The sequence below is a fragment of the Citrobacter sp. L55 genome, assembly GCF_002850715.1.
Taxonomy (GTDB): Bacteria; Pseudomonadota; Gammaproteobacteria; order Enterobacterales; family Enterobacteriaceae; genus Citrobacter; species Citrobacter braakii.
The window spans coordinates 285508-343178 of sequence record NZ_KZ559402.1; the positions used below are offsets into that span (position 1 = coordinate 285508).

The 57671-nt window shown below is 50.5% G+C and carries 47 protein-coding genes and 3 pseudogenes (1 of these 50 running past the window's edge); 34 read left to right on the top strand and 16 right to left on the bottom strand.

Translation table 11 applies throughout. From position 1 onward, the window contains the following. The first annotated feature begins 483 nt into the window (after window positions 1–483). From dnaK to B9P82_RS11455, 5 genes are all read left to right on the top strand, one after another. Complete coding sequence (gene dnaK / locus B9P82_RS11430) at window positions 484–2406, top strand: molecular chaperone DnaK (protein WP_016151634.1); 1923 nt, start codon at window positions 484–486, stop codon at window positions 2404–2406. A gap of 85 nt (window positions 2407–2491) precedes the next feature. Beyond that, a complete protein-coding gene (dnaJ, locus tag B9P82_RS11435; RefSeq protein ID WP_008786151.1) occupies window positions 2492–3625 on the top strand; it encodes a molecular chaperone DnaJ in 1134 nt (377 codons plus the stop codon). A gap of 190 nt (window positions 3626–3815) precedes the next feature. After that, complete coding sequence (locus B9P82_RS11440; protein ID WP_101700359.1) at window positions 3816–4769, top strand: LysR family transcriptional regulator; 954 nt, start codon at window positions 3816–3818, stop codon at window positions 4767–4769. Beyond that, the gene (locus B9P82_RS11445; protein WP_046275510.1) at window positions 4760–5083 is read left to right on the top strand and encodes a phage holin family protein; all 324 of its coding nucleotides are present in this window, start codon (window positions 4760–4762) and stop codon (window positions 5081–5083) included. The genes B9P82_RS11440 and B9P82_RS11445 overlap by 10 nt, the downstream gene beginning before the upstream one ends. A 902-nt stretch (window positions 5084–5985) precedes the next feature. Next, complete coding sequence (locus B9P82_RS11455) at window positions 5986–7698, top strand: aryl-sulfate sulfotransferase (protein ID WP_047358359.1); 1713 nt, start codon at window positions 5986–5988, stop codon at window positions 7696–7698. Between the two features lie 64 nt (window positions 7699–7762). Here B9P82_RS11455 and B9P82_RS11460 read toward each other — a convergent pair whose 3' ends face one another. After that, window positions 7763–9346 carry a bifunctional metallophosphatase/5'-nucleotidase gene (locus B9P82_RS11460; RefSeq protein WP_101700360.1) on the bottom strand — a complete coding sequence of 528 codons (1584 nt, stop codon included), beginning with the start codon at window positions 9344–9346 and terminating at the stop codon, window positions 7763–7765. A gap of 97 nt (window positions 9347–9443) precedes the next feature. Next, complete coding sequence (locus B9P82_RS11465; RefSeq protein WP_047414475.1) at window positions 9444–10202, bottom strand: outer membrane protein OmpK; 759 nt, start codon at window positions 10200–10202, stop codon at window positions 9444–9446. Between the two features lie 573 nt (window positions 10203–10775). On the opposite strand from B9P82_RS11465, the gene B9P82_RS11470 reads away from it, so the two are divergent. From B9P82_RS11470 to nhaR, 6 genes are all read left to right on the top strand, one after another. Beyond that, window positions 10776–12269 (top strand): sulfatase family protein, encoded by a 1494-nt coding sequence (locus B9P82_RS11470; RefSeq protein ID WP_046275515.1) that lies wholly within the window; start codon window positions 10776–10778, stop codon window positions 12267–12269. Between the two features lie 98 nt (window positions 12270–12367). Then, window positions 12368–13567: an anaerobic sulfatase maturase gene (locus tag B9P82_RS11475; RefSeq protein WP_094168663.1), complete on the top strand. Its 1200-nt coding sequence runs from the start codon at window positions 12368–12370 to the stop codon at window positions 13565–13567. A 24-nt stretch (window positions 13568–13591) separates the two neighbouring features. Further along, entirely contained in the window at window positions 13592–14842 is a 1251-nt protein-coding gene (locus tag B9P82_RS11480) for an IS1/IS1595 family N-terminal zinc-binding domain-containing protein (RefSeq protein ID WP_101700361.1), read from the top strand. Window positions 14843–14960: 118 nt separating this feature from the next. Then, window positions 14961–16676, top strand: coding sequence for an aryl-sulfate sulfotransferase (locus B9P82_RS11485; RefSeq protein ID WP_046274470.1), 1716 nt, complete (start codon window positions 14961–14963; stop codon window positions 16674–16676). A gap of 157 nt (window positions 16677–16833) precedes the next feature. Then, window positions 16834–18000: a Na+/H+ antiporter NhaA gene (nhaA, locus tag B9P82_RS11490; protein ID WP_016151635.1), complete on the top strand. Its 1167-nt coding sequence runs from the start codon at window positions 16834–16836 to the stop codon at window positions 17998–18000. A gap of 38 nt (window positions 18001–18038) precedes the next feature. Next, window positions 18039–18938: a transcriptional activator NhaR gene (gene nhaR / locus B9P82_RS11495; protein WP_016151636.1), complete on the top strand. Its 900-nt coding sequence runs from the start codon at window positions 18039–18041 to the stop codon at window positions 18936–18938. 114 nt (window positions 18939–19052) lie between these two features. Here the strand turns inward: nhaR and B9P82_RS29410 are convergent. Together B9P82_RS29410 and rpsT are read right to left on the bottom strand one after the other, a co-directional pair. Then, window positions 19053–19139, bottom strand: a pseudogene (locus tag B9P82_RS29410) (hypothetical protein); the annotation flags it as partial. Window positions 19140–19230: 91 nt separating this feature from the next. After that, complete coding sequence (gene rpsT / locus B9P82_RS11505) at window positions 19231–19494, bottom strand: 30S ribosomal protein S20 (protein WP_003018940.1); 264 nt, start codon at window positions 19492–19494, stop codon at window positions 19231–19233. A 105-nt stretch (window positions 19495–19599) separates the two neighbouring features. Between rpsT and B9P82_RS28920 the strand changes: the two are divergent. From B9P82_RS28920 to B9P82_RS11545, 9 genes and pseudogenes are all read left to right on the top strand, one after another. Beyond that, window positions 19600–19815 (top strand): annotated as a pseudogene (locus B9P82_RS28920) (DUF2575 domain-containing protein). Window positions 19816–19822: 7 nt separating this feature from the next. Beyond that, the gene (ribF, locus tag B9P82_RS11510; RefSeq protein ID WP_016155656.1) at window positions 19823–20761 is read left to right on the top strand and encodes a bifunctional riboflavin kinase/FAD synthetase; all 939 of its coding nucleotides are present in this window, start codon (window positions 19823–19825) and stop codon (window positions 20759–20761) included. 37 nt (window positions 20762–20798) lie between these two features. Then, window positions 20799–23615 (top strand): isoleucine--tRNA ligase, encoded by a 2817-nt coding sequence (gene ileS, locus B9P82_RS11515; protein ID WP_101700363.1) that lies wholly within the window; start codon window positions 20799–20801, stop codon window positions 23613–23615. Continuing rightward, on the top strand, window positions 23615–24112 hold the full coding sequence (lspA, locus tag B9P82_RS11520; protein WP_003018932.1) for a signal peptidase II: 498 nt from the start codon (window positions 23615–23617) through the stop codon (window positions 24110–24112). The genes ileS and lspA overlap by 1 nt, the downstream gene beginning before the upstream one ends. A 116-nt stretch (window positions 24113–24228) precedes the next feature. Further along, the gene (fkpB, locus tag B9P82_RS11525) at window positions 24229–24678 is read left to right on the top strand and encodes an FKBP-type peptidyl-prolyl cis-trans isomerase (RefSeq protein ID WP_003018929.1); all 450 of its coding nucleotides are present in this window, start codon (window positions 24229–24231) and stop codon (window positions 24676–24678) included. Window position 24679: 1 nt separating this feature from the next. Continuing rightward, window positions 24680–25630 carry a 4-hydroxy-3-methylbut-2-enyl diphosphate reductase gene (ispH, locus tag B9P82_RS11530; RefSeq protein ID WP_047500149.1) on the top strand — a complete coding sequence of 317 codons (951 nt, stop codon included), beginning with the start codon at window positions 24680–24682 and terminating at the stop codon, window positions 25628–25630. Window positions 25631–25696: 66 nt separating this feature from the next. Beyond that, window positions 25697–26611, top strand: coding sequence for a ribonucleoside hydrolase RihC (gene rihC / locus B9P82_RS11535; RefSeq protein WP_016155659.1), 915 nt, complete (start codon window positions 25697–25699; stop codon window positions 26609–26611). 97 nt (window positions 26612–26708) lie between these two features. Continuing rightward, complete coding sequence (locus tag B9P82_RS11540) at window positions 26709–27272, top strand: glucose-6-phosphate isomerase family protein (RefSeq protein WP_016151641.1); 564 nt, start codon at window positions 26709–26711, stop codon at window positions 27270–27272. Continuing rightward, window positions 27265–28047 (top strand): glucose-6-phosphate isomerase family protein, encoded by a 783-nt coding sequence (locus B9P82_RS11545; RefSeq protein WP_047414458.1) that lies wholly within the window; start codon window positions 27265–27267, stop codon window positions 28045–28047. The genes B9P82_RS11540 and B9P82_RS11545 overlap by 8 nt, the downstream gene beginning before the upstream one ends. A gap of 756 nt (window positions 28048–28803) precedes the next feature. Here the strand turns inward: B9P82_RS11545 and B9P82_RS11560 are convergent. From B9P82_RS11560 to B9P82_RS11580, 5 genes are read right to left on the bottom strand one after another with little or no spacing between them, the layout of a single operon-like run. Continuing rightward, window positions 28804–29622, bottom strand: coding sequence for a PTS system mannose/fructose/sorbose family transporter subunit IID (locus B9P82_RS11560; protein ID WP_016151643.1), 819 nt, complete (start codon window positions 29620–29622; stop codon window positions 28804–28806). Next, entirely contained in the window at window positions 29622–30422 is an 801-nt protein-coding gene (locus tag B9P82_RS11565; protein ID WP_016151644.1) for a PTS mannose/fructose/sorbose/N-acetylgalactosamine transporter subunit IIC, read from the bottom strand. Before B9P82_RS11565 ends, B9P82_RS11560 begins: the two co-directional genes overlap by 1 nt. 10 nt (window positions 30423–30432) lie before the next feature. Further along, on the bottom strand, window positions 30433–30927 hold the full coding sequence (locus B9P82_RS11570) for a PTS sugar transporter subunit IIB (RefSeq protein ID WP_003837349.1): 495 nt from the start codon (window positions 30925–30927) through the stop codon (window positions 30433–30435). A gap of 11 nt (window positions 30928–30938) precedes the next feature. Beyond that, window positions 30939–31367 (bottom strand): PTS sugar transporter subunit IIA, encoded by a 429-nt coding sequence (locus tag B9P82_RS11575; RefSeq protein ID WP_047358350.1) that lies wholly within the window; start codon window positions 31365–31367, stop codon window positions 30939–30941. Between the two features lie 4 nt (window positions 31368–31371). Next, window positions 31372–33117: a class I mannose-6-phosphate isomerase gene (locus B9P82_RS11580; RefSeq protein ID WP_101700364.1), complete on the bottom strand. Its 1746-nt coding sequence runs from the start codon at window positions 33115–33117 to the stop codon at window positions 31372–31374. A 187-nt stretch (window positions 33118–33304) separates the two neighbouring features. Between B9P82_RS11580 and B9P82_RS11585 the strand changes: the two genes are divergently transcribed. The 5 genes from B9P82_RS11585 to caiF all read left to right on the top strand — a co-directional run bounded on the left by B9P82_RS11585 (window position 33305) and on the right by caiF (window position 40785). Next, window positions 33305–34312, top strand: a complete 1008-nt coding sequence (locus tag B9P82_RS11585) for a LacI family DNA-binding transcriptional regulator (RefSeq protein ID WP_016151647.1) — start codon at window positions 33305–33307, stop codon at window positions 34310–34312. Window positions 34313–34445: 133 nt separating this feature from the next. After that, window positions 34446–35267: a 4-hydroxy-tetrahydrodipicolinate reductase gene (gene dapB / locus B9P82_RS11590; protein ID WP_101700365.1), complete on the top strand. Its 822-nt coding sequence runs from the start codon at window positions 34446–34448 to the stop codon at window positions 35265–35267. Between the two features lie 455 nt (window positions 35268–35722). Next, window positions 35723–36871, top strand: coding sequence for a glutamine-hydrolyzing carbamoyl-phosphate synthase small subunit (gene carA / locus B9P82_RS11595; RefSeq protein WP_003018918.1), 1149 nt, complete (start codon window positions 35723–35725; stop codon window positions 36869–36871). A 17-nt stretch (window positions 36872–36888) separates the two neighbouring features. After that, window positions 36889–40116, top strand: a complete 3228-nt coding sequence (gene carB, locus B9P82_RS11600; RefSeq protein ID WP_016151650.1) for a carbamoyl-phosphate synthase large subunit — start codon at window positions 36889–36891, stop codon at window positions 40114–40116. 273 nt (window positions 40117–40389) lie between these two features. Next, window positions 40390–40785 carry a carnitine metabolism transcriptional regulator CaiF gene (gene caiF / locus B9P82_RS11605; protein WP_101700366.1) on the top strand — a complete coding sequence of 132 codons (396 nt, stop codon included), beginning with the start codon at window positions 40390–40392 and terminating at the stop codon, window positions 40783–40785. Window positions 40786–40827: 42 nt separating this feature from the next. Here the strand turns inward: caiF and caiE are convergent, their stop codons facing one another. The 6 genes and pseudogenes from caiE to caiT form a co-directional block, all read right to left on the bottom strand. After that, the gene (gene caiE / locus B9P82_RS11610) at window positions 40828–41424 is read right to left on the bottom strand and encodes a carnitine operon protein CaiE (RefSeq protein WP_047358347.1); all 597 of its coding nucleotides are present in this window, start codon (window positions 41422–41424) and stop codon (window positions 40828–40830) included. A gap of 60 nt (window positions 41425–41484) precedes the next feature. After that, window positions 41485–42269: pseudogene (gene caiD, locus B9P82_RS11615) on the bottom strand (crotonobetainyl-CoA hydratase). A gap of 54 nt (window positions 42270–42323) precedes the next feature. Then, on the bottom strand, window positions 42324–43877 hold the full coding sequence (gene caiC, locus B9P82_RS11620; RefSeq protein WP_094760785.1) for a crotonobetaine/carnitine-CoA ligase: 1554 nt from the start codon (window positions 43875–43877) through the stop codon (window positions 42324–42326). Window positions 43878–43939: 62 nt separating this feature from the next. Next, a complete protein-coding gene (gene caiB, locus B9P82_RS11625) occupies window positions 43940–45157 on the bottom strand; it encodes an L-carnitine CoA-transferase (RefSeq protein WP_016155668.1) in 1218 nt (405 codons plus the stop codon). Between the two features lie 105 nt (window positions 45158–45262). Then, window positions 45263–46405, bottom strand: a complete 1143-nt coding sequence (gene caiA / locus B9P82_RS11630; RefSeq protein ID WP_003018898.1) for a crotonobetainyl-CoA dehydrogenase — start codon at window positions 46403–46405, stop codon at window positions 45263–45265. Window positions 46406–46439: 34 nt separating this feature from the next. Continuing rightward, window positions 46440–47957 (bottom strand): L-carnitine/gamma-butyrobetaine antiporter, encoded by a 1518-nt coding sequence (caiT, locus tag B9P82_RS11635; protein WP_016155669.1) that lies wholly within the window; start codon window positions 47955–47957, stop codon window positions 46440–46442. 481 nt (window positions 47958–48438) lie between these two features. On the opposite strand from caiT, the gene B9P82_RS11640 reads away from it, so the two are divergent. From B9P82_RS11640 to folA, 9 genes are all read left to right on the top strand, one after another. Next, complete coding sequence (locus B9P82_RS11640) at window positions 48439–49209, top strand: electron transfer flavoprotein FixA (protein ID WP_101700367.1); 771 nt, start codon at window positions 48439–48441, stop codon at window positions 49207–49209. Between the two features lie 15 nt (window positions 49210–49224). Continuing rightward, window positions 49225–50166 carry an electron transfer flavoprotein subunit alpha/FixB family protein gene (locus B9P82_RS11645; protein WP_101700368.1) on the top strand — a complete coding sequence of 314 codons (942 nt, stop codon included), beginning with the start codon at window positions 49225–49227 and terminating at the stop codon, window positions 50164–50166. Between the two features lie 49 nt (window positions 50167–50215). After that, window positions 50216–51502, top strand: a complete 1287-nt coding sequence (locus B9P82_RS11650) for an FAD-dependent oxidoreductase (protein ID WP_016151658.1) — start codon at window positions 50216–50218, stop codon at window positions 51500–51502. Then, window positions 51499–51786, top strand: coding sequence for a ferredoxin-like protein FixX (gene fixX / locus B9P82_RS11655; protein ID WP_000203738.1), 288 nt, complete (start codon window positions 51499–51501; stop codon window positions 51784–51786). Before B9P82_RS11650 ends, fixX begins: the two co-directional genes overlap by 4 nt. Before the next feature lie 109 nt (window positions 51787–51895). Then, complete coding sequence (locus B9P82_RS11660; RefSeq protein WP_019078353.1) at window positions 51896–53239, top strand: MFS transporter; 1344 nt, start codon at window positions 51896–51898, stop codon at window positions 53237–53239. A 90-nt stretch (window positions 53240–53329) separates the two neighbouring features. After that, window positions 53330–53563 carry a YgdI/YgdR family lipoprotein gene (locus B9P82_RS11665; RefSeq protein WP_003018880.1) on the top strand — a complete coding sequence of 78 codons (234 nt, stop codon included), beginning with the start codon at window positions 53330–53332 and terminating at the stop codon, window positions 53561–53563. Window positions 53564–53666: 103 nt separating this feature from the next. Then, window positions 53667–54197 carry a glutathione-regulated potassium-efflux system oxidoreductase KefF gene (kefF, locus tag B9P82_RS11670; RefSeq protein ID WP_006686662.1) on the top strand — a complete coding sequence of 177 codons (531 nt, stop codon included), beginning with the start codon at window positions 53667–53669 and terminating at the stop codon, window positions 54195–54197. Beyond that, window positions 54190–56052 carry a glutathione-regulated potassium-efflux system protein KefC gene (gene kefC / locus B9P82_RS11675; protein WP_101700369.1) on the top strand — a complete coding sequence of 621 codons (1863 nt, stop codon included), beginning with the start codon at window positions 54190–54192 and terminating at the stop codon, window positions 56050–56052. Before kefF ends, kefC begins: the two co-directional genes overlap by 8 nt. Before the next feature lie 198 nt (window positions 56053–56250). Beyond that, window positions 56251–56730, top strand: coding sequence for a type 3 dihydrofolate reductase (gene folA / locus B9P82_RS11685; protein WP_016151662.1), 480 nt, complete (start codon window positions 56251–56253; stop codon window positions 56728–56730). Between the two features lie 94 nt (window positions 56731–56824). Here folA and apaH read toward each other — a convergent pair whose 3' ends face one another. Continuing rightward, window positions 56825–57671: the 3' portion of a bis(5'-nucleosyl)-tetraphosphatase (symmetrical) ApaH gene (apaH, locus tag B9P82_RS11690; RefSeq protein WP_016151663.1), read on the bottom strand. It continues 2 nt past the right edge of the window; only the last 847 of its 849 coding nucleotides appear in the window; its start codon straddles the right edge of the window (only 1 of its three bases is visible, at window position 57671); the stop codon is at window positions 56825–56827.

Here is a 57671-nt window from a genome sequence, read left to right on the forward strand (position 1 = left end):
TATTTTCCCTGTGATGGGCATCACGCTAGCCAGTTACGGCGGTGCTGCTCAGCAGAAGGCCCATAAGCAGGCTGGCGGAAAGGGTTAACACGGATTTCATGGAGTTTCTCTTTGACGGCTGCAAAAGTGTGTGACTTCAGACCATATTACCGTCGTCATAAAAACGATTCATGCTCGTAATCTTTTCTTTTTATTGCAATTTTCATGTGAATGGCTTTCCTGGTTTAATTGGTTGTATGAATTAATTCTGGTTGGCGACTATTCATTTTTCTCTCTTTTTGCCTTTTTTCTGCGAATTTATTGCCACAAGGCTAAAAAAATTTTTCATGCCCCCCTTGATGACGTGGGTTACGACCCCATCTTGTAGACAACCGCAGTGGTGAGTCTGAAAAAAAACGATTCAGGGTAGTTGAAACCGCACGTTTCGCCCTTATTACAGATTCACAACCACATGATGACCGAATTTTTAGTGGAGACGTTTAGATGGGTAAAATTATTGGTATCGACCTGGGTACTACCAACTCTTGTGTAGCGATTATGGATGGCACTACTGCACGTGTGCTGGAGAACGCCGAGGGCGATCGCACCACGCCTTCTATCATTGCTTATACCCAGGATGGTGAAACTCTGGTTGGTCAGCCGGCTAAACGTCAGGCAGTGACAAACCCGCAAAACACCCTGTTTGCGATTAAACGCCTGATTGGCCGCCGCTTCCAGGACGAAGAAGTGCAGCGTGATGAAGCCATCATGCCGTACAAAATCATCGGTGCTGACAACGGTGATGCATGGATTGATGTAAAAGGTCAGAAAATGGCACCGCCGCAGATTTCTGCTGAAGTGCTGAAAAAAATGAAGAAAACGGCTGAAGATTACCTGGGTGAACCGGTAACTGAAGCAGTTATCACCGTACCTGCATATTTTAACGATGCTCAGCGTCAGGCAACCAAAGACGCCGGCCGTATCGCAGGCCTGGAAGTAAAACGTATCATCAACGAACCAACCGCAGCTGCACTTGCTTACGGTCTGGATAAAGAAGTCGGCAACCGTACTATCGCGGTTTATGACTTGGGTGGTGGTACTTTCGATATCTCTATTATCGAAATCGATGAAGTTGACGGTGAAAAAACCTTCGAAGTTCTGGCAACCAACGGTGATACCCACCTGGGTGGTGAAGACTTCGATAGCCGTATGATCAACTACCTGGTTGACGAATTTAAGAAAGATCAGGGTATCGACCTGCGTAACGACCCGCTGGCGATGCAGCGTCTGAAAGAAGCCGCTGAGAAAGCGAAGATCGAACTGTCTTCCGCTCAGCAGACCGACGTGAACCTGCCGTACATCACTGCAGACGCGACTGGTCCGAAACACATGAACATCAAGGTGACCCGTGCGAAACTGGAAAGCCTGGTTGAAGACCTGGTTAACCGTTCTATCGAGCCGCTGAAAGTTGCTCTGCAGGATGCTGGTCTGTCTGTTTCCGACGTTCAGGACGTTATCCTGGTCGGTGGCCAGACTCGTATGCCGATGGTACAGAAGAAAGTTGCTGAGTTCTTCGGTAAAGAGCCGCGTAAAGACGTTAACCCGGACGAAGCTGTGGCAATCGGTGCTGCCGTTCAGGGTGGTGTATTGACCGGTGATGTGAAAGACGTGCTGCTGCTGGACGTTACCCCGCTGTCTCTGGGTATCGAGACCATGGGTGGCGTGATGACTGCACTGATCGCGAAAAACACCACTATCCCGACCAAGCACAGCCAGGTGTTCTCTACCGCTGAAGACAACCAGTCTGCGGTAACCATCCATGTGCTGCAGGGTGAACGTAAACGTGCCGCTGATAACAAAGATCTGGGTCAATTTAACCTGGATGGCATCAGCCCGGCTCCGCGCGGTATGCCGCAGATCGAAGTTACTTTTGACATCGATGCCGACGGTATCCTGCACGTTTCCGCGAAAGACAAAAATAGCGGTAAAGAGCAGAAGATCACCATCAAGGCTTCTTCTGGTCTGAACGAAGAAGAAATTCAGAAAATGGTTCGTGAAGCAGAAGCGAACGCAGAATCTGACCGTAAGTTTGAAGAGCTGGTTCAGACCCGTAACCAGGGTGACCATCTGCTGCACAGCACTCGCAAGCAGGTTGAAGAAGCTGGCGACAAACTGCCGGCTGATGACAAAACTGCCATCGAGTCTGCACTGACCGCGCTGGAAACTTCTCTGAAAGGTGAAGACAAAGCGGATATCGAAGCGAAAATGCAGGCGCTGGCACAGGTTTCCCAGAAACTGATGGAAATCGCTCAGCAGCAGCACGCACAGCAGCAGGCTGGCGCAGCAGGTGCTGATGCTTCTGCAAACAACGCGAAAGATGACGACGTTGTCGACGCTGAGTTTGAAGAAGTGAAAGACAAAAAATAATCGCCCTTTGAACGGGTAATTACTGGCACGGGCGAAGAGGTTTCCTCTCCGCCCGTGCACGCATGTTAGGGGCAGATAAAAAGAGATGGCTAAGCAAGACTATTACGAGATTTTAGGCGTTTCCAAATCAGCGGAAGAGCGTGAAATCAAAAAGGCCTACAAGCGCCTGGCCATGAAATATCACCCGGACCGCAACCAGGGTGATAAAGAGGCCGAAGCCAAGTTTAAAGAGATCAAAGAAGCGTACGAGATCCTCACCGATGCGCAAAAACGTGCGGCTTATGATCAGTACGGCCATGCAGCGTTTGAGCAAGGCGGTATGGGCGGCGGCGGCGGTTTTGGCGGCGGGGCCGACTTCAGCGATATCTTTGGTGACGTGTTTGGCGATATCTTTGGCGGCGGTCGCGGTCGTCAGCGCGCCTCACGTGGTGCTGATTTACGTTACAACATGGATCTCACTCTGGAAGAAGCCGTGCGTGGCGTCACCAAAGAGATCCGTATTCCGACTCTGGAAGAGTGTGATGTTTGCCACGGCAGCGGTGCGAAGGCGGGCACGCAACCCCAGACCTGTCCAACCTGTCACGGTTCTGGTCAGGTGCAGATGCGTCAGGGCTTTTTTGCCGTACAGCAGACCTGTCCACACTGTCAGGGCCGCGGTACGTTGATTAAAGACCCGTGCAACAAATGCCATGGTCATGGTCGCGTTGAGAAGAGCAAAACGCTGTCTGTTAAGATCCCGGCAGGGGTTGATACTGGCGACCGTATTCGTTTAGCGGGTGAAGGTGAAGCCGGTGAACATGGCGCGCCAGCAGGCGATTTGTACGTTCAGGTGCAGGTAAAACAGCACCCAATTTTCGAACGTGAAGGCAATAACCTGTACTGCGAAGTGCCGATTAACTTTGCGATGGCAGCGCTGGGCGGCGAGATTGAAGTGCCGACGCTGGATGGTCGCGTGAAGTTAAAAATCCCGGGCGAAACGCAAACCGGCAAGCTGTTCCGCATGCGTGGTAAAGGCGTTAAGTCAGTACGCGGCGGCGCACAGGGCGATCTGCTGTGCCGTGTGGTGGTTGAAACCCCGGTAGGCCTCAACGACAAGCAGAAGCAGTTGCTGAAAGATCTGCAGGACAGCTTTGGCGGCCCGACCGGCGAGCAAAACAGTCCGCGCTCTAAAAGCTTCTTCGACGGTGTGAAGAAATTTTTTGACGATTTGACGCGCTAATTTACAGCTGTCTTATTAATTAAAAGGCCTTGGATTGAAGAATCCTGGGCTTTTTATTTTTGTATCGAATACAAAAATAATGAGTTAGATATCAAGAATAAATCTTCAGGAAAAATGATGAGAAATGATTTTTTAAAATAAAGATTTTCTTCTATTTTTTGCTCAGTTAATAGAAGAAAAGGTGAGTGAAATGCTTGTGCGCGAAAATGATTTTGACTTCAATTTAATTAAGATATTTAATGCCGTTGTGGAATCCGGAAACGCTTCTCGAGCTTCCGAGAGATTATCCATAACACCAGCTGCTGTTTCTCAGGCGTTAAGTCGATTACAGAATATTTATTCATTTAAGCTCTTTGAACGAACCCGAAAAGGGTTGACGCCTACGAAAAAAGGATTGGAACTCCATAAGGCCTATAGCCATGTTGTGAATGTAATCAACGCTACATATTCACTTTCAAAGATTAACTACGATCCTCCAGCAATAACTTTATTAGGGAGTGATATTGTAGAGAATTATTATCTCCATCATTTTATTAGGAATGATGAATTAATTGAAAAGTATGAAATAAATCATTATGCAGTAAATAAAAATAGCGAAGATACTTTGGCTGAAATGTTACTTTCTGGAGTGGGTGATATTTTAATTAATCTTTCACCACCAAAAAACTTTGATATTGAAGTCCATCTTATTGACGTTTTTAGGCAATATGTTTGTATTTGTGGCAACGACAATCCACTATCAATCTTAGAGCAAATCTCACTACACCATTTTTATACTTTTTCACATGCGGTATATCAATCTGATATGTTCTCTCCGGAAGTAATGGTTTATACCAATAGCGTTGATCATAGAACAGAACGTAAAATAGGTTATCGCAGCGATTCTATGTTAGGGGTAGTCAATATAGTAGAAACAACAAATATGATCTGCATTGTACCTCTTGAGTTGGCTTCATTTTTTAAATATACCAGAGGGTATAATATTAAAATATTATCACTGCCTGATGAAATATTTTTTAAAACAATCCCTGTTTATGCATCTTTATATAAAAAAAGCAAATATTATGTTGTGCTTAGAGAGTGGGTAGTGATACTGCAATCTAAATATTCATCTATAAATGATCGGGATAATTTATGTCAGTGATAATAAGTTCAGAACCTGCCTTAAAATATATTATAGAGCTAGAGACTATTCTTGCGATTATTATCGTGAGTGCTTGGGGGGGAGTCGTTAGCTATCTCATGAGAGAAGCCCGGGGACGAAAGAAAAAAAATATAGCAGGATGTTTAAAACAAGTCATTATTTCATGTTTTACAGGTTTTTTACTCTCTGGCATTGCTCTTGATAAAGGTGCTGGTATAAATATGATACTCATATTGTCAGGGCTGGGAGGGGTTTTTGCTGGGCCCGTACTGAAAATGTTGAAAGATAAACTGGCACAGGTTTTTGCTAAGTGAGCTGTATTGCCCGTCCATGGGCATTACCATACTTAAAGCAAGTAAAATCTTAGTGTGATATATAGAATTATTGTAATAAATAAAATCATTGCATAATAATACAGAAACGGTTTCTGCAGGAAATGATGTTTGCTATTTAAGCATTTTATTTCTATGTTTTCATTAATCTGTACTCCTTGACGTGGAATTGTAATGAACAAATTGTCAATGCCAAAAATTCTCAGGTCTTTTCTGACCAGATAGAGTAGTTGAGTCAGATTAGCATCACTTATAAATGTACTCCTGTCCTCCCATAATGCTTCCGCAATATGATTTTTCCTTATCACCAGTTCTTGCGCATGAGTTAGGATGAAATTTAAACATTTAGAACGCATATGAGTAAGTTTTATAGTTCGCTTCCCATCTTTACTTTTTAATTCATGGCTGGCGTTATCATACATACAACTATTTTTAATAATGTAAATGGTCATTTATATACCATGGTTAGTTTAATGTGTTCAGAAATATTAAATACAAATTTTCTGTTATTCAATACATATGCATACCTGTTGCATGTAAAAACGATACGTGTCACATAAGTTATGATATTTTTAGTTTGTATTAATTTTAAATTAAATAGGAGTTATTTATTTAATTGGCCATTAGGGGGGTAGGGAGGCATTATTGAGTTTTTTGACATAGGCTGAATGGCAATTTATAGACTTTTATTTGGGGATATATGGCATAGCATATTAATAGATGGTTTTATAGTCACATAAATTTTTTGTTTCTTCATAAAGATGTTTTTTTAGATTATTTTATTACTAGTTATTTGTACGAATACTACGGTTCTGTTTATCTTACCAGCTATCGGGATTATATAGCCGATTGGAAATGAAAACTTTTTGTGAAAGGATAGAGATATGCAAATTAATAAATTACAAATTAGTCAACCAGAACCTCGTATGCCAGTTAACCAGAAAATTGATGTTGATAACGCAACGGTGCTTTCGCATAATGCAATCTATCAAACACTCCTCTCTGCAGTGATGGAAACTAATGATTATGATAATGCCATAGTTACGTTAGATCCTTATAGTACGGCACCTTTAAGCCTATATCTGGGTATTTGGGGGAAATTGAATGAAGATATCAAAATTAATGTGCAGGATAGCAAGGGGATAACGGTAGCTGTATCCTGGACCTACAGCATGCAGACCGGTGCAAACCTGATTCCAGTTTCGGGTCTGGTTGCCGGGGAGGATAATGTCGTTACCTTAATCTCAGGTGCGCAGATTGTTGGGCAATACACGGTAACCCCATCAGCATTGCCGCCATCGGATTCTGCTGATATCAGTCTTGGCTTCCCTGTCATCACTGTGACAAAGTCAGTTGACGATTCCTCATTAGTTGCAGATGGCCTTTATTTTTCAACATATTTTGATCGCTATAATCTTGCCTTTGATCAAAATGGCATCGTTCGTTGGTATGTCTCTCAGGCAATTCCTTCTTATAACTTTGTCCGAACAGACAGCGGGCATTTCCTGGCTACGTCACAAGGAATTAATCACTGCCTGGATATGTACGAATTTGACGTAATGGGCAGAGTATATGCAGTCTATCTCCTTGATAATGAGTTTCATCACTCCATTCTGCCATTAGAGAACAATCTGGCTATTGCCCCCTCGGAATATACTAATGGACGTCCAGATGATTACTCAACAGGTAAAGATGGTGTTTCCATTATCGATCTCACTTCAGGGCTTGAGGTTGCTTATTATGACATGTTAAAAGTGATGGACTATTCTCGTTCGCCACGTCCATCAGGAAGTGCACCGGGTCAATCGGCTACGATGGATGACTGGCTGCATATCAACCAGAGCTATATTAATACAACCAATAATGTGCTGGTTTCATCAGGGCGTCACCAAAGTGCCATCTTCGGTGTTGATGTCGACTCGGGCCAACTGCGTTTTATTATGGCTGATCATGAAGACTGGGCCTCCGACTTTGAGGAATACTTGCTGACACCTGTCGATGAGTCAGGTAATCCGCTGTTTGATTTTTCTACTCAAGATGGAATTGATTTAGCGAACAGTAATTTCTGGACATGGGGGCAGCATAATATCGTAGAGATTCCAAATGCTGAGATCGGTATTCTGGAGTTTTTAGTTTTTGACAATGGAAATTATCGTTCTCGAGACGATGCAAGGAGCTTGTTGCCAAAGGATAACTTTAGCCGGGTAGTTCAGTTTAGAATAGATCTAAACACGATGACGGTAACACGCTCGTATGAATATGGGAAAGATGAGGTTGGTAGCAGGGGATACAGCAGCTTCGTAAGTGCCAAGCATTTATTGAGCAATGGTAATCTGGTCATCCATTTTGGTGCAAGCACCATGGATGAAAATGGTCGTCCTCTATCTGCCCAACCGGGATACAGTGATATTGTGGATCCGCAAGATGGAAGTCAGGCGCTGGGGATGTTGGTATTACAAGAGATCAATAAGCAGACGAAACAGCTTCTTTTTGAGGCGACGGTAACGTCAGGTTATTATAAAAATGCTGAAGTAAATGGTGATGATTATCGTTATGATATTTCTGCTTTCAGAGTTTATAAACTGCCATTATTTTGATAAGTAAAAATGAATGCGGCCATGATTGTGGCCGCATTATGTATTAAATGATCTTACTAAAAAATCATTTGCTAATATCGTCAACACGCATTGTGTGATCAGGAACAATGTTCTTCACATGCTCCATGTAATCGATTATTGCCTGAGCGGTTTGTAATCCCTTAATGTATTTAACATTTTTACTATTGGTGAAACTAAATCCACCACCGCCTTTCCCGATAAAAGAATCCAGAGCAATAGTATAAAATTGACTGTCTTCTACCGGTTTTCCTTTAATACTAAACGAAACAATACGCTGCCCCAACGGTTTTGTGCTGTCGTATTTAAACTGTACTGTTTTTGACGCGTGTAGCGTCCCATTTTTCAAATCTGCGGCATGAGACATAATTGACCTGAGATCTTTACCGCTGATCTCCACACTCATTACATCATTGGTGAATGGATACATGCTCAATACATCACCATATGTAATGTTGCCTTTGGGTAATTCGGAACGAATACCGCCAGCATTATAGAATGAGGCATCGGCGTAAGGTACCTTATACATCAAAGCATCAGTAATTAAATTACCTGTAGTAGCAGATTCACCATAAGAACGGGTCAAAATTTCAGGTGAGTAGGCGACGACTCTGTCGGTAATTTTCTTAACTTTATTGTTCCACTCATCGATTTTTGCCTGTGTTTGCGGATCAGGCTTATAGGTATCTGCGTACATCGTGATTAGCTTACCATTGTAGCTATCCACTTTTTTGGTTTCAGGGTTCCAGTCGAGGACTAACTTGCCTAACTCAATCGTGTAGGCATTAGTTGAAACCACCAACGTATCGCCGACTTTAATGGGTTCTGGAGTACCTTTATGGGCATGGCCGGTGATCAGTACGTTCAACCCGTAGCCTTCAAGCGTTTTAGCCATTTCAACGTCAGCTTTCAGCGCACGGGCAACGTCTTCATCACCACCGCTGGATTGACGACCCGGTACACCTTCATGCGCGAGCAGTACTGTCAGGTCAACTTTCCCTTTCAATTCTTCCAGTTGTTTCTTCACATACGGTACGGGATCCTGGCAGTCAACACCTTCACGGACGCCTGCGGCAATTGCTTCATAAAATGCCGAAACGCCGTGCATCCCAATAACACCAATTTTCAAACCATTTTTTTCGACGATGGTATAAGGTGTTTTAATTAATGGTTTATCACTATTGCTGTAAAACACGTTGTTGAGCAGTACCGGAAATTTAAGTTTACTCAGTTGTGTGACTAGATTTTCATGTCCATGGTCAAACTCATGATTTCCTACCGAAACGGCATCATAGGGCATGGTATTCAAAATATCGATAATGGCTTCACCTTTGGTTAAGGTGCTGATATAAGGGCCAGTAAAATAGTCACCTGCATCAAAGAAAAAAACATCTTTATCTTTTTCTTTGGCATCCTTAACTATTTTAGAGATAGGAGCAAATCCTCCTACCTCACGTGTCTTCGACACAGAAGGAATAATCCCTGGTGTAACGTGAGCATGCAAATCATTTGTGTAGTAAATGGTAATGTCTCTGGCATCTGCAGTAAAGGTTATAGCAGATGATAAACCAATACATAAAGACAAGAGGGACAGCGAGAATTTATTCTCACATTCATATTCATATTCCATTTATTCGATATGTTGACAATTACACCTCACCGCATCTGATATATCGGATGCAGAGTTTCAAACTGGGTTATTACTTTTTTATTTATTTTGATAGTAATCAGAACTCGAAGCCAATCATATAATTCATACGGTCACCATAATCTTTATAACCTAATTTATTATTAAAGTAACGATAGGATACCGATGCAGTCCAGCTAGGTATAAATTTCCATGTGAAAGTCACTGCGCCATTCAGACCAGTATGTCCACCTTGTTGCTCTGCATAGGCATCATTACGATCCATTTCAATTTCATTCCAGTTGGAAACAGCAAATTTTTCGTTAAACATTTCAAAATTATATGCCGCAACCCAACCAAGTACATATCCGTTAAGGCCAGTAGCCTGACCGTATTTTTTTGACGTATAGTCGTTGGATAAATTGTGTATAGCCACATAGGGTTTAATGAACCATGATTTTTCTACCAGACCAAGGTAGCCGACCCCATACATCATATTCAATTCATCACCAAACGTGTTCTCCATCGACATATAGAGTTTGGTCATCAACGTAAAATCAGAACCTTCTATCGGACGATAATGTCCGAGAAACTGAGTAACGTGGTTCCGTCCTTCGACTGGATGGTTGAGAACGTTCATTTCGTAAAATGAAGCAAATTCACCTCTGTCGAAAACGGCGCCAAAATCAGCCACCGCTTTCCACACTTCACCACGATCGACGTTTACGAAACCTTTATTCCAGTCACCATACCCGAGACTAATTTTCCCATATACGCGTTTTAGTTCAGCTGAATGACCATTAAAACAGGCTAAGATAAGGCATGCACCAAGTAGACTATTAATGTATTTTTTGTTCATGCTCAGCTCCGTGAGGTAAAGAAAATAATAAAGTGTAATGCTTTTGAAAAAAAGGAAGTCTATTGGTTGATGTTTTGTTTGTGAGTGATAGGTGTCGCAAAAATACCAGTGTTCGAATATTAATTTGAGAAAGTGTCGGGAGGTGTTGTTTTTTTTATGCTAACTTTATGTTTTTTTGAATATAAGGCGTGTTACCGGAGTAACGCGAATATTTTTTATCGATGCTTTTGATATTCTTTTTGTATGACTTATTCGCTATTAGCAACTTAGTGTCGAGAAAACAACATATGCTGACATTAACGAGATATAGAGAGGGTGAGGGAGGTGTTTGGGATCTTCGTCACTTGTTATTGTGCAGTTTTTTAATAGAATTTTCTGGTAAGTTTATATAAATAAAAATGATACTTTAATTATTAATATAGCGTCTGCGAATGTATTTGTTTCTTTATTTTTTTTCAATCACTCTTTATTGCATGCTGATGTAATAGTGAGTGCCAGAAATCAACCGAAAATATTAAGCCTTTTGGCAAGTTTATTGCGTAATTGGTGATGTGATAATTCAAAGGAGTTGAAATGAAAAGAACTGTTGTTGCCAGTATGATCGGACTGGCCTTATGTGCCGGAAGCGTATCGTCAACCGCGCAGGCTGCTACGGATAAACGTCCTAACTTAGTCATCATTCTTGCTGACGATTTAGGCTATGGCGATCTCGCGACTTATGGCCATCAAATCGTCCAAACACCTAATATCGACAAGCTGGCGCAGGAAGGGGTGAAATTTACCGACTACTATGCACCTGCGCCGCTGTGTTCTCCTTCTCGTGCTGGTTTATTAACGGGGCGTATGCCGTTTCGTACCGGGATACGCTCATGGATCCCTGAAGGGAAAGACGTCGCATTAGGGCGCAATGAATTGACGATTGCTAATCTGCTGAAAGAGCAGGGCTACGACACGGCGATAATGGGCAAATTACACCTGAATGCCGGAGGAGATCGCACCGATCAGCCGCAAGCGAACGATATGGGATTCGATTACACTCTGGTGAATGCTGCCGGGTTCGTAACGGACTCAACTTTAGATACCGCAACAGAGCGCCCGCGTCATGGCATGGTACATCCAACCGGTTTTGTGCGTAATGGCAAGCCGATTGGCAGAGCGGAGACCTTCAGTGGAGAATTAGTAAGCTCTGAAGTCGTGAAGTGGTTGGACAATAAGAAAGATGATAAGCCGTTTTTCTTATACGTCGCCTTCACAGAAGTTCATAGCCCACTGGCATCGCCGAAAAAGTATCTCGATATGTATTCACAAAACATGAGCGACTACCAGAAACAGCATCCGGATCTGTTCTACGGAGATTGGGCTGATAAACCGTGGCGCGGCACGGGAGAATATTACGCCAATATCAGCTATATGGATGCGCAGGTCGGTAAAGTAATGGATAAGATTAAGGCAATGGGTGAAGAAGATAACACCATTGTCATTTTTACCAGCGATAACGGACCGGTCACACGCGAGGCTCGTAAAGTGTATGAACTGAACCTGGCGGGCGAAACGGATGGGCTTCGCGGTCGTAAAGACAATTTGTGGGAAGGCGGCATCCGTGTTCCGGCAATCATCAAGTATGGTAAACATATTCCGCAGGGGATGGTAACGGATACGCCGGTTTATGGTCTCGACTGGATGCCGACGCTGGCAAATATGATGGATTTTAAACTGCCAACAGATCGTACCTACGATGGGCAGTCTCTGGTGCCATTACTGGAACAGAAAACATTAGCGCGTCAGAAGCCACTCATTTTTGGTATTGATATGCCATTCCAGGATGATCCAACGGATGAGTGGGCTATTCGCGATGGTGACTGGAAAATGATCATCAATCGCGAAAATAAACCTAAATACCTCTACAACCTGAAAAAAGATCGTTTTGAAACCCTTAATCAGATTGGCAAGCAGCCTGATATCGAAAAACAGCTGTACGGTAAGTTCCTGAAGTACAAAAAGGATATTGATAACGATTCCTTAATGAAAGCCCGAGGTGAAAAACCGACGCCAGTAACCTGGGGTTAATCGGATAACAACAAAAAAATAGAGTATGCCACTTAGGGCTATGCCCGCCTGGCTCAGTATTTTTATGCTGAGCCGGGTTCTTTTATTTATGGACCTCCGTGATGCAAAGGAAAAGTTGTCAGGTAATGGTTAAGCCGACAGGATCAGTATGCAATCTGGACTGCAAATACTGTTTTTACCTGGAAAAAGAGAAGCTCTATCCAGACAGAAAAGCAAATTTCAAAATGTCAGATGAAATGCTTGAATTATTCATCAAGCAACACATTGCCGCACAGGATGTGGATGACGTCATTTTTGCATGGCAAGGTGGAGAACCGACTCTGATGGGGCGCGCGTTTTACCAGCGGGCGATTGAACTTCAGCAGCGTTACGCTGAGGGGAGAACCATAGTAAATACCTTTCAGACTAATGGCGTTTTGATCGACGAAGAATGGGCTGAGTTTTTCAAGAAGAATGATTTTCTGGTGGGGATTTCTGTTGACGGTGACGCCGCGCTACATGATGAATGGCGTGTTACTCGTTCGGGTAAACCGACACATGAGAAAGTGGAGCAGGCCATTAAACGCCTGGTACGTCACGGCGTTGAGTTTAATACGCTGACGGTGGTTAACCACACTAATATGTCTCATCCACTGCAGGTTTACCAATATCTGAAAAGCATTGGTAGCCAGTATATGCAGTTTATTCCATTAGTGGAGAGGCGTAGTGACAACAGCGATGCCGAGTTGGCTGCACCCTGTGATAAACAAACGAAAATGATGCCGTGGTCCGTTGACTCACTTGAATTCGGCCATTTTCTCAATGCTATTTTTGATATCTGGATCCGTGAGGATATTGGTAATATTGGCATACAGATATTTGAGCAGACGCTGGCTGCCTGGTGCGGATTACCTCCGCATGTGTGCGTGTTTTCTCCAACGTGCGGCAGTGCATTCGCAATGGAAATGAATGGTGATGTTTATAACTGCGATCACTTTGTCTATCCGCAGTACAAACTAGGGAATATTCAGCATACAACGGTGCGTGCGATGAACAATAGTGAGCAAAATCGGCAATTCGGCAATGATAAAAGCCGTACCATGGCGCAAGAATGTTACTCCTGTCAGTGGCAGTTTGCTTGCAATGGTGGATGTCCTAAACACCGATTTCTCCCCTCAGTCTCAGGAATATCGAATCAGAACTTTTTATGTGCTGGTTATCAGTTGTTTTTTTCCCATACTGCACTAGCGATGGGGGCGATGAAAACGCTCTATGAAAATAATATTTCGCCAGCAGAGATAAAAACAATATTTGTGTAATAGTAATATTCGCAGGGAGTGAATATGTTTTCTCGAATCAATGTTGATGCCTGTAAAACACCTACTTGTAAAAATATGGGTATATTATATAGTCCGGATTATTTAACCCAAGGGAAGGAGATTCTGTGTAGAGAATGTGGATTTTTGTTCCCCATCATTTCTGAGTACTCGCTCAATCTCTTCCGTCAGTCGGCAAACCAGGCCTGGAAGGGATTGATTAAAGCTTGTCCTGGCTGCGGTAGTTCATCACTGAAAAAATATGGATTTTCCGCTCAAAGAGAGGCGCGACTATACTGCCTTGAGTGCCACAAAACGTTCGTTTCCCCAGGAGAACATAAGGCAGATATCCGTCAGGAAAACCTTGCCAGACTTATCCAGGAAGGCGCTTCGTTGTCTGATATTAGAGCGACACTTTCATTAGACAGCACGGGTCTAAACCGTGCGCTACAAAAATTATCCCGCAAGGCAAATGAGGCTGAACGAGAGTTCGTTTTTCCTGCATTTGATCTGGCGATGAGTACGTGCGCTTTTCGGGTTAAATTTAATGGCGGCGACAACAGTTTGTATGCTCTGGTTACGGCAGAAGAGAGCAGTGGCAGGGTTATCGCTGTGACAACTAATTATTCCACGCAGCCTGTCGAAAACGAATATCAGTACATTTCTGAATACGAGGAACGTCTGCCGCCTGGGACGTTAGCGCACCTTGTCCAACGCAAAGAACTCATGACGATGCGGCGAAATACCCTATTTGATATCGACTATGGTCCCGCCACGCTTTACAAAAACGATCCCGGGATGTTGGTAAAACCGGTTCTTCCCGCGTACCGGCATTTTGAGCTGGTCAAAGAGCTTACGGATGAGCACTCCCTCAATGTTCAGCACGACATCGATCATGAGTGTTTTATATTAGGAGGATGTATGATGGCTAATCTGCAATCTGTGCGGCAAGGTCGTTGTCATATATCATTTGTAAGAGAAATGGGGGTTTCACCTCCGGATAAAGACTTTCCTTATCGAGTGTTCTTTAGTGGCGGAATACGCAATAATGTCTGGCGAGCCTTCTCAACACGCGGTTACTCTAAAGCCGTATGTAACCTCACAGGAAATAAAAAAACGAGTATGCTACGCTACGCTACCTTAACGGGCAGCACTAAATTTATTCAGTTTTTGCATACGCATCCGTTTTTCTTTCAGCTTAGTCGCCTGTCTCCTGCCAATGTTACGGTCGTACTGAATTATTTAAAATTTGAATATAATAAAAATATAATGCGATAACGGAATGTTTTTATTGATATTAATTGATACTTTTTGATTGCCTGATTGATACATCCCCAGTGTATTTATTTTGTTGTTCCGCTGTGGAACGATGAAATGAATACATTGGACACGCATAATGAAAAAGATTATTTCCCCCGATATTAAGTTGCCTACACCTCGTCCCGCTGTTAATCAGGAGATTGACAGCAATAATGAGATGGTTCTCAGTCATACAGCTGTTTATCAAGATTGTCTGGCTCGGATCACTGATGAGAATACGTTGGAAAATGCGGTCATTGTTCTAAACCCTTATGGTACAGCCCCTTTAAGTGCATATGCCGGTGTTTGGAGTGCTGAAGAACGTACTGTAACGCTGAAAATTCAGGATCTGGCGCAAAGCGCGATACAAGTCGTGCAAGATTTTACGTTGAATGTGGGGGCGAATCTGCTGCCTGTACTTGGCCTAGTGGCAGATGTCGATAACCAACTGGCTATTTTGGTTGATGAAGTCGTTATCGCCACTTATACGATAGCAACCCAACCTTTACCTGCAACGGATTCTGCAGATGTGCAGTTAGGGTTTCCTGTTATCAATGTGACTCAACCGGTGACTGACGCTGACCTGATTGCGCCGGGCTGCTATTTCATTACGCATTTCGACCGCTATAACTACGCTCTGGATCAGGATGGCGTGGTGCGTTGGTACGTGACACAGGACTTCCCGTCATTCAATTTGGTGCGCATTGATAACGGTCATTTCTTGGCTACATCAGAAGCTAAAAACACCTACCTTGAGATGTATGAGTTCGACATGATGGGACGGCTGTATACTTTTTATATTCTGGATAACCAATTCCACCACTCAATTTGGCAATGGGACAGTAATACCATCGTCGCGCCTTCCGAATATACCTCGGGCAGACCAGATTCACTGAAGACTAATGAAGATGGCGTCTCAGTTGTGGATTTATCTACCGGGCTGGAAATTGCCTATTACGACATGGCCGCTATTCTTGATACCTCACGTACAGCGAGACCAACGGGGACGGCACCTGGTGAAGATCCGACCGCTCAGGACTGGCTGCATATCAACCAAAGCTATGTTAATGAAACGAATAGTTTGCTGATCGCTTCAGGGCGTCATCAGAGCGCTGTTTTTGGCATCAGCCTCGAGACTGAATCGCTGCAGTTTATTATGTCCACGCATGAAGATTGGAGCGAGGAGTATAAGCCTTACCTTCTGACTCCGGTCGACAGTGATGGTGTCCCTCTTTATGACTTCAGCAATCAGGATGATGTGGATGCGGCAAACCGTGATTTTTGGTCGTGGGGACAACACAATGTGACTGAAGTGGCTAATGACGAACCAGGAATGGTCGAATTTATGGTATTCGACAATGGTAACTATCGCTCTCGTGTTGATAGTAAAAGCCTGCTTCCACCAGATAATTACAGCCGGGTTGTACACTTTATCGTTGATTTGAACGCAATGACGGTAATGCGCCCTTTTGAATACGGTAAGGAGTTGGGAGCTCGCGGTTATAGTAGTTGTGTAAGCGCCAAAGAGGTGTTGCAGAATGGCAACATCGTTGTGCATTTCGGCGATTGCACATTTGACGAAAATGGCCGAGCTATCTCTTGCCAGCCGGGGGATAGCGACATTATTGACCCGCAGGAAGGAAATGAAGCATTGGGGAATTTGCTTCTGCAAGAAATTGAACCGGTAACCAAGTCGGTACTTTTTGAGGCGACAATGACCTCTGGTTACTATAAAAACGAGGAAGTGAATGGCGTAGGCTATCGCTATGACATCACCAGTTTCCGCGTTTATAAAATGGGACTGTATGCCTGATTAGGTCTCAGTGTTTTGCGCTCTATGCCCGACATCTGTTCGGGCTTTTTTTATTCGTAAAAACCGATCTATTCATCATGAATAATCTAATTTTAACGAGCTTTCTGAAGGTGTAAGATAGTATTTACGAAGTATTCACCCAATAGAGAGAATAAAAGTGAAACATCTGCATCGTTTTTTTAGTAGTGACGCCTCGGGGGGCATCATTCTGATCATCGCTGCCGTGGTTGCTATGCTGATGGCAAATATCGGGGTTACCAGTGGATGGTACCACGCCTTTCTGGAAACGCCCGTTCAACTGCGGGTTGGCGCGCTTGAGATCAACAAAAATATGCTGCTGTGGATCAATGACGCGTTGATGGCGGTGTTCTTCCTGTTGATCGGTTTGGAAGTGAAGCGTGAGTTAATGCAAGGTTCGCTGGCCAGTCTGCGCCAGGCGGCGTTTCCGATCATTGCCGCTATCGGGGGCATGATTGTCCCGGCGCTGCTGTATCTGGCATTCAACTATGCTGACCCTATCACCCGTGAGGGGTGGGCGATCCCGGCGGCAACGGATATCGCTTTTGCATTAGGCGTGCTGGCGCTGTTGGGCAGCCGTGTCCCACTGGCGTTGAAAATCTTCCTGATGGCGCTGGCGATAATCGATGACCTCGGCGCTATTGTGATCATCGCGTTGTTCTACACCAGCGATCTCTCGCTGTTGTCGCTGGGCGTTGCCGCGTGCGCGATCCTTGTCCTGGCAGCATTGAATCTGTGCGGTGTAAGACGTACCGGTATTTATATTCTGGTTGGCGTAGTGCTGTGGACGGCCGTACTGAAGTCTGGCGTGCATGCAACTCTGGCGGGTGTGATCGTCGGTTTCTTCATTCCGTTGAAGGAAAAACACGGGCGTTCACCGGCGAAGCGTCTGGAGCATGTTCTGCACCCGTGGGTGGCATACCTGATCCTACCGTTGTTTGCCTTCGCTAACGCGGGTGTCTCACTGCAGGGCGTCACCATTGATGGACTGACCTCGGTGTTACCGCTGGGGATCATTGCTGGCCTGTTAATCGGGAAACCACTGGGTATCAGCCTCTTTTGCTGGCTGGCGTTACGCTTCAGGATGGCGCAATTGCCGGAGGGAACGAATTTCCAGCAAATTATGGCGGTCGGCATTCTGTGCGGCATTGGCTTTACGATGTCGATTTTCATCGCCAGCCTGGCGTTTGGGACCGTCGATCCTGAGCTGATTAACTGGGCGAAACTGGGGATCCTGATCGGTTCTTTGCTGTCGGCGGTAATAGGTTACTGCTGGTTACGCACCCGGTTGAACGCAGCAGCATGACGGGATAACCCTTTCGTGACAATTTTCAGGGAGAGTGTATGTCTCATATAAACTACAACCACCTGTACTACTTTTGGCATGTATATAAAGAAGGATCGGTGGTTGGTGCAGCAGAGGCGCTTTATCTGACACCGCAGACCATTACCGGGCAGATTAAAGCGCTTGAGGAACGCTTACAGGGAAAGTTGTTCAAGCGGAAGGGGCGTGGACTGGAGCCCAGCGAATTAGGCGAATTGGTTTTTCGTTATGCGGATAAGATGTTCACGTTAAGCCAGGAAATGCTGGATATCGTGAACTATCGCAAAGAGTCGAATTTACTGTTCGATGTCGGCGTGGCGGATGCGTTGTCCAAACAGCTGGTTAGCAGCGTGCTGAATGCTGCAGTCGTTGAAGATGAACAAATCCATCTGCGTTGTTTTGAATCAACGCACGAGATGCTGCTGGATCAGCTCAGCCAGCATAAACTGGATATGATTATCTCCGACTGCCCGATCGATTCTACGCAGCAGGAAGGGTTGTTCTCAGTGCGGATTGGCGAATGCAGCGTGAGCTTTTGGTGCACCCAGCCATTGCCTGAGAAACCATTTCCGGCCTGCCTCGAAGAGCGTCGCTTGCTGATCCCTGGGCGCCGTTCGATGCTCGGGCGTAAGCTGCTGAACTGGATTAACTCCCAAGGGCTGAACGTTGAAATCCTTGGCGAGTTTGATGATGCCGCGCTGATGAAAGCGTTTGGCGCAACGCATAACGCTATTTTTGTTGCGCCTACGCTTTATTCCCACAATTTCTATGCCGATGATTCAATTGTTGAAATTGGACGCGTAGAGAATGTGATGGAGGAGTATCACGCCATATTTGCGGAAAGAATGATCCAGCATCCGGCGGTGCAGCGTATTTGCAATGCGGACTACTCGGCATTATTTAAGCTGCAATCAGCCTGATCGTCGTAATGCTTCCGGCTGCGGTGGTTGCCTACAGCCGGAAGGATTCTACTGCTTTAATAAATTCCGGTACTGACCACCTTCGCGGATAAATACCGGAATTCTGTTCCGTGGCCAGCCGTTTTCACGCATCTCCCGATATCTCTTGGGGCGGTTCTCCACCTTCGGCCAGACAGAGATTATCAGCTCAATGCCCAGAGAATGGCGGTTGCTGTCGAATCCGGCTGCAAACGACGGGCATAAAAAAACCCGCTTGCGCGGGTTTTTTCACAAAGCGACAACAAGCAGGCGATTAAGCCAGTTTGTTGATCTGTGCAGTCAGGTTTGCTTTATGACGTGCAGCTTTGTTTTTGTGGATCAGACCTTTAGCAGCCTGACGGTCCACGATCGGTTGCATTTCGTTAAATGCTTTCAGTGCAGTAGCTTTGTCGCCAGCTTCGATAGCTGCGTATACTTTCTTGATGAAAGTACGCATCATAGAGCGACGGCTAGCGTTGTGCTTGCGGGCCTTTTCAGACTGAACGGCGCGCTTCTTAGCTGATTTGATATTAGCCAAGGTCCAACTCCCAAATGTGTTCTATATGGACAATTCAAAGGCCGAGGAATATGCCCTTTTAGCCTTCTTTTGTCAATGGATTTGTGCAAATAAGCGCCGTTTAAATTGCAGCACTCGTTGCGTAGTGATGGCGCAGGATTCTACCAGCTTGCGGGGCGTGAATACAGCCTTTCCACGAGAAAAATTGCATTGGTGTGCCCGTGAAGGGCGTCAATTTGTTTCATAACGATGAAAACCATCCTCTTTCTGTTTCGTAGAAACAATCGCCGGTTAACGTTGAACGCGGTACAGGGTATACTTTCACGATTTTCACTGTTTTGAGCCAGACATGAAGCTGATACGAGGCATACATAATCTCAGTCAGGCCCCGCATGGGTGTGTGCTGACTATTGGTAATTTCGACGGCGTGCACCGTGGCCATCGTGCGTTGCTGCAGGGCTTACGGGAAGAAGGGCGCAAACGCAATTTACCGGTGATGGTGATGATTTTCGAGCCGCAGCCGCTGGAGCTGTTTGCGACGGACAAGTCACCTGCGCGCCTCACCCGTCTGCGGGAAAAACTGCGTTATCTGGCGGAGTGCGGTGTTGATTACGTGCTGTGTGTGCGTTTTGACAGGCGCTTCGCGGCATTAACGGCGCAGACCTTCATCAGCGATCTGCTGGTGAAGCGCCTTGGTGTACAATTTCTTGCCGTTGGTGATGATTTCCGCTTTGGTGCTAGCCGTGCGGGCGATTTCTTGTTATTACAGGAAGCGGGCGCTGAGTATGGTTTTGATATCACCAGCACCCAAACCTTCTGTGAAGGCGGTGTGCGCATCAGCAGCACCGCGGTACGTCAGGCGCTGGCGGAAGATAACCTGCAACTGGCCGAAAGCCTGCTTGGGCATCCTTTTACTATCTCAGGACGCGTAGTTCACGGTGACGAGTTAGGGCGCACTATCGGTTTTCCGACGGCAAACTTACCGCTTCGTCGCCAGGTTTCTCCGGTGAAAGGGGTTTATGCGGTTGAAGTAATGGGGCTGGGTGACAAACCTTTCCCCGGCGTCGCCAACATCGGCACACGCCCGACGGTAGCAGGCGTACGCCAACAGTTGGAAGTGCATCTATTGGACGTTGTAATGGACCTGTATGGTCGCCATATAGATGTAGTACTGCGTAAAAAAATACGCAGCGAACAGCGATTTGCCTCGCTGGATGAACTAAAAGCGCAGATTGCGCGTGATGAGTTGACTGCCCGTGAATTTTTTGGGCTAACAAAACCGGCTTAATGCCTATACGAGTTTTAAATACGGAACCGAGAATCTGATGAGTGACTATAAATCAACCCTGAATTTGCCGGAAACAGGGTTCCCAATGCGCGGCGATCTCGCCAAGCGTGAACCGGGAATGCTGGCGCGTTGGACTGATGATGACCTGTACGGCATCATTCGTGCGGCCAAAAAAGGCAAAAAAACCTTCATTCTGCATGATGGCCCTCCTTATGCGAATGGCAGCATTCATATTGGTCACTCGGTTAACAAGATTCTGAAAGACATTATCGTGAAGTCCAAAGGACTCACGGGATTCGACTCGCCTTACGTTCCGGGCTGGGACTGCCACGGCCTGCCTATCGAGCTGAAAGTAGAGCAGGAATACGGCAAGCCGGGCGAGAAGTTCACCGCCGCTGAGTTCCGCGCCAAATGCCGTGAATACGCAGCGACGCAGGTTGACGGTCAGCGTAAAGACTTTATCCGTCTTGGCGTGCTGGGCGACTGGTCGCATCCGTACCTGACCATGGACTTCAAAACTGAAGCCAACATCATTCGTGCGCTGGGTAAAATCATCGGCAACGGTCACCTGCACAAAGGTGCGAAGCCGGTGCACTGGTGCGTTGATTGCCGTTCCGCGCTGGCGGAAGCGGAAGTTGAGTATTATGACAAAACCTCCCCGTCCATCGACGTTGCGTTCCACGCCGCCGATCAGGACGCGGTAAAAGCGAAATTTAGCGTTTCTGACGTCAATGGCCCGATCTCACTGGTTATCTGGACTACCACCCCGTGGACGTTACCGGCGAACCGCGCAATCTCTCTGGCGCCTGATTTTGACTATGCGCTGGTGCAGATTGACGGGCAGGCTGTGATTCTGGCGAAGGATCTGGTTGAAAGCGTCATGCAGCGTATTGGTGCGGCTGAATACACTATTCTGGGCACCGTAAAAGGCGCCGAGCTGGAACTGCTGCGCTTTACCCATCCGTTTATGGGCTTTGACGTGCCGGCTATTCTTGGCGATCACGTTACACTGGATGCGGGTACCGGTGCGGTCCATACCGCCGGCGGCCACGGTCCGGATGACTACGTCATTAGCCAGAAATACGGTCTGGAAATCGCTAACCCGGTTGGCCCGGACGGCGCATATCTGGCGGGTACCTATCCGGATCTGGACGGTGTGAACGTCTTTAAAGCCAACGACAAAATCGTTGCGCTGCTGAGCGATAAAGGCGCTCTGCTGCACGTTGAGAAGATGCAGCACAGCTACCCGTGCTGCTGGCGCCACAAATCGCCGATCATCTTCCGTGCGACTCCGCAGTGGTTCGTCAGCATGGATCAGAAAGGTCTGCGCGCGCAGTCGCTAAAAGAGATCAAAGGCGTGCAATGGATCCCGGATTGGGGCCAGGCACGTATTGAATCGATGGTTGCCAACCGTCCTGACTGGTGTATCTCCCGTCAGCGTACGTGGGGTGTGCCGATGTCTCTGTTTGTTCACAAAGACACCGAAGAGCTGCATCCGCGTGCTATCGAACTGATGGAAGAAGTGGCCAAACGCGTTGAAGTTGACGGCATCCAGGCGTGGTGGGATCTCGATCCGAAAGATATCCTTGGCGATGAAGCTGACCAGTATGTCAAAGTCCCGGATACGCTGGACGTGTGGTTCGACTCCGGTTCAACCCACTCATCCGTTGTGGACGTGCGTCCTGAGTTTGCAGGCCATGCGGCAGATATGTATCTGGAAGGTTCTGACCAGCACCGCGGCTGGTTCATGTCTTCTCTGATGATCTCCACTGCAATGAAGGGCAAAGCGCCATACCGTCAGGTACTGACCCACGGTTTCACCGTTGATGGTCAGGGTCGCAAAATGTCCAAGTCTATCGGTAACACCGTAAGCCCGCAGGACGTAATGAACAAACTGGGCGCGGATATTCTGCGTCTGTGGGTCGCTTCTACCGACTATACCGGCGAAATGGCCGTTTCTGACGAAATCCTGAAACGTGCTGCCGACAGCTATCGTCGTATCCGTAACACCGCGCGCTTCCTGCTGGCGAACCTGAACGGGTTCGATCCGGTAAAAGATATGGTGAAACCGGAAGAGATGGTGGTGCTGGATCGCTGGGCGGTAGGTTGTGCGCAAGCGGCGCAGGAAGAGATCCTGAAAGCTTATGAAGCCTATGACTTCCACGAAGTAGTACAGCGCCTGATGCGCTTCTGCTCTGTAGAAATGGGTTCGTTCTACCTCGACATCATCAAAGACCGTCAGTACACCGCGAAAGCGGACAGCGTGGCGCGTCGTAGTTGCCAGACTGCGCTGTTCCATATTGCAGAAGCGCTGGTACGCTGGATGGCGCCGATCATGTCCTTCACCGCTGATGAAATCTGGGGTTACCTGCCGGGCGAGCGTGAGAAGTACGTCTTTACCGGTGAATGGTACGAAGGTCTGTTTGGCTTAGGCGAAACCGAAGCGATGAATGACGCCTACTGGGACGAGTTGCTGAAAGTGCGCGGCGAAGTGAACAAGGTCATCGAGCAGGCGCGTGCGGATAAGAAAGTCGGTGGTTCGCTGGAAGCGGCGGTTACTCTGTACGCTGAACCAGAACTGGCGGCGAAACTGACCGCGCTGGGCGAAGAGTTGCGCTTTGTTCTGCTGACCTCCGGTGCGACGGTTGCGGATTATGCAGCGGCTCCTGCTGATGCTCAGCAGAGCGAACTGCTCAAAGGTCTGAAAATCGTACTGAGCAAAGCCGAAGGTGAGAAATGTCCGCGCTGCTGGCATTACACTACCGATGTCGGCCAGGTGGCGGAACATGCAGATATCTGCGGACGCTGTGTCAGCAACATCGCCGGTGATGGCGAACAACGTAAGTTTGCCTGATGAGTAAGCCTCTCTGTTCAACAGGACTACGCTGGCTGTGGCTGGTGGTAGTCGTGCTGATTATCGATTTAGGCAGCAAATACCTGATCCTCCAGAACTTTGCTCTGGGGGATACGGTGTCGCTGTTCCCGTCGCTTAATCTGCACTATGCGCGTAACTATGGTGCGGCGTTTAGCTTCTTAGCCGACAGCGGTGGCTGGCAACGTTGGTTCTTTGCCGGTATCGCCATTGGTATCTGCGTTATCCTGATGGTGATGATGTATCGCTCGAAGGCGACGCAGAAGCTAAACAACATCGCGTATGCGTTAATCATTGGCGGTGCGCTGGGCAACCTGTTCGACCGCCTGTGGCACGGCTTCGTGGTTGATATGATTGACTTTTACGTCGGTGACTGGCATTTCGCGACATTCAACCTTGCTGATACGGCGATCTGTATCGGTGCGGCATTGATTGTCCTCGAAGGCTTCTTACCGTCGAAAGAGAAAAAAGCCGCATAAAAAATGCCGGATGGCGCTATGCTAATCCGGCCTACAATATACTGCGATCCTTGTGGGCCCGGTAAGCGTAGCGCTATCGGGCAAACAGGCGGCAGCAATTTTAAAGAGCAACCTGCATGTCTAAATCAGTACAGAGTAACAGTGCGGTGCTGGTGCACTTCACCCTTAAGCTCGACGATGGCTCCACCGCAGAGTCAACCCGCAATAACGGCAAGCCTGCGCTGTTTCGCCTGGGCGACGGTTCTCTGTCTGAAGGACTGGAACAACACCTGCTGGGGTTAAAAGAAGGTGATAAAACCACTTTTGCTCTGGAGCCGGATGCCGCCTTCGGCGTGTCCAGCCCGGACTTAATTCAGTATTTCTCGCGTCGGGAATTTATGGACGCGGGCGAGCCAGAAATTGGCGCTATCATGCTCTTTACCGCAATGGACGGCAGTGAGATGCCTGGTGTGATCCGCGAAATCAACGGTGACTCGATCACGGTTGATTTCAACCATCCGCTGGCCGGGCATACCGTTCATTTTGATATTGAAGTGCTGGAAGTCGAACCGGCACTGGAGGCGTAAAATGCAGATCCTGTTGGCCAACCCGCGCGGTTTTTGCGCTGGCGTAGACCGCGCTATCAGCATTGTGGAAAACGCGCTGGCTATTTACGGCGCACCGATTTATGTCCGTCATGAAGTGGTGCATAACCGCTATGTGGTGGATAGCCTGCGCGAGCGCGGCGCTATTTTTATTGAGCAAATCAGCGAAGTACCGGATGGCGCGATCCTGATTTTCTCCGCTCATGGCGTGTCTCAGGCGGTGCGTAACGAAGCCAAAGGCCGCGACCTCACGGTTTTTGATGCGACCTGCCCGCTGGTAACGAAAGTGCATATGGAAGTTGCACGCGCCAGCCGTCGCGGTGAAGAGTCAATTTTAATTGGTCACGCCGGGCATCCGGAAGTTGAAGGCACGATGGGCCAGTACAGTAACCCGCAGGGGGGAATGTATCTGGTCGAATCACCTGAAGATGTGCTGAAACTGAATGTAAAAAATGAAGGTAAATTGTCCTTCATGACGCAGACCACTCTCTCCGTTGATGACACCTCTGACGTTATTGACGCGTTACGAAGCCGTTTCCCGAAAATTGTCGGGCCGCGCAAAGACGATATCTGTTATGCCACGACCAACCGTCAGGAAGCGGTCCGTGCGCTGGCGGAGCAGGCCGATGTTGTGCTGGTGGTCGGCTCGAAAAACTCTTCTAACTCCAACCGTCTGGCTGAACTGGCCCAACGAATGGGGAAAGCGGCGTATCTGATTGACGATGCGACCGATATCCAGGAAGCGTGGGTGAAAGAAGCCAGGTGCGTGGGCGTGACGGCCGGTGCCTCGGCGCCTGATATCCTGGTGCAAAACGTGATTGCTCGCCTGCAGGAGCTTGGCGGTGGGGAAGCTATTCCGCTGGAAGGGCGTGAAGAAAACATCGTTTTCGAAGTACCGAAAGAGCTGCGTGTGGATGTTCGTGAAGTAGAGTAAGTCTTTCCGGTTACGATTATGAGAAGATGCCAGACTTAACGTCTGGCATTTTTTTATGGAGAAACCATGCGCTTACCGATCATTCTTGATACCGATCCCGGCATTGATGATGCTGCCGCTATTGCCGCCGCGCTGTTTGCCCCTGAGCTGGATCTGCAACTGATGACCACGGTAGCAGGTAATGTGTCGGTGGAAAAAACCACCCGTAATGCATTGCAACTGCTGCACTTCTGGAATGCCGATATTCCGCTGGCGCAGGGGGCATCGATGCCGCTGGTGAGACCGCTGCGAGATGCCGCTTCCGTACACGGTGAATCAGGTATGGAAGGGTATGAATTTGTCGAACACGACCGCCAGGTGATGGCAAAACCCGCCTTCCAGGCCATTCGCGATGCGTTGATGCATGCCCCGCAGCCTGTGACGCTGGTGGCAATTGGCCCTCTGACCAACATTGCACTGCTGCTGACTCATTATCCTGAATGCATATTCAACATTCACCGTCTGGTGATTATGGGCGGTTCTGCCGGGCGCGGGAACTTCACGCCAAACGCCGAGTTTAATATTGCTATTGATCCCGAGGCCGCCGCAAAAGTCTTCCAGAGCGGGCTGGAGATTGTGATGTGCGGGCTGGATGTCACTAATCAGGCCATGCTCACCCCTGACTATCTGGCGACGTTGCCGCAGCTTAACCAGACGGGAAAAATGCTGCACGCGCTGTTTAGCCATTACCGTAGCGGCAGTATGAATACGGGGCTACGAATGCACGACCTGTGCGCTATTGCCTGGCTGGTGCGCCCGGAACTGTTTACCCTGCAGCCGTGCTTCGTGGCGGTTGAAACCCAGGGGGAATATACCTCGGGTACGACGGTGGTGGACATTGAAGGACGTTTAGGGCATCCAGCAAATGCCCAGGTCGCGCTGGGGCTGGACGTTGAGGGGTTCCAGCAGTGGGTGGCAGAGGTACTGACGCTGGCACCTTGAGGCTGTGATCCGGCCCGCAATATGCAGATAGCGATAGCAGGTTAATCGATTAATCTGCTAATCTGATCCTGTTGTTCTCCTCGGGCCGGAGACACATATGAACCTTTCTTTTATCCAGCCACCGCAGGTGGCGTGGGCAAGCGGCGCTTTAGCTGATGGCCTGTTATTGCGTAAATCCACCCGTATTGAGGATCTTCCAGACGTTTTTGCCGATGAACACGCCCGTCAACAGCTGGCTGGCGAGCAGGTCGTGTATGACGTCGAGATGCTGGATACCTCTCCCGCTGAAGGTGAACTCTACACCGGCGTTACCCATCTTTATCCTGGCCGGGTCGGCTGTGAGTATTTTATGACCCGCGGGCATTTCCATGCGCGCCGCGAACAGGGGGAAGTCTATTTTGGTCTGCGTGGCACCGGTTTGCTGCTGTTGCAAACTGAGCAGGGCGACGCGAGGCTGGAAAAAGTATTCGCGGGATCTGTCCACATTATCCCCGGCTTTACCGCGCATCGGTTAATCAACACCGGGGAAGAGGTTCTGTCGGCGCTCGCCGTATGGCCAGGGATTGCGGGTCATGATTATGCAGCGCTCGCCAGCGGCTTCAGAATAAGGGTCTTTGAGGAAAATAAGACGGTTCAGGCGAAGGAGGTACAGAATGGGTGACTTAGCGCATTCTTACGGCCTGGATATGACGGTCCATCATCATCCGCTTGGTTTTAGCTATGGGGATGAGGTTACCGGGCCGATGCCGGAGATTCGTCAACTTGACCAGATTCGCGCCTCGCTGCGCGATCCGCACTGTGAAGGGCCGCAAGAGGTGTATGCCATAGCGATGGATGTGGCGCGAATGCAGGATCGCGAAGAGTTGAAAAAGCGGATGCTGTTGTTTGGCGTGGTGACCTATGCGGCGGGACGGCTGGGAGAAGAGCCGGTGCGTAGTCAGGGACATATTCATCGTATTAGTCAGCACAGCGGCTGGTCTCCGCCGGAGCTTTATGAAATCTGGCAGGGAAAAGCGATCATTTATATGCAGGAATATGTTGAGGACGACCCAGGCCGCTGTTTTGCTGTAATTGCCGGACCCGGTGAGAAAGTGTTGGTACCACCCGGTTGGGGGCATGCGACTATATCCGCAGACCCGGATGTACCGTTAACCTTTGGCGCGTGGTGCGATCGTGAATATGGTTTTGAGTACGACGCTGTGCGTGCGCATAAAGGACTGGCATGGTATCCGCTGCTGCAGGGCAACAACGTTATCTGGCAGCATAATCCGCGTTACATCCCTGGACGACTGCAGGCCGTTACGCCCAGACAATATACGGAATTCTCGATTACCTCCGCACCTGTTTATCAGCAATTCATCGAGGACCCGGCGCGTTTCCAATTTATCTCACGCCCGGACAAGCACCCCGAGCTATGGCAAAACTTTCATCCATAAAAAAACCGGGGCATAGCCCTAATGCTTGTCAGTTAACGATGATGAGTGGCCCTACGGAGGTAATGAATCTGTTGCCTCCGGCGTATTGCTACGTTCACCTTAGTGATATCACTTCTCTGAGACAATACGAGCTGTGAACGTGTTAAGGGTACTATCGCCGTACCCTTAACAATCCCGGCTCCCGGCGGGAAAATTGCCGCTCCGCGGTCCCCTCCGTTTATTCCTCCAGGCTACCGGGCCGGGCGCGAGGTAGCGTCCCTGCAAAACGCGCCCTGAACCCGCATCCCTGCGGGTTCTCCCGGCCTTACGGAAACACGTCGGCAATTTTCAGCCGGACCAGCCCACACCTGACCCCCTGCGTTTTTTATCTGAACAGCAAAACAGATTTAACTGGAAGTCAGTGCGTTGCAGCGATGACCCCGGTCCGGCTGAAAATCGATGAGGCGTTGACGGCTGACCGGGTTTGCCCGCAGGGATGCGGGCAGAGGGGGGCGGCCTGCAGGGACGCAGGCTCGGCCCCGGCCCGACAGGCAGACGGCATAAGACGAATGAATCGCGTAGCGACGATTTTCCCGCCGGGAGCCTGGGATGCAAGGGAGGCGGCGGTGAGCCTCTCTTGCACGTTCACGGGTATCTGCGCTTCAGAAAAGTGATACCACTGAGGTGAACGGAACCCTGAGCCGAAATCACATGTTCTCCATAATGCTTAACTGACTGACATTAGGGCATAGCCCCGGTTCTACCGTTTTCTTTGTGTTATCCCGCAAACAGGCCCGTGGCAACGCCGAGGGCGGCCAGTATCAACAGTAAAATCATCGCTTTCACTGGTGATACACCGCGCTTGGCCATCAGATACCAGGTACCAAGCACCACAATCAGCGGCAGTAACTGCGGGAAGATACCGTCCAGCATCTGTTGAACATGGATATTCACCCCATCTTTGGTAATAAACTCCAGCCCGGTGCCAAGCTTAACGTAGCTGGCCGCCACGCCCCCCATGACAAACACACCCAGCAGCGATAACGCTTCACGCAGACGGGCAGACTTGCTGCTCACCAGCATTTCCACCGAGCCAGAACCCATTTTGTAGCCTTTCAGGAACAAGAACCACGAACCGGGAATGATGATGGCCAGCCAGGCAACGGTATAAAACAGCGGCCCCAGAATGTTACCGCCGGCCGCCAGGGCCATGCCGATGCTAAGCAGGATAGGGATCAGCATGCCAGGGATCATTGAATCGCCGATCCCGGCAATAGGGCCCATCAGGCCAACCTTCAGGGTATTGATGGTCTCCCCATCGATCGGTTCACCGTTCGCTTTTTTCTCCTCCAGCCCTAGCACCATGCCGTTTACGATCGCGCCTATCTGGGGTTCCGTATTATAGAACGAGGCATGACGGCGCAGCATTTCAGTACGTTGGGCTGCGTCGGGATAGAGCTTTTTCGCCACCGGAAGCATACTCAAACAAAAGCCAAAAGATTCCAGACGTTCAAAACTCATCGATGACAAGTTGTGCATCATCCATGCGCGCCAGCAGCGGCGAAGATCTTTACGCGTAAGTGTACGTTCTTCCATCAGAATTCATCCTCATCATCATCGGCTACCGACTTTGCATTCGCGGCCTGCGGCGGTTCCGGTTTGTAGTTGTAATGGATCAACGCCAACAGCGAACCGACGATCACCAGCGCGACCATGTTGAGTTTTAAAAATACGATGCAGACAAAACCGACGAGGAAGTAGATCAGCATGGTGTAGTTTTTGATGATCTGCTTTAGCAAAATCGCGATCCCGACGGCGGGTAAAATGCCGCCCAGTACGTTCATCGTTGACAGAACTATTTTCGGCAAGCTGTCCATAAAACCGCTGATGTATTGCGCGCCGAAGTAAACCGCAATAAAAGTTGGTACAAAACGCAGGACAAAGTTTGTCACCTGTGGCCAGATGGCGCTGTTCAGGTAAATACCGCGTTCGTCGCCCCGTTCCAGTGCCACATCTGCCCGGTGATTCCAGAAAGAGTTCAGTACCATCATCGCGTTAAACAAAATGGTTCCGGCGATACCGATGGTCGCCGCTAGCGCGACCGCGACCTCGGGGCCTTTTCCTGAAAGGATCCCTAGGGCGATAGCGGGGTAAGCAACAAAGTTGAGATCGGCCGGCATCGAACCGCCAGGCGTTACCATTGCGATATACACCGCCTGAACCGCGACGCCAATCATGATCCCGGTTTTAATGTCGCCGAGAATAATCCCGACCAGCATTCCAGAAATCAGCGGGCGGGTGATCAGATACCAGCCGCCGGTCAGCCCCAGAAGCCAGGGACTGCTGAGGGCGCCGAGATAGCAAAGTATGCCAATCAACGTAGCTTCGATAATCATCGTGCGCTCCTTATTTCAGCTTCTGACGTGCGTCCTGCCAGCTGTAGCAACTGGCATCAGGAACCAGGCGAAACTCAACCAGGTGCCCATGTTGCGTCAGCCAGTCAAAGGCGGCAATTTCATCCCCGTTGACCGACTGATTCGGGCCGATGGTGGTGGTATCAGCACGCGCGCTCATCGGACCTACATTAATCTTGCCGTTGGCATTTTTCAGGCTGATACCTGCTTCTTCAATGCGTTTGAGCGTGACGGGTGATTTGCCAATGACGAAATAACGTTTCTCGCTGGCAATGACTTTTGGCAATTTTTCAATCGCGGTGGCCGTATCAAACAACCAAACTTTGGTGTCCTGTACGGCGCCTTTCATCACCGAAGAGAGCAAAGGGTCGGCCGCGACGGCGTCGTCTATAGCGACGATCCCATCACAGGGCAGCTCTTTGGCCCAACGTGTCACGAGCTGCCCATGGATTACGCGGTCATCGATACGTACAAAAGAAATACTCATAGTGTTTTCCTTTAAAAATCGTCGGACTGAACGGATAAAACCGGGGCGGCTTTAATCAGCGTGGGTATCGTCAGCGCCAACAGCTCGACGGCTGCGGCGTGAACATCCGTTAAATGGCAAATCTCCTCGCTTTGTAACAGCATCGGGAAATTGACCCCCGCTACGACGGCAACGGGAGGAACCGTTTGTGAAGAAAAAGCATGATGACAGGCGACATTCCACGGCGTACCGCTTTGCATGTCACACAGCACCAGTACGCCGTCAGCGTCTTTTCCGGCACTGGTGAGAACCTGTGAGAACGTCGCTTTAAACCCTTCGATACCTGCCTGTTCACTCAGCGTGACGGGGTAAATATGCGGTAATTCTCCATAAACCATACGACCGCTGGCGAGAAGCGCGTCCGCCAGGGGACCATGGGTGGCAACAATTACGTTAATCATGCGCTTATCCTCTAACCCAGGCTTTAATCGTGGCGAGCTGTTGACCGACGCCTTTGCCAAACGGCGAAATACGATATTCTCCGACGGCGGCAGGGATGATAAAGGTCTCTGCATAGTTGACGACAAACGGGGGAAACGCGCCGCTCGGGCTTTCAACAACGGCCTGCGCACCTTCGACCAGGTTCAGGACGTTGACGCCGCCATAGGTATGGTGAGTGACCGGTGCCGTAAACCAATGGCGACGCGTTTCGATAAATTCGCGTTCGTGCATTCCGGTTCTTTCTTCCCGCCAACCCTCCCCTTCAGCAAGGGGTTCAATACGGTTGACGAGGTTGTCGTGCACCCATTGCGTGTCGCGCTGCCAGTCAATAACCTGCTGACCGTGATCCAGATGCACCGGACGCGGTAAGCCGTCTAACCCTAAGCGGCCCCAATCCCACAGCTTGAAGGTGAAGATATAGGGCGTTGCACTGATCTCCAGCACCATGGTTCCTGCACCCGAGCAGTGTACGGTTCCGGCGGGGATCAGGAAGTGATCGTGTTTATGTGCAGGGATCTGGTTAACGAATCGTTCATCATCAAAGGTTTTTTCGCCACGACCCGCGGCCCGGAGGTCGTCGAGCATATCCTGCGGTGCGATCCCGGTTTTGGTCCCGAGATATACCACGGCGTCCGGCTCGGCTTCGAGAATGTAATAGCTCTCATCCTGGGTATAGTGCATACCAAACTGCTGTTGAATGTACTCAGTGAGCGGATGAACCTGAAAGCTCAAATTCTGGCCGCCAATAGTGTCGAGGAAGTCAAAACGGATCGGGAATTCCGCGCCAAAGCGTGCGTGAACTTTTTCACCCAGCAGGGGGCGGGGACAGGTCAGCACCAGATCCTGAGAGGGGATCTCGATCCGCACGTTGCCAAAACGCAGTAACAGGCTGTTTTCCTCGGGCACGCAATCAAAACACCACGCGTAATTGGGGGCTGAGGGATCGAGATCGAAGCGTTGTTTCATCCATTGCCCGCCCCAGACGCCTGGGTCAAAGAAAGGGGCAACGCGAAACGGTTGTTCGGTGGTTTGTTGCAGACCGGCGCGTAACGCGTCGCCGCTGACCATCGTGGGACTATTTTCTACCGTGGTATCGAGCAAATAATCGGCGCGTTTGAGTAACGGCGTTTTGTGTTTGTCGAATACCCGCCATTCAATGAAAAAAGCACGTTTGTAACGACGAAGAATATCTTCATCCTGGTTTTCTGCACCCCAGTTACCCAGCCCGTTATGACGCATACGCTGTTGAATTTCCCAGCGCGGAAGATCGGCATAAACCAGTACGTCACCAGGGTGTGCCAGCGCAGCGCCCGAGCCGTACACCACAACCAGCCCTGAGGTAACGGCATCAATCTGTTGGCGGAGTTGGCTGAGTTTGTCGCTATCAAAAAATTCATCCAGGTGATGACAGGAGAGAACGCCGAATACGCGATCGTCGGTAAGGTTACGCGCCAGTAAATCATGCAGGGCCTGCTCATCGCGGCGGGCGGATTCAATATTTAGCACCAGTGCGGTATCTAATGTCGTAACAAGCTGTTGCTCCAGCTCGTCAAGCCGCACGCCCGGATAGCAATCCACGATCAATACGGTTTTGGCGGCGGTAGAAACCCTGGTGTTAAGCACTGAATGAATTGACGACCAACCCTGCCAGGCGTGGTTGTCATAGCCCTGAACGTTAACCTCAGGGAATTTATTATAGGTTGTACGCATATTCTGTCTCCGTGTTGGCTTATTTAAGATTAATCGATTAACCTTATTTTCATAGTGTGGTTAACGCGATTAACCCGCCATAATCAGAATCCAGTGCGGTGAAATGCACGTTAGCGTGATGTGAATCACACGTAAAAAGGCAATATTTCGGTTATTCGATTAACCTTCGAAATAAACAGGAGAGGTCATGACTACAGTCACGCTGGCGCAGGTTGCTGAACGCGCGGGAGTCTCCACGGCAACCGTTTCAATGGTGTTGCGTAACCGGGGGCGCATTTCTCAGGCCACACGTGACAGGGTGCTCAAAGCGCTGGACGATGCCGGCTACGTTTATAATCAAACCGCCGCCAACCTGCGTAACCGGAGCAGTAATCAGGTCGGATTGTTGTTACACGATATCACTAACCCTTTTTACGGTGAGATGACTGCAGGGCTAAGCCATGAGATGGAGCGGCATGACCTGCTTCTGTTTCTGGCAAACAGTGAAGAGTCAGGAGAAAGGCAGCAAAAATTTGTCGACTCGTTGATGCGCAATAATGCTTGCGGCATGGTGCTCTGCGCGGCGCGCGAAACACCGACCTCCTTCTTCGAGGCGCTGAAAAGGCGCAATATTCCCGCCATCATGGTGGTTCGCCCTCTTAGCGACCCTGATTTTGATTTTGTGGGAACCGACAACTTTCTCGGTACGCAAATGGCCACCACCCATTTAGTCAAAATGGGGCATAAGAATATTGCGTTTATCGGTGGTAGCCCAAGTTCCGGGAGCCGGGCACAGCGTATCGGTGGATTCACCAGCACGTTGCTGGAGCAGGGAATATCGCCGAATCCGCAATGGATAGTGGCGACGCAGGCCAGCCAGATTGACGGCGCAAAAGTGGCAGAGTCGCTTCTTATGCGGTTCCCGGAAATTACCGCCGCCGTTTGTTATCAGGATATTGTGGCGCTTGGGGTTATGCAGGCATTACGCAAAATGGGGCGTGAACCAGGGCGCGATTTTGCGCTGGTGGGGTTCGATGACATCACCGAAGCGGCGCTGGTACAACCTGCGCTCACCACCGTGTCGGTGGCCGCAAAAGAGATAGGTCGCAAGGCTGGGGAGCTACTTTATAGTCGCATTCAGGGAAATGACGAACCTCCGAAACGCATTATTCTGCCACCTGCGCTGGTGGTCAGAGAATCATGTGGTTTTCGCTGATCGTCATGCCTTTTACTGATATCTCTCCCTGTTTATCATTAAATTCTAATTATCGACGTTTTCGGCTGGCGGCGCAGCGATGTGCTGGTTAATCTGAAAACGATTTACGTAAAATTAACAAAAGAGAATAGCTATGCATGATGCACAAATCCGCGTTGCCATCGCGGGAGCCGGAGGGCGCATGGGGCGTCAGTTGATTCAGGCCACTCTTGGCATAGATGGCGTACAGCTCGGCGCGGCGCTGGAGCGCGAAGGTTCTTCTTTGCTGGGAAGCGATGCCGGAGAATTAGCGGGAGCCGGTAAAACGGGCGTTACCGTGCAAAGTAGTCTTGAGGCGGTGAAAGATGATTTTGATGTTTTCATCGATTTTACTCGCCCGGAAGGCACGCTGGCGCATCTGGCGTTTTGCCGCCTGCACGGTAAAGGGATGGTGATTGGCACCACTGGCTTTGATGACGCGGGCAAACAGGCTATTCGTGATGCTGCGCAGGACATTGCTATCGTTTTCGCCGCGAACTTTAGCGTTGGCGTTAACGTCATGCTTAAGCTGCTGGAGAAGGCGGCGAAAGTGATGGGTGATTACACCGATATTGAGATTATTGAAGCCCATCACCGTCATAAAGTGGATGCGCCGTCAGGCACTGCGCTGGCGATGGGGGAGGCGATTGCCGGGGCGCTGGATAAAGATTTAAAAGAGTGTGCCGTCTATTCGCGTGAAGGTTACACCGGTGAGCGCGTACCCGGTACGATCGGTTTTGCCACGGTGCGGGCGGGAGATATCGTTGGTGAGCATACCGCGATGTTTGCCGATATTGGCGAGCGCATTGAGATCACGCATAAAGCCTCCAGCCGCATGACCTTTGCTAATGGCGCAGTACGATCGGCAATTTGGCTGAAATCAAAGTCAAACGGTCTTTTTGATATGAAAGATGTGCTTGATTTACGCAGTTTATAACTTTTATTATCCTTCGTGATGTGGTTATTGTAATCATAACTATTTGATTACATAGGGCAATATTTTATTGCCCTTTTATTTTTCGTTTTTTAATTTGATTTTTTATTTAATGGCCTGTTTGTTGGTGTTTTGCATGGTTATTTTGTTATTTCAATGTAAATTTTGACCAAACGGTCCACTTTTATCTATCGCGCTTCCTGTTTTTACACTCTTTATCTTCCGCAAGCGTTTTCCACCCCAAGTTAGCTGATCTTTTTGCCTGTTAAATCGTGTGTTTTATCCCAGTGGCGTAAAATAATAATAAAAAATGCCCTTTTGGGTAGACTTTTACGTGGGCTATCTCTAGAATGCCGCCGTTTGCCAGAAATCCATAGGTAAGCAAATTTGCATTGATTCATGAGGTGTTAATGAATTAATATGCAAATAAAGTGAGTGAATATTCTCTGGAGGGTGTTTTGATTAAGTCAGCGCTATTGGTTCTGGAAGACGGAACCCAGTTTCACGGTCGGGCCATAGGGGCAACAGGTTCGGCGGTTGGGGAAGTCGTTTTCAATACTTCAATGACCGGTTATCAAGAAATCCTCACTGATCCTTCCTATTCCCGCCAAATCGTCACTCTTACTTATCCTCATATCGGTAATGTCGGCACCAATGAAGCCGATGCAGAATCTTCTCAAGTACATGCGCAAGGCCTGGTCATCCGCGACCTGCCGCTGATTGCCAGCAACTTCCGCGATACCGAAGACCTCTCTTCTTACCTCAAACGCCATAATATTGTGGCAATTGCCGATATCGATACCCGTAAGCTGACGCGTTTGCTGCGTGAAAAGGGCGCACAGAACGGCTGCATTATCGCGGGTGATAACCCGGATGCGGCGCTGGCGCTGGAAAAAGCCAAAGCCTTCCCGGGTCTGAACGGCATGGATCTGGCGAAAGAAGTGACCACCGCGGAGCCTTATAGCTGGACGCAAGGTAGCTGGACTCTGGCCGGTGACCTGCCGGAAGCTAAATCCGCCGATGAACTGCCGTTCCACGTAGTGGCCTACGATTTCGGCGCTAAACGTAACATTCTGCGTATGTTAGCGGATCGCGGCTGCCGCCTGACGGTTGTGCCGGCGAAAACCTCTGCTGAAGATGTGCTGAAGATGAATCCGGACGGTATCTTCCTGTCCAACGGCCCTGGCGATCCGGCGCCGTGCGACTACGCGATTACCGCGATTCAGAAATTCCTCGAAACCGATATTCCGGTATTTGGCATCTGCCTCGGCCATCAACTGCTGGCGCTGGCAAGCGGTGCGAAGACCATTAAGATGAAGTTTGGCCACCACGGCGGCAACCATCCGGTAAAAGATATTGATAACAACACCGTGATGATCACCGCTCAGAACCACGGTTTTGCGGTCGATGAGGCCTCCATGCCTGCCAACCTGCGCGTGACCCACAAGTCGCTGTTCGACGGCACCCTGCAGGGGATTCATCGTACCGACAAACCGGCGTTCAGCTTCCAGGGGCACCCTGAAGCAAGCCCGGGTCCACACGACGCTGCGCCGCTGTTCGACCACTTTATCGAGTTAATTGAGCAATACCGTCAGTCCGCGAAATAATCAGGAGTAAAAGAGCCATGCCAAAACGTACAGACATAAAAAGTATCCTGATTCTGGGCGCGGGTCCGATCGTTATCGGTCAGGCGTGTGAGTTTGACTATTCCGGCGCGCAGGCGTGTAAAGCCCTGCGTGAAGAGGGTTACCGCGTTATTCTGGTGAACTCCAACCCGGCGACCATCATGACCGACCCGGAAATGGCCGATGCCACCTACATCGAGCCGATTCACTGGGAAGTGGTACGCAAAATCATTGAGAAAGAGCGCCCGGATGCGGTGCTGCCAACCATGGGCGGTCAGACGGCGCTGAACTGTGCGCTGGAGCTGGAACGTCAGGGCGTACTGGCTGAGTTCGGCGTGACCATGATTGGCGCGACGGCGGATGCCATTGATAAAGCGGAAGACCGTCGTCGCTTCGACATTGCGATGAAAAAAATCGGTCTCGATACCGCACGTTCAGGCATCGCTCACACCATGGAAGAAGCGCTGGCGGTTGCCGCTGACGTCGGCTTCCCGTGCATTATCCGTCCGTCTTTCACCATGGGTGGCACCGGCGGCGGTATCGCCTACAACCGCGAAGAGTTTGAAGAAATTTGCGAACGCGGTCTGGATCTTTCCCCAACCAACGAACTGCTGATTGATGAATCGCTGATTGGCTGGAAAGAGTACGAGATGGAAGTGGTACGTGATAAAAACGACAACTGCATCATCGTCTGCTCCATCGAAAACTTCGACGCGATGGGCATCCATACCGGTGACTCCATCACCGTTGCGCCAGCCCAGACGCTGACCGACAAAGAATATCAAATCATGCGTAACGCCTCGATGGCGGTACTGCGTGAAATCGGCGTTGAAACCGGTGGTTCTAACGTCCAGTTTGCGGTAAACCCGAAAAACGGTCGTCTGATTGTTATCGAGATGAACCCGCGCGTCTCCCGCTCCTCGGCGCTGGCGTCCAAAGCAACCGGCTTCCCGATTGCTAAAGTCGCAGCCAAGCTGGCGGTAGGTTACACCCTCGACGAACTGATGAACGACATCACCGGCGGGCGGACTCCGGCTTCGTTTGAGCCGTCCATCGACTACGTTGTGACGAAAATTCCACGCTTCAACTTCGAGAAATTTGTTGGCGCTAACGACCGTCTGACCACCCAGATGAAATCTGTCGGTGAAGTGATGGCGATTGGCCGCACCCAGCAAGAGTCTCTGCAAAAAGCGCTGCGCGGTCTGGAAGTGGGCGCGACCGGCTTCGACCCGAAAGTAAGTCTGGATGACCCGGAAGCGCTGACCAAAATCCGCCGCGAGCTGAAAGACGCAGGCGCCGAGCGTATCTGGTACATCGCCGATGCTTTCCGTGCTGGCCTGTCCGTCGATGGCGTGTTCAACCTGACCAACATCGACCGCTGGTTCCTGGTGCAGATTGAAGAACTGGTGCGCCTGGAAGAAAAAGTCACAGACCTTGGTATCAACGGCCTCGACGCTGACTTCTTGCGCGTACTGAAGCGCAAAGGTTTCGCCGATGCGCGTCTGGCGAAACTGGCCGGCGTACGCGAAGCGGAAATCCGCAAGCTGCGTGACCAATATAACCTGCACCCGGTCTACAAGCGCGTGGATACCTGCGCGGCAGAATTTGCCACCGACACCGCTTACATGTACTCCACTTATGAAGACGAGTGCGAAGCGAATCCAACTCAGGATCGTGACAAGATTATGGTGCTGGGCGGTGGTCCAAACCGTATCGGTCAGGGCATTGAATTCGACTACTGCTGCGTACACGCCTCGCTGGCGCTGCGCGAAGACGGTTACGAGACCATCATGGTCAACTGTAACCCAGAAACCGTTTCTACCGACTACGATACCTCCGACCGTCTGTACTTCGAGCCGGTAACGCTGGAAGACGTGCTGGAAATCGTGCGCATCGAGAAGCCGAAAGGCGTTATCGTGCAGTACGGCGGCCAGACTCCGCTGAAGCTGGCGCGCGCGCTGGAAGCGGCAGGCGTGCCGGTTATCGGCACCAGCCCGGATGCTATTGACCGTGCGGAAGACCGTGAACGCTTCCAGCAGGCGGTTGACCGTCTGAAGCTGAAACAACCGGCTAACGCCACCGTGACCGCCATTGAAATGGCGGTTGAGAAGGCGAAAGAGATTGGCTACCCGCTGGTGGTGCGTCCGTCCTACGTTCTCGGCGGCCGCGCGATGGAAATCGTCTACGACGAAGCCGACCTGCGTCGCTACTTCCAGACCGCGGTCAGCGTTTCTAACGATGCGCCGGTACTGCTGGACCGTTTCCTTGATGACGCGGTGGAAGTGGACGTGGACGCCATCTGCGACGGCGAAATGGTGCTGATTGGCGGTATCATGGAGCACATCGAACAGGCGGGCGTGCACTCCGGTGACTCCGCATGTTCTCTGCCTGCGTATACCCTGAGCCAGGAAATTCAGGATGTGATGCGCCAGCAGGTGCAGAAACTGGCCTTCGAACTGCAGGTTCGCGGTCTGATGAACGTCCAGTTTGCGGTGAAGAATAACGAAGTTTACCTGATTGAAGTGAACCCGCGTGCGGCGCGTACCGTTCCGTTCGTCTCCAAGGCAACGGGCGTACCGTTGGCGAAAGTTGCAGCGCGCGTGATGGTCGGGAAAACGCTGGCACAGCAGGGCGTCACCAAAGAAGTTATCCCGCCGTACTACTCGGTAAAAGAAGTGGTGCTGCCGTTCAACAAGTTCCCGGGCGTTGATCCGCTGTTAGGGCCAGAAATGCGCTCTACTGGTGAGGTGATGGGCGTGGGCCGTACCTTCGCGGAAGCGTTCGCCAAGGCACAGCTCGGCAGCAGCTCCACCATGAAAAAACAGGGTCGTGCACTGCTCTCCGTTCGCGAAGGCGATAAAGAGCGCGTGGTTGACCTGGCGGCGAAGCTGCTGAAGTTTGGTTTCGAGTTGGATGCGACGCACGGCACCGCGATTGTGCTGGGTGAAGCGGGTATCAATCCACGTCTGGTGAACAAGGTGCATGAAGGCCGTCCGCACATTCAGGACCGTATCAAGAATGGCGAGTACACTTACATCATCAACACTACCGAAGGCCGTCAGGCTATTGAAGACTCCAAGCTGATTCGCCGCAGCGCACTGCAGTACAAAGTGCATTATGACACCACCCTGAACGGTGGTTTCGCAACGGCGATGGCGCTGAATGCCGATGCTACCGAGAAGGTGACCTCGGTTCAGGAAATGCACGCGCAGATCAAAAAGTCATAAAAAAAGGGTCCGGTGATAATTGCGCTAACCGGGCCTGCAATATAATTGGGAAAGGGTTTCTGTAAAGAAACCCTTTTTTTATCTCTCATAAGGTCATTCCTGGCCAACCGTGCTTTCATAACCACATTTTCAATGTAATAAGCACGATGTTGCTCACACTAATCAACATTCAAGTCGCATACTATCCATTATATCCACAATTTTAATATGGCTTAGTTTTTATTAATTTGGACAGGCCGTAGCCAGATTTTTAATTTGTGAAATGGTGTGCTTATGTGTGAAAAATATGTTGAAAGACCGCTTTATTTGTTAATTGCTGACTGGATGATGGCTGAAGATCGTTGGATCACAGCAAAGGAAATTTCCCGCCATTTTGATATTGAACACTGCAAAGCAATTAATACGCTCTCTTATATTCTGTCGGAAGTGGGAGAAATTGTTTGTGAAGTTAAGATGATCCCTAATCAAATTGCAGGCCGCGGCTGCCAGTGCCAGCGTTTGGTGAAAGTCATCAGTATTGATTCTCATCTCTACAGACGATTGAATCACAATTTGCAGGAAAAAAAGGTGAGTGTGGCGAAAACGCTGCGACTGCCAGCGGTTCCCCCAACAGAGCTTAACCGTGAGCAGAAATGGCAGATGATGCTCTCCAAGAGCATGCGTCGATAATGGTGATTTGCCGGATCGGCGTGAGCGCTTCTCCGGCATAAATTACCGTGCTGATTTTGGCTTTACGTCCGTCGTGCCTTTCAGGCGCGGCCGGTTTTTTTCGACCTGCGTTAATGGCAAGGTTTCGTGTAGTCCTGTTTGGCAGCGGATTGCAAGGTCCTGATACTCTTTGGTGTTCAGCCGTTTCCAGTGCAGCTCCTGGTCCGTGACTTCACGCAGTACGCGAACCGGTGAACCAACCAGCATCTGCCTTGCCTCTCCCTGAAATCCGGCTTTGACAAAGCTCATGGCAGCGACAATGCTCTCTTCGCCAATCACCGCGCCGTCCATAATCACGCTGTTCATGCCAATCAGTGCATCTCTGCCCACCACGCAGCCGTGCAGGATTGCGCCATGGCCGATGTGTCCATTCTCATGCACGATAGTGTCGGTGTCGCAGTAGCCGTGCATGATGCAGCCATCCTGCAGGTTAGAACCGGCTTCCAGAATCAGGCGACCATAGTCACCGCGCAATGAGGCGTGTGGACCAATATAAACCCCGGCCCCCACAATGACATCGCCAATCAGCACAGCGCTGGGATGGACATAGGCATCCGGATGTACCACCGGAATCAGGCCCTCAAAGGCGTAATAGCTCATTGTCTTATCTCGGTTTTATTGCCGGATTGCGGCGTAAATACCTTATCCGGCATAGGCACATTAACGACCTTTCCATACCGGATCGCGTTTTTCCGCAAATGCCTGTGGTCCTTCGAGCGCATCTTCCGAGTGCAGCACCGATGGATAGTGCTTCAGCACACCGCTGCGGATGTACCGGTAGCCTTCTTCCACCGGCATTTCGCTGGTCGTACGGTAAATCTCTTTCAGCGCGGCGATAGCCAGCGGGGCGCTATTTACCAGCTGCTGCGCCAGTTCGCGCGCGCTATCCATCAGTTCGCTCTGGCTGACAACGCGGTTGACGATGCCCCAGCGCAGTGCTTCTTCGGCGCTCATTCGTCTGCCGGTCATCACCATTTCGTTAACGATTGCCGGTGGCAGCAGTTTAGGTAAACGCAGTACGCCGCCGCTGTCAGGCACGATCCCGAGTTTTGCTTCCGGCAGCGCGAAGCTGGCATTTTCCGCACAGACGATAAAATCCGCCGCCAGCGCCAGCTCAAAACCGCCGCCAAACGCGTAGCCGTTTACCGCGGCGATGACCGGCTTATCGAGGTCGAAAATTTCGGTTAAACCGGCGAAGCCGCCTGGGCCAAAATCGGCATCTGGCGCTTCACCTTCGGCCGCCGCTTTTAAGTCCCAGCCGCAGAAAAGAATTTCTCTCCGCCGCCGGTGATAATTGCTACGCGTAATTCCGGGTCATCACGAAAATTAAGAAAAGCTTCCCCCATTGCAAAGCTGGTTTTAGCGTCAATGGCATTGGCTTTAGGCCGGTCAAGGGTAATTTCCAGGATCGGGCCGTTACGGGTCAGATGTAATGATTCACTCATAGTTCATCTCCAGATAATTAGGTTTCCCGGCCGGAGGAATTCCGACCGGAAGGGTTATTTCAGATTTTTTTTGATTATTTTTCCTGAACAATTGCGCGGCAGGTCGGTTCTTATCTCCATAAAAGAAGGAACCTTGAATTTCGCCATATTGTTTTCGCAGAAGCTGAAGAACTCAGCTTCGCTTAATGTTTCACCCTCATTAAGGACGATAAAAGCTTTAATGGCTTCATCACGGATCGAGTCTTTAATACCGACAACCACAATGTCCTGAATTTTCGGATGCGCAGAAATAATATTTTCCAGCTCGACGCAGGAGACATTTTCCCCACCGCGTTTAATCATGTTGCAGCGTCTGTCGACGAAATAAAAAAAACCGTCCGCATCCTGGTAACCCGAATCACCGGTATGTAACCACCCTTCAGGTTCCAGCGCTTTGGCAGTAGCGTCGGGTTGCGCGTAGTACTCTTTGAAGATTGTTTTTCCCGGCACGCCTTTAATGCAGATTTCGCCAATTTCTCCGGCGGGTAGGGGACGGTTGTGATCGTCACGGATTTCAGCTTCATAGCTAAAACCCACGCGACCAATAGAGGGCCAGCGCCGTTTGTCTCCGGGGCGATCGCCAATAATGCCCACGATGGTTTCGGTCATACCGTAGGAGGTCAGCAGTCTGACGCCAAAGCGGTCGATAAAGGCATCTTTTTCCTGTTCGGATAAATTGAGATAGAACATCACTTCGCGTAGGTGATGCTGTCTGTCCGTTGGGGCTGCGGGTTGGACCATCAGCGTTCTGATCATCATCGGGATGCATTCGGTGACCGTCGCCTGATATCTACGCACCTGATCCCAGAACGCCCTGGCGCTGTACTTCTCCACCAGCACAAAGGTGCTGCCTGCGGAGAAGGCAGCCATGGCAGCCGTACACTGACAGTCGATATGAAAAGCGGGCATCACCGTCATATAGACGTCATCATCGCGCAGAGCGATTTGCCAGGAGGTGTAGTAGCCCGCAAAGCGCAGGTTGTAGTGGGTAATCACCACCCCTTTAGGCCGCGAGGTGGTGCCTGAGGTAAACAGAATTTCCGCCGTATCGTCAGTGGATAACGCAGGCGTATAGCACAGATTAGTCGACTGGCGGGCTTGCAGTTGGGTAAAGTGGCTCACGCCGTCGTCAACCGGAAGCTGCTCGCCAATCAGACAGATATGATTTAGCGGAGTGGTATTTTCCAGCCGTATCTGGCGGTACATAGGATAAAACTCGGCACTGGTGACCAGCAGGCTCACCTGGCTGTTTTGCAGGATCCAGGCGCTCTCTTCGCCCAGCAAGCGGGCATTAATCGGCACCATAATGGCGCCAATTTTTGCCAGTCCAAACCAGCAAAAGATAAATTCCGGACAGTTATCCAGATGCAATGCGACCTTGTCGCCCTTGCGGATCCCTAAGGAATGGAAAAGGTTCGCCGTGCGGTTTATCTCTTCATTGAGCGAGGCATAGCTATACTGCCGAACGATTCCTTCGCAGGATTCGAAAATTAACGCCGTTTTATCTCCGTACACCCCGGCCAGGTCGTCCCACATCTGACGTAAGTTTTGTCCGCCAACGATATCCATAATGCTTTATCCACTGAAATCAGGCGTGAGCGCTAACCAACCAGCGGGTTAGCGCGTCGCGTTTATTCCTCAACTCTGGCCAGGCCTTTGCCGACCAGCTCATTTATGTCTGCTTCGCTATAACCAATGTTTTTCAGAATGGCGGCGGTATCCATGCCGTGTGACGGCATGCCACGCCAGATTTTCCCCGGGTTGTTTTTAAATTTCGGCATGATGTTCGGCCCTTTGCAGGTGCGGCCGTCCATCGTTTGCCACTGAGTAATGGATTCACGGGCAACGTACTGCGGGTTGCCTTCCAGTTCAGGAATAGTCAGTACCTTCGCGCAGGCGATATTCAGCTCAGCAAAGCGCGCCTGGACTTCGGCGATGGTGTGCGTTGCCAGCCAGGCGTCCAGTTTCTCTTCCACGAGCGGGCCGTAAGGGCATTCCACGCGATGGATAAGCTGGGTACCTTCCGGGACTTCCGGTGTGCCAAGAATGTGGGCGAGGCCAATATCATTGAAGCACTCGTTGATTTGCGTGATGCCGACCAGCTCCATGACGATATAGCCATCGGCGCATTTATAGAGACCGCAGCCAGCGTAATACGGGTCTTTGCCTTTGGTCATGCGTGGACAAATTTCGCCGCCGTTGAAGTAGTCCATCATGAAGTACTGACCCATACGCAGCATCACTTCGTACATGGCGATATCAATGCTTTCACCCTTACCCGTTTCGCGTACTTTGTGCAGGGCTGCCAGCGCTGCTGTCGTTGCGGTCATCCCGGAGAAGTAATCGGCGGTGTACGGGAAGGCCGGCATCGGCTGATCAACATCACCGTTTTGGATCAAATAGCCGCTGAACGCCTGTGCGATGGTGTTATATGCCGGAAGATTGGTGTACTCCTCGGTACCAAACTGGCCGAAGCCGGAAAGGTGGGCGATAACCAGTTTTGGGTTATGTTCCCACAGCACGTCATCGGTAATGCCGCGGCGAGCAAAGGCCGGGCCTTTACTGGCTTCAATGAAAATATCGGTGGTTTCCATGAGCTTCAGAAACGCTTCCCGGCCTTCATCTTTGAAAATATTCAGCGACAGGGCGTGCAGGTTGCGGCGTGAGAGCTGTGGATAGTTAGGTTGCACGCGGATGGTATCGGCCCATGCGACGTTTTCAATCCAGATAACCTCAGCACCCCATTCGGCGAACATTTGTCCGGCGAACGGGCCGGCAATTTCGATCCCTGAAAAAACCACGCGTACCCCGGCAAGTGGGCCAAAGGTTGGCATTGGTAAATGATTCATAATTTTGCTCCTGGCATTTTTTGTAGGCCCGGTAGGCGCAGCGCCACCGGGCATGTTGCCGGATGGCGGCGTAAACGCCTTATCCGGCCTACGAATCGTGCTGAATTAGCGGTATTGCTTGAGTACCGCACGACCCAACGTCAGGATCTGCATTTCATCAGAGCCACCAGAAACACGGTCAACGCGCAGATCGCGCCAGAAACGCGTGATGCGATGGTTACCCGCGATACCTACACCGCCCAGCACCTGCATGGCGGTATCGACCACTTCAAACGCGGCGTTGGCGCAGAAGTATTTGCACATTGCCGCATCGCCCGAAGTGATGGTGCCGTTATCCGCTTTCCATGCCGCTTCAAGCAGCATGTTTTTCATGGAATTCAGTTTGATCGCCATATGCGCGAACTTCTCCTGAATCAGCTGGAAGCGGCCGATCGTTTCGCCAAACTGCACGCGCTGATTGGCGTAGCGCGCGGCGTCTTCAAAAGCGCACATTGCCGTACCGTAGTTGGTCAGCGCGACGAGGAAACGTTCATGATCGAACTCTTCTTTCACGCGGTTGAAACCATTACCTTCCCGACCGAACATGTCTTTCTCGTCCAGTTCAACGTCGTCAAAGGTGATTTCACAGCAGCTATCCATGCGCAGACCGAGTTTCTCCAGCTTGTTGACCTTGATACCCGCTTTGCTCATGTCAACGAACCACTCGGTGTAAACAGGTTTATCCGGCGATGCACCATCTCTCGCCATAACCACGATGTACGGGGTATAGGCGCTACTGGTGATAAAGCACTTACTGCCATTAAGATAAACCTTACCATTTTTACGTGTATAAGTGGTTTTCAGGCTGCCAACATCCGATCCCGCTCCCGGTTCGGTGATGGCAGAGTTCCACATCTGCTTACCGGTTCCCTGGAACGCCATGATTTTATCGATTTGTTCCTGAGTCCCTTCACGCAGGAACGTGTTAAAACCGCCCGGTAACTGGTACAGCACATAGGTTGGTGCGCCCAGGCGTCCGAGTTCCATCCAGACTGCAGCGACGGTAACAAAACCCGCTTCCAGTCCACCGTGTTCTTCCGGAATCAACAGGCTATCGATGCCCATATCCGCCAGTGCTTTAACAAAACGCTCAGGGTAGACGCTGTCACGATCGCACTCGGCAAAATAAGCTTCCCAGTTCTCACTGGCCATCAGTTCACGAATACCGGCGACAAACAGTTCCTGCTCGTCATTTAAGTTGAAATCCATCTTTCAGCCTCTTGATCAATTGGGTTAATAAGAATTACTTGTCTTTCCAGTGCACTTTGGCGTCTTTAATAAAGGACAGCGTCACCATGATGTTGACGAAGAACAGCGGACATCCTCCGGCGATAATCGCGGTCTGAATCGGCTTCAGCCCACCCAGCGCCAGCAGAACGATACCGATGATGCCGACCAGAACGGACCAGCCGATACGCACTAACAGCGGCGGTTCTTCACCATCGCGGACTTCACGACAGGTGGACATCGCCAGGGTGTAAGAGCAGGCGTTAATCAGCGTCACGGTGGCAATAAAGCAGAGGATGAAGAAGCCCCACATGGTGGCGGTGCTGAGCGGTAGAGCAGCCCAGGTTTCGATAATGGCGCGCGCCACACCGTGTTGTTCAATCAGCTGCGGGATATTGAGAACGTTTTTATCCATCAGCAGCAGCGTGTTGCTGCCAAGGACTGTCCACAGGATCCAGGTCGATGCGGTCAGGCCCAGCACCATCCCGAAGCACAGTTCACGGACGGTACGACCACGAGAAATACGGGCCAGGAAGATACTCATCTGGATGGCGTAAATGACCCACCACGCCCAGTAGAAGACGGTCCAGCCCTGTGGGAAGCCGCCTTTACCGATTGCATCGGTATAGAACAGCATGCGCGGCAGATACATCAACAGCATGCCGACGGAGTCGGTGAAGTAGTTCATGATGAAGCTGGCGCCGCTGACGATAAATACCCAGCCCAGCATCAGGAAGCTCAGATAGCTACGCACGTCGCTGGCGATCTTAACCCCTTTTTGCAGGCCGCAGGCCACGCAAATGGCGTTCAATATGATCCAGCAGGTAATGATGATTGCGTCGAGTTGCAGCGTATGCGGAATACCGAACAGATACTGCATGCACTCGGTTACCAGCGGAGTGGCCAGACCGAGGCTGGTACCCATCGCGAAGATCAGCGCCACCAGATAGAAGTTATCGACGATGGTGCCGAACAGCCCTTTCGCATGCTTCTCGCCCACTAACGGTACCAGCGTGGAGCTTGGACGGATGACGTCCATCTTGCGCACAAAGAAGAAGTAGGCGAAAGCCACAGAAAGGAAACTGTAGGTTGCCCACGGCAACGGTCCCCAGTGGAACAGGCTGTACGCCAGGCCCAGCTCTTTCGCGCCCGTGGAGTTAGGCGCGAGAGCAAACGGCGGGGTGGAGATGTAGTAGTAGATCTCGATGGAACCCCAGAACAGCACCGCGGCGGATGTACAGGAAGCGAACATCATAAAAATCCAGCTGGCGGTACTAAACTCTGGTTTTTCGTCGCCTAATTTCTTTTTGGCATACGGGCCAAAGACCAACCAGAACCAGCCGAAGAGCATGACGACCATATACCATTCAAATGCCCAGCCCCAGACATTGGTGACATAACTGAATACCGCATTAATAACGACGTTAGCGGCATCGAGATCTCTTACAGTTAGCCAACAAAGTATCCCAACTATTATTAATGGCGGAAAAAAAACCTTCGGTTCAATTCCCGATTTTCTCTTTTCATTTTTCATAAGTGAATTCCAGTGTGAAAACGAAACTTATTTAGCGTGCCCGTGCATGATCGTTTGTTTATTTATTATTAATGATTTGTTGATAACTTTTTAACCTCTGGGAGCGCCTCAGTGAGTAACCCATAATGAGTATTCATATCGGGTGGTTCTGTTATCTTCGTCACACTTTTTTATGCTGAGTAATTCGCTCAAAAATTTGATATTTTTTGTTTATAATCACTTGGTTGTCTGTGGTTTTTTAACTTTTTTAAGTGACTGGCGTTCAATATTGTTGAACCCGCAGACAATATTGAAAATTTTCATATTTGACGTGATTCTTTCAATATTGGTGAGGTGCATAACACTATTGAAAGTTACGAATTTCAATGTGTGACATTTTCAATATTGGTGATTAAGGTTTTATTTCCGAATTAAAGAGCGTGATATCTGTATTTAACACTGCCGATATAAATACGTTTCCTTCATGATTTCTGGAGATGCAATGAAGATAATTACTTGCTACAAATGCGTACCTGATGAACAGGATATTGCGATTAATAATGCTGATGGTTCACTCGATTTCAGCAAAGCGGATGGCAAAATAAGCCAGTATGATCTGAATGCGATCGAAGCGGCTTGTCAGTTGAAACAACAGTCAGGAGAGGCCCTGGTTGTGGCCATGAGCGTCGGCGGCAAAGCGCTGACCAATGCAAAAGGGCGAAAAGATGTGCTTTCCCGTGGCCCAGATGAACTGATTGTTGTTATTGACGAGCAATTTGAGCAGGCGCTGCCACAACAAACTGCCAGCGCGCTGGCTGCCGCCGCGCAAAAAGCAGGTTTCGATCTGCTTATTTGCGGTGACGGTTCTTCCGATCTTTATGCTCAGCAGGTTGGTCTGCTGGTGGGCGAAGCGCTGAACATTCCGGCGATTAACGGCGTGAGTAAAATCCTCTCTCTTACTGACAGCACTTTGACGGTAGAGCGTGAACTGGAAGATGAAGTCGAAACTCTGAGCATTCCGCTTCCGGCGGTGATCGCGGTCTCAACGGACATCAATACCCCACAAATCCCTTCGATGAAAGCCATTCTTGGCGCGGCGAAAAAACCGGTTCAGGTCTGGTCGCCGGCAGACATTGGCCTGAACAGCGCGCAGGCATATTCCGAACAACACGTTGCTGCACCGAAGCAGCGCGAGCGTCAGCGCGTTGTAATTGAAGGTGACGGTGAAGAACAGATTGCCGCATTTGTCGAGAATCTTCGCAAAATCATTTAATTATCAGGGGATGTTATGAACAAATTTTCCAGTATCTGGGTATTCAGCGATACCCCTTCTCGTCTGCCGGAACTGATGAATGGTGCGCAGGCTTTAGGTGAAAAAGTTAACACGTTTGTGCTGAGTGAAGCGGACTGCGCGACGGCATGCCATTTAGGCGCAGATGATGTCTGGTTACTCAGCGGCAAACCAGAAGAGCGTATGGTCGAAGACTACGCTGATGTGATGGCCGAAACTATTCGTCAGCACAGCGAGGGCGGGGCGGTGCTGCTGCCAAATACGCGTCGCGGCAAGCTGTTAGCGGCAAAACTGGGTTTTCGCTTGTCGGCAGCGGTCTCCAACGACGCCAGTGCAGTCGCCGTGCAGGACGGAAAAGCGGCGGTAAAACATATGGTCTACGGCGGCCTGGCGATGGGGGCAGAAACAATCGCTTCACCGTTCGCCGTGATAACGCTCAGCAGTGGAACGTTTGACGCGCAGCAACCGGATACCGCCCGCAGCGGCGAGGTGCACAGTGTGTCATGGCAGGCTCCGGCTGTAGCCGTTACTCGTACGGCAACTCAGGCACGTCAGAGCAACAGCGTCGATCTCGACAAAGCCCGTCTGGTGGTCAGCGTGGGACGCGGGATCGGCAGCAAAGAAAATATCTCGCTGGCGGAGGCGCTGTGCCAGACGATTGGTGCCGAGCTGGCGTGCTCCCGTCCGGTGGCGGAAAACGAGAAGTGGATGGAACACGAACGCTACGTCGGCATCTCCAACCTGATGCTCAAGCCGGAACTGTATCTGGCCGTGGGGATCTCCGGGCAGATCCAACATATGGTCGGCGCCAACGGCGCGCAGACGATTTTCGCCATCAACAAAGATAAAAATGCGCCGATCTTCCAGTATGCGGATTTTGGCATCGTTGGCGATGCGCTGAAGATCCTGCCTGCGCTGACGGCTGCTTTAGCGCGTTAAACCATTTCGGGCAGGATGCGAAGGTGTCCTGCCGCTGACAGGAGTACGTATGTCCGAAGATATCTTTGATGCCATCATCGTGGGTGCAGGTCTGGCGGGTTCGGTTGCGGCGCTGGTGCTGGCTCGGGAGGGCGCACAGGTGCTGGTTATCGAGCGCGGCAATTCTGCTGGCGCGAAGAATGTCACCGGTGGGCGCATGTATGCGCATAGCCTGGAGAATATCATTCCCGGTTTTGCTGAGCAGGCCCCCATTGAACGCATCATCACCCACGAAAAACTCGCCTTTATGACCGACAAAGGGGCGATGACCATCGACTATTGCAACGGCGAAGACGCCAAATCGTCGCAGGTTTCTTACTCTGTCTTACGCAGTAAATTTGACGCCTGGCTGATGGAACAGGCCGAAGAGGCGGGCGCTCAGCTCATCACCGGTATCCGCGTGGATAACGTTGTGCAGCGCGAGGGCAAAGTCGTGGGCGTGGAAGCCGATGGCGATATTCTGGAAGCCAAAGTGGTGATCCTTGCCGACGGAGTGAATTCTCTGTTGGCTGAAAAGTTGGGTATGGCAAAGCGCGTCGAGGCATCGCATGTTGCCGTCGGCGTAAAAGAGCTGATCGAGTTGCCGAAATCGGTAATTGAAGATCGTTTCCAGTTACAAGGGAACGAAGGGGCTGCCTGTCTGTTTGCCGGATCGCCCACCGATGGGTTGATGGGTGGTGGCTTTCTCTATACGAATGAAACGACCCTTTCTCTGGGACTGGTCTGCGGCCTTCATCATCTGAAAGATGCGAAAAAATCGGTTCCGCAAATGCTGGAAGATTTCAAACAGCATCCGGCGGTTGCCCCGCTGATCGCCGGTGGCAAGTTGGTGGAATATGCCGCGCACGTCGTACCGGAAGCCGGTATCAACATGCAGCCAGAACTGGTGGGGGACGGCGTACTGATTGCTGGTGACGCTGCCGGAATGTGTATGAACCTCGGCTTTACCATTCGCGGTATGGATCTCGCCATATCCGCAGGTGAAGCGGCGGCGAAAACGGTACTTTCCGCAATGAAGCGCGACGATTTTAGCAAGCAGTCGCTGGAGGAATACCGTCAGCATCTGGACGAAGGCCCGATGCGCGATATGCGCATGTATCAAAAGCTACCCGCTTTTCTTGATAACCCACGCATGTTTACCGCTTATCCGGAAATGGCGGTCAGTATTGCGCGCGACCTGTTCACCGTGGATGGTTCGGCACCGGTGCCAATGCGTAAAAAAATCCTACGCCATGCGAAGAAAGTGGGCTTCATCAACCTGATGAAAGATGGCCTGAAAGGAGTGACCGTATTATGACATCTCCCGTCAACGTGGACGTCAAACTGGGCGTCAATAAGTTCAATGTGGATGAAGACAGTCCGCATATCATTCTCAAAACCGATCCTGATAAACAGGTGCTGGAGGTGCTGATTAAGGCCTGTCCGGCTGGACTGTATAAAAAGCAGGATGACGGTAGCGTACGTTTTGATTATGCCGGATGCCTGGAATGCGGAACGTGCCGCATTCTCGGACTGGATACAGCGCTGGAAAAATGGGAATACCCGCGTGGGACGTTTGGCGTGGAGTTCCGCTACGGCTAAACCTGGTGCCGGATGGCGGCTTCGCCTTATCCGGCCTACAGGAACAATGCGTAGGCCTGATAAGCGTAACGTCATCAGGCATTAAGTTAAAATAAAACAGGACATAACCATGCAGCAGCCCAGGAACTTTGATGACATCAAATTCACCTCTATTCACCGCCGGATAATGCTGTGGGGAAGCGGTGGGCCGTTTCTGGATGGTTATGTGCTGGTGATGATTGGCGTGGCACTGGAACAGCTCACGCCAGCATTGAAACTGGATGCGCAGTGGATTGGTCTGCTGGGCGCCGGTACGCTCGCGGGTCTGTTTGTGGGGACGTCGCTGTTTGGCTACATTTCCGACAAGGTCGGGCGGCGCAAAATGTTCATTATCGATATTATCGCCATTGGCGTGATATCGGCGGCAACCATGTTTGTCTCCTCGCCCGTTGAGTTGTTGGTAATGCGCGTGCTGATCGGCATTGTGATTGGTGCCGACTACCCGATCGCCACCTCGATGATCACCGAGTTTTCCAATACCCGCCAACGCGCTTTCTCCATCGGTTTTATCGCCGCTATGTGGTATGTCGGCGCCACCTGTGCCGATCTGGTCGGCTACTGGTTGTATGATGTTGAGGGCGGATGGCGCTGGATGTTGGGCAGCGCGGTGATCCCCTGCATTTTGATCCTGATTGGGCGTTTCGATCTTCCTGAATCGCCGCGCTGGCTGCTGCGTAAAGGTCGGGTGAAAGAGTGTGAGGAGATGATGATCAAACTGTTCGGTGAACCGGTGGTGTTCGACGAAGAAGCGCCGCAGGAGACGCGCTTTCTTCAGCTATTTAATCGCCGTCATTTCCCGTTTGTACTGTTTGTCGCCGCTATCTGGACTTGTCAGGTGATCCCGATGTTTGCCATTTATACCTTTGGTCCGCAGATTGTGGGGCTGCTGGGGCTTGGTGCCGGGAAAAGCGCCGCGTTGGGAAATGTGGTAATCAGCTTGTGCTTTATGTTGGGATGCATTCCTCCCATGTTCTGGCTTAATAGCGCGGGCCGACGACCGCTGTTAATTGGCAGCTTCATTATGATGACGCTGGCGCTGGCCGTGCTGGGGTTAATCCCTGATATGGGCGCGTGGCTGGTGGTGCTGGCGTTTGCCGTATACGCATTTTTCTCTGGGGGACCAGGAAACCTGCAATGGCTATACCCTAACGAACTGTTTCCCACCGATATTCGTGCGTCTGCCGTCGGGGTGATTATGTCCTTAAGCCGTATCGGCACCATTGTTTCAACCTGGGCGCTGCCGGTGTTCATCACCAAATACGGGATCAGTAATGTCATGCTGATGGGGGCGGGCATTTCGCTGATCGGCCTGCTCGTGTCCATCGCTTTCGCCCCGGAAACGCGAGGTCTGACGCTGGCGCAAACCAGCCAAATGACGATCCGCAGTAAACCCGTGACCAGGGCGGGTTATTAGGAGTGTTCTGTATTTTCCCTGCAACTCAGTCAGTTAGCCTACAGTTAACGGGTATATCACTGAAAACGACTGAAAAGCAGGGAGAACACCATGCAAAAACATATTCTGATCACCTCTATTTTTACCGCAGCAGCACTGTTCACCGTAGCCGGTTGCTCCTCGAACCAGGCGGTTAAAACGACCGATGGCAAAACAATCGTGACCGACGGCAAACCGCAAGTCGATGATGATACAGGCCTGGTGTCGTACAAAAATGCGCAAACGGGTAAGACGGAACAAATTAACCGCGATCAGGTTAAAGATATGAGCGAACTGGATAACTAGTTCAGTTTTCTCCATTCAACCACTCAATAATATTGACTGTTAGCCTGCGGATTAACTGACTAAACTCACTGTTATTACAATAATGCAGTGAAACAGGCTAATCATGATCCTCATCATTTATGCGCATCCCTATCCGCAGCACTCGCATGCGAATAAGCGGATGCTTGAACAGGCAAGGACGCTGGAGGGCGTGGAGATCCGCTCGCTCTACCAGCTCTACCCCGACTTCAATATCGATATTGCCGCTGAACAGGATGCGCTGGCGCGCGCTGATTTGATTATCTGGCAGCATCCTATGCAATGGTATAGCACACCTCCCTTACTCAAGCTGTGGATGGATAAGGTCCTTTCACACGGTTGGGCATATGGCCACGGCGGGACAGCGCTCCACGGTAAACATCTGCTGTGGGCAGTGACGACCGGCGGCGGCGAAAACCACTTTGATATTGGCTCCCATCCCGGATTTGATGTGCTTTCCCAGCCCTTACAGGCAACGGCGCTCTACTGTGGCCTCAAATGGCTGCCGCCGTTTGCGATGCACTGTACGTTTATCTGTGATGATGAAACTCTGCAGGCGCAGGCGCGTCATTACAAACAGCGTCTGTTGGAGTGGCAGGAGGTTCATCATGGATAACCATACGCTAATACAGGCGCTGATTTATCTCGGATCGGCGGCGCTGATTGTCCCCATTGCCGTGCGACTGGGGCTAGGATCAGTGCTGGGGTATCTCATCGCAGGGTGCATTATTGGACCATGGGGTCTGAGGATGGTGACCGACGCTGAATCAATCCTGCATTTTGCCGAGATTGGCGTGGTGTTGATGCTGTTTGTCATCGGTCTGGAGCTGGATCCGCAACGTTTGTGGAAACTGCGGGCCTCGGTGTTCGGTGGTGGTGCGCTGCAGATGGTGGTATGCGGCGGTCTGATTGGTTTGTTCTGTATGTTCCTCGGCCTTCGCTGGCAGGTAGCGGAACTGATCGGCATGACGCTGGCGCTTTCCTCCACGGCTATTGCTATGCAGGCGATGAATGAGCGAAACCTGATGGTTTCGCAAATGGGACGCAGCGCGTTTGCCGTGCTGTTGTTCCAGGATATCGCCGCTATTCCTCTGGTGGCGATGATCCCATTACTTGCGGCGAGCGGCGCATCGACAACGCTTGGGGCGTTTGCGCTCTCCGCCCTTAAAGTGGCGAGCGCCCTGGTGCTGGTGGTGTTGCTGGGGCGTTATGTGACGCGTCCGGCCTTGCGTTTTGTCGCTCGCTCTGGCCTGCGGGAAGTATTCAGTGCCGTTGCGCTGTTCCTCGTTTTTGGCTTCGGTCTGCTGTTGGAAGAGGTTGGACTGTCGATGGCGATGGGGGCGTTCCTGGCTGGCGTGCTGCTGGCAAGCTCTGAGTATCGTCACGCGCTGGAAAGCGATATCGAGCCATTTAAAGGGCTGCTGCTGGGACTGTTTTTCATCGGCGTCGGGATGTCTATCGACTTTGGTACGCTGATTGATAATCCCTTGCGCATTATCATTCTGTTGGTCGGTTTCCTGGTTATCAAAACCGTCATGCTGTGGCTGATAGCGAAACCCTTACAGGTGCCGAACAAGCAGCGCAGATGGTTTGCCGTGTTATTAGGGCAGGGCAGTGAGTTTGCCTTCGTGGTGTTTGGCGCGGCGCAAATGGCAAACGTGCTTGATCCTGATTGGGCGAAATCTCTGACGCTGGCGGTGGCGCTGTCGATGGCGGCGACGCCGATTTTACTGGTAATTCTGACGCGTCTGGAAAAATCGGCGACCGGTGAAGAGCGGGAAGCAGATGAAATCGACGAGGAACAACCTCGGGTGATCATCGCCGGGTTTGGGCGATTTGGTCAGATAACCGGTCGTCTGTTGTTGTCAAGCGGGGTCAAAATGGTGGTTCTTGATCATGACCCGGACCATATCGAAACGCTGCGTAAATTCGGCATGAAGGTTTTCTATGGCGATGCGACGCGGATGGATCTGCTGGAGTCTGCCGGGGCGGCTAAAGCTGAAGTTATTATTAGCGCCATTGACGATCCGCAAACCAGCCTGCAACTGACCGAAATGGTGAAACAGTATTTCCCGCATCTGCAAATTATTGCCCGTGCGCGCGATGTGGATCATTACATCCGCCTGCGCCAGGCTGGCGTGGAGATGCCGGAACGTGAAACCTTTGAGGGCGCGCTGAAGACCGGACGTTTGGCACTGGAAGGTCTTGGGCTTGGACGCTATGAAGCGCGTGAGCGGGCCGATGTATTCCGCCGCTTCAACACGCTGATGGTTGAGGAGATGGTGAAAGGGGAAAATGACGCAACGTCCCGCGCGGCGGTATATAAACGCACCAGCGAAATGCTGAGTGAAATTATTGCGGAAGATCGTCAGCACTTATCATTAATTCAACGCCATGGCTGGCAAGGCACGGATGAAGGTAAGCATACGGGCGACGTCGCCGATGAGCCGGAAGTGAAACCGTCAGCATAGGGTAAAAAATGTGATGTTCTGCAAACTTTACTGCTAATTGGCTGTTTTTGAACTACTGTAATGCTGGCGTACCACCTTAAATAGGTCGGTTCGCCAGCAGAACGGAAAATTTTCATGCTCATCCTCTTTCCGCCAGTCGACGAAAGATTGCGCTTTCCGTATAGTGGCGACAATTTTTTTGTATCCGGGAAACATTCAATGATCAGTCTGATTGCGGCGTTAGCGGTAGATCGCGTCATCGGTATGGAAAATGCCATGCCATGGAACCTACCTGCCGATCTCGCCTGGTTTAAACGTAATACCTTAAACAAGCCGGTTGTCATGGGACGCCACACGTGGGAATCCATCGGGCGACCGTTGCCAGGGCGTAAAAATATCGTCATCAGCAGCAAGCCTGGCACCGACGATCGCGTGCAGTGGGTGAAGTCTGTTGAGGAAGCGATCGCGGCCTGTGGCGATGAACCTGAAATCATGGTTATTGGCGGTGGGCGTGTGTATGAGCAGTTCCTGCCGAAAGCGCAGAAACTGTATCTGACACACATTGATGCGGAAGTTGAAGGGGATACGCATTTCCCGGACTACGAACCGGATGACTGGGAATCGGTGTTCAGTGAATTCCACGATGCTGACGCGCAAAACTCCCACAGCTACTGCTTCGAGATTTTGGAACGTCGTTAATGTGGATGCCTGATGGCGTTGCGCTAATCAGGCCTACAGATTGCACATTCGTCTGCCGGATTAGGTGTAAGCACCGCCATCCGGCAGACGGCTATCAGGCGTTGACGGCCTCGCCGGGATCCAGATTCAGATGGCGATTTGATGGCTGTACAAAGTACTGTTTGTCTTCCCAGCGCAGACAGGTGAGATCCCCGCCCCAGCAACACCCCGTATCTAACGCGTAAATACCTTCTGGCGTGCCTTTGCCCTCCAGCGATGCCCAGTGCCCGAATGCAATGCTATAGGCTTCACTGACCGGTCCAGGAATGGCAAACCACGGCTTCAGCGGGGCAGGCGCATCTTCTGGCGACTCTTTGCTGTACATGTCCAACTGACCGTTGGGGAAGCAGTAACGCATGCGGGTAAACGCGTTGGTAATAAAACGCAGGCGCGCCAGCCCCGTCAGCTCCGGGGTCCAGTTATTTGGCATGTCGCCGTACATGGCATCAAGGAAGAATGGATAAGAGTCGCTCGACAGCACGGCTTCAACATCGCGAGCACAGTCCTTCGCCGTCTGCAGATCCCACTGTGGGGTAATCCCTGCATGCGCCATGACCAGTTTCTTCTCTTCATCAACCTGCAACAGCGGCTGACGACGTAGCCAGTTAAGCAGCGTGTCAGCATCCGGTGCCTCAAGCAGCGGCGTGAGCCGGTCTTTCGGTTTATTACGGCTGATGCCAGCAAACACGGCCAACAGGTGTAAATCGTGATTACCGAGGACTAACCGCACGCTGTCGCCCAGCGATTTAACGTAGCGCAAAACGTCTAACGACCCTGGCCCACGCGCGACCAGATCGCCGGTGAGCCATAAGGTGTCTTGTTCTGGATTAAAGTCAACCTGGTGCAGCAAGGCTACCAGTTCATCGTAACAACCGTGAACGTCGCCAATGAGGTATGTTGCC

Coding starts and splice junctions, on each gene's coding strand:
- dnaK (WP_016151634.1), top strand. CDS start 484: ATGGGTAAAATTATTGGTATCGACCTGGGTACTACCAACTCTTGTGTA.
- dnaJ (WP_008786151.1), top strand. CDS start 2,492: ATGGCTAAGCAAGACTATTACGAGATTTTAGGCGTTTCCAAATCAGCG.
- B9P82_RS11440 (WP_101700359.1), top strand. CDS start 3,816: ATGCTTGTGCGCGAAAATGATTTTGACTTCAATTTAATTAAGATATTT.
- B9P82_RS11445 (WP_046275510.1), top strand. CDS start 4,760: ATGTCAGTGATAATAAGTTCAGAACCTGCCTTAAAATATATTATAGAG.
- B9P82_RS11455 (WP_047358359.1), top strand. CDS start 5,986: ATGCAAATTAATAAATTACAAATTAGTCAACCAGAACCTCGTATGCCA.
- B9P82_RS11460 (WP_101700360.1), bottom strand. CDS start 9,346: ATGGAATATGAATATGAATGTGAGAATAAATTCTCGCTGTCCCTCTTG.
- B9P82_RS11465 (WP_047414475.1), bottom strand. CDS start 10,202: ATGAACAAAAAATACATTAATAGTCTACTTGGTGCATGCCTTATCTTA.
- B9P82_RS11470 (WP_046275515.1), top strand. CDS start 10,776: ATGAAAAGAACTGTTGTTGCCAGTATGATCGGACTGGCCTTATGTGCC.
- B9P82_RS11480 (WP_101700361.1), top strand. CDS start 13,592: ATGTTTTCTCGAATCAATGTTGATGCCTGTAAAACACCTACTTGTAAA.
- B9P82_RS11485 (WP_046274470.1), top strand. CDS start 14,961: ATGAAAAAGATTATTTCCCCCGATATTAAGTTGCCTACACCTCGTCCC.
- nhaR (WP_016151636.1), top strand. CDS start 18,039: ATGTCTCATATAAACTACAACCACCTGTACTACTTTTGGCATGTATAT.
- ribF (WP_016155656.1), top strand. CDS start 19,823: ATGAAGCTGATACGAGGCATACATAATCTCAGTCAGGCCCCGCATGGG.
- ileS (WP_101700363.1), top strand. CDS start 20,799: ATGAGTGACTATAAATCAACCCTGAATTTGCCGGAAACAGGGTTCCCA.
- lspA (WP_003018932.1), top strand. CDS start 23,615: ATGAGTAAGCCTCTCTGTTCAACAGGACTACGCTGGCTGTGGCTGGTG.
- fkpB (WP_003018929.1), top strand. CDS start 24,229: ATGTCTAAATCAGTACAGAGTAACAGTGCGGTGCTGGTGCACTTCACC.
- ispH (WP_047500149.1), top strand. CDS start 24,680: ATGCAGATCCTGTTGGCCAACCCGCGCGGTTTTTGCGCTGGCGTAGAC.
- rihC (WP_016155659.1), top strand. CDS start 25,697: ATGCGCTTACCGATCATTCTTGATACCGATCCCGGCATTGATGATGCT.
- B9P82_RS11540 (WP_016151641.1), top strand. CDS start 26,709: ATGAACCTTTCTTTTATCCAGCCACCGCAGGTGGCGTGGGCAAGCGGC.
- B9P82_RS11545 (WP_047414458.1), top strand. CDS start 27,265: ATGGGTGACTTAGCGCATTCTTACGGCCTGGATATGACGGTCCATCAT.
- B9P82_RS11560 (WP_016151643.1), bottom strand. CDS start 29,622: ATGGAAGAACGTACACTTACGCGTAAAGATCTTCGCCGCTGCTGGCGC.
- B9P82_RS11565 (WP_016151644.1), bottom strand. CDS start 30,422: ATGATTATCGAAGCTACGTTGATTGGCATACTTTGCTATCTCGGCGCC.
- B9P82_RS11570 (WP_003837349.1), bottom strand. CDS start 30,927: ATGAGTATTTCTTTTGTACGTATCGATGACCGCGTAATCCATGGGCAG.
- B9P82_RS11575 (WP_047358350.1), bottom strand. CDS start 31,367: ATGATTAACGTAATTGTTGCCACCCATGGTCCCCTGGCGGACGCGCTT.
- B9P82_RS11580 (WP_101700364.1), bottom strand. CDS start 33,117: ATGCGTACAACCTATAATAAATTCCCTGAGGTTAACGTTCAGGGCTAT.
- B9P82_RS11585 (WP_016151647.1), top strand. CDS start 33,305: ATGACTACAGTCACGCTGGCGCAGGTTGCTGAACGCGCGGGAGTCTCC.
- dapB (WP_101700365.1), top strand. CDS start 34,446: ATGCATGATGCACAAATCCGCGTTGCCATCGCGGGAGCCGGAGGGCGC.
- carB (WP_016151650.1), top strand. CDS start 36,889: ATGCCAAAACGTACAGACATAAAAAGTATCCTGATTCTGGGCGCGGGT.
- caiF (WP_101700366.1), top strand. CDS start 40,390: ATGTGTGAAAAATATGTTGAAAGACCGCTTTATTTGTTAATTGCTGAC.
- caiE (WP_047358347.1), bottom strand. CDS start 41,424: ATGAGCTATTACGCCTTTGAGGGCCTGATTCCGGTGGTACATCCGGAT.
- caiC (WP_094760785.1), bottom strand. CDS start 43,877: ATGGATATCGTTGGCGGACAAAACTTACGTCAGATGTGGGACGACCTG.
- caiB (WP_016155668.1), bottom strand. CDS start 45,157: ATGAATCATTTACCAATGCCAACCTTTGGCCCACTTGCCGGGGTACGC.
- caiA (WP_003018898.1), bottom strand. CDS start 46,405: ATGGATTTCAACTTAAATGACGAGCAGGAACTGTTTGTCGCCGGTATT.
- caiT (WP_016155669.1), bottom strand. CDS start 47,957: ATGAAAAATGAAAAGAGAAAATCGGGAATTGAACCGAAGGTTTTTTTT.
- B9P82_RS11640 (WP_101700367.1), top strand. CDS start 48,439: ATGAAGATAATTACTTGCTACAAATGCGTACCTGATGAACAGGATATT.
- B9P82_RS11645 (WP_101700368.1), top strand. CDS start 49,225: ATGAACAAATTTTCCAGTATCTGGGTATTCAGCGATACCCCTTCTCGT.
- B9P82_RS11650 (WP_016151658.1), top strand. CDS start 50,216: ATGTCCGAAGATATCTTTGATGCCATCATCGTGGGTGCAGGTCTGGCG.
- fixX (WP_000203738.1), top strand. CDS start 51,499: ATGACATCTCCCGTCAACGTGGACGTCAAACTGGGCGTCAATAAGTTC.
- B9P82_RS11660 (WP_019078353.1), top strand. CDS start 51,896: ATGCAGCAGCCCAGGAACTTTGATGACATCAAATTCACCTCTATTCAC.
- B9P82_RS11665 (WP_003018880.1), top strand. CDS start 53,330: ATGCAAAAACATATTCTGATCACCTCTATTTTTACCGCAGCAGCACTG.
- kefF (WP_006686662.1), top strand. CDS start 53,667: ATGATCCTCATCATTTATGCGCATCCCTATCCGCAGCACTCGCATGCG.
- kefC (WP_101700369.1), top strand. CDS start 54,190: ATGGATAACCATACGCTAATACAGGCGCTGATTTATCTCGGATCGGCG.
- folA (WP_016151662.1), top strand. CDS start 56,251: ATGATCAGTCTGATTGCGGCGTTAGCGGTAGATCGCGTCATCGGTATG.